Source organism: Reyranella massiliensis 521, from assembly GCF_000312425.1.
Lineage (GTDB): Bacteria > Pseudomonadota > Alphaproteobacteria > Reyranellales > Reyranellaceae > Reyranella > Reyranella massiliensis.
In genome coordinates this window covers 2070826-2117123 of record NZ_HE997181.1, presented here as the reverse complement: position 1 = coordinate 2117123, position 46298 = coordinate 2070826, and the positions used below count along the sequence as shown (strand labels likewise).

Here is a 46298-nt window from a genome sequence, read left to right as displayed (position 1 = left end):
TACGGCTGCCGGTGCGGCAGCAGGTGCACTGCGTTGGCCCGAAGCGAGCGCGGCCAGCGCCTGATGCTGCTCGTCCGGACCACCGCCGCCGAGGGCCACGTCCTTGACCGCCATGCTCTCCTGCGGGAGCTGCTCTACCCGCACCCGTGCGGTACCCGCACGGATGATGTCGAGTTCCTGCGCCGCCGTGCGGGAAAGGTCGATGATGCGGTTGCGGGCGAACGGCCCGCGATCGTTGATCCGGACCACCGTCGACATGCCGTTTTCGAGGTTGGTCACGCGTACGATGGCCGGCATCTGCAGGGTGCGGTGCGCGGCGGTACGATCGGACTGGTCGTAGCGCTCCCCGTTGGCCGTCGCCTTGGTGTGGAACCCCGGCCCGTACCAGGAGGCGACGCCGGTCTCCGTGTAATTGAATTCCTCGCGCGGCGTGTAGGTCGTGCCGTCGATCTTGTAGGGCTTGCCCACCTTGTAGGTTCCGCGCTGGGTGACGCTTGCGCCGCCACCCCCGCCTTTGCTGCCGGACGAGCCGCAGGCTGCGAGACTCGCCAGCAAAGCCGCCAGCCCCGCGAACCGGGCAAGCTTGGCGGCCGAAGATGCTGATATTTCTAAGGTTAGCGCCATTTCTCTCGCATCATACATCATCTTGCAGCACTAGAGGAGCGCCGTTGAAGCATCTCCCGGGCGCTCGATCAGGCGGCGATGCGATCCGACAGCAGACCCACGGCCAGGGCGAAGAAATCGGACTGGTTCCAGCGCAGGATCACCTTGAAATTCTCGGTCGTCCGGAAGGTCGGGCCGCCCGCTCCGGCCGGCGTCACGATGCGGCCGCCCCCGCCGGCGCCGCTGCCGGCCGACACTTCGTCGCCCCAGCGCAGCCCCGGCCGCCAGCCGACCCGCGCGAGGTAGTTCACGATCGAGGCGAAGACGTCGAGCTTGTTGGTCCAGATGTCCTTGCGGCCGTCGCCATCGCCGTCGGCGGCATAGGCCAGGAAGCTGGTCGGAATGAACTGGCACTGTCCCATGGCGCCGGCCCACGAGCCCTTCATGGCATGCAGGCCGATATGGCCCTGCGACAGGATCTTGAGCGCGGCAATCAGCTGCTGGCGGAAGAACTTGGCGCGGAAGTTGTTGAAAGTGAGCGTCGCCAGCGCCGGCACGACCTCGAAGTCGCCCAGCCGCTGGCCGTAATTGCTCTCGATGCCCCACAGCGCCACGACGACCTGGGGCGGCAGGCCGGCCGGCCCCGCGAAGCGCTCGATCGCCGCGCGGTTTTCCTTCAGCAGCGCCTTGCCGCGCGTGATCCGTTCATTCGAGACCACGAGCTCCTGGTAACGATCCCAGGTCATCTTGAATTCGGGCTGGTTGCGCGCGAGTTCCATGACCCGTGGGATCTCCTGGATACCTGTTAGCGCCTGGTCGATTGTCGAACTGTCGACTCCGGCGCGCGCCGCTTCCTGCCGCACGCCCTGCAGCCACTGCGCGAACCGGGCCTCGCTCGACTGCGCCTGCGCCGACAGCGGCGAAAGGACGGATACGGGCGCCAGGGCAGCGCCGGCGCACATCATTCTGCGGGTGATCATGATCGAGGGGCCCGTCTGTTGGTTTTGCTTTATCGACGGATACCTGACTGCCGGTAAATCTTGCAAACTCTAAGGCAACGAGGCACACCTCGCCGGCACGGATGGGTGGCCGAGTGGTTTAAGGCACCGGTCTTGAAAACCGGCGTGGGTTCACGCCCACCGTGGGTTCGAATCCCACCCCATCCGCCATGCTGAGACCCATGCCGCGATGGCAACGGCAATCGCTCCGGCCTTCCCCTGTATCGCCTTCAACACCGGCCGCCGCACGATTCGTTTGTCAACGCGTGTGCCAGATGATCGACTGCACCCGGTTGCGTCGAACGAGTGCGGGCAAATCATGGACGGCGAGTACGATTACATCATCATCGGTGGCGGGTCGGCAGGTGCGGTGCTGGCGGCGCGCCTCACCGAAGATCCGGCGATCCGCGTGCTGCTGCTGGAAGCCGGGTTCGATTTCCGCACCGCCGAGACGCCGGCGCACCTGCGCATCCCCAACCCGCTGCGCGCCATCGGCGACGACAACTATCGCTGGCCCAAGCTGCTGGCGCGGCGCACCGAACGGCAGGAGCCGAAGCTCCTGTGGCGCGGCCGGGCAATCGGCGGCAGTTCGACCATCAACGGGCAGATCGCGATCCGCGGCATCCCCGAGGATTTCGCCGACTGGGAAGCCGAGGGCGCGCGCGGCTGGGGCTGGAACGAGGTCCTTCCCTACTTCTGCAAGCTCGAAGGCGACGTGAACTTCGGCGACAAACCCTATCACGGCAAGGATGGGCCCATCCCCGTCTACCGCGCGCCGATCGACGATTGGGGGCCCGCCGACCGGGCTCTGATGAAGGCGGCAGTCGGCCTGGGCTATGGCTGGTGCGAGGATCACAACGCCCCCGAGGGCACCGGCGCCTCGCCCTACGCCATCAACAGCCGCGCAGGTCTGCGCATCTCCACCAACGACGGCTATCTCGAGCCGGCACGGCATCGGAGCAACCTGACGATCGTGGGCCAGGCGCTGGTCGATACGCTGCAATTCGAGGGCAATCGCCCGCATGTCTCCGGTGTCGCGGTCCGGGTCGGCGGCGAGACGCGGACCGTGCGGGCGCGGCGCGAGGTGATCCTCTCGGCCGGCGCGATTCATTCGCCGGCGATCCTGCAGCGTTCCGGCATCGGCCCGAGGACCGTGCTTGACCGGCTTGGCATCGAGACCGTGGCCGACCGTCCGGTCGGCGAGCATCTGCTCGACCATCCGATCCTCAGCCTGATGCTCCACCTGCGCGAGGATGCGCGGGTCAGCACCTTGATGCACCGTCATACCAATTGCTGCGTGCGCTACTCCTCCGGCCTCGCGGGCGCCGGCGTCAACGACATGATCATGATCGCAGGCAACCTGCGGGCCGAGGCAGACGGCGGGACGGCGCTGGCGCGGCTGGCCGTGTCGGCGTTCCAGGCGTTCAGCGAAGGCACGGTGCGGATCGCGAGCCGCGACCCCGCCATCGATCCGCAGGTCGACGAGCGCATGCTGTCGAGCGAGAGCGATTATCTGCGCATGCGCGACGGCGTGATGCGGTTGCAGGAGATCGCCCGCCACCCCGATGTCCAGGCGATCGCGACCCGCGCCGACTACGGCATGTCGGGCCGGTCGATCGACGAGCCGTTCGCACCGAAGGAACTCGAGGACTGGATGTTCGCCGAATGCTCGGACGCCCAGCATGCCAGCGGTACCTGCCGGATGGGCGCAGCCGACGATCCGCGTTCGGTCGTCGATCCGGAGTGTCGCGTGATCGGCTGCACCGGCCTCAGGGTGATCGACGCGTCGGTCATGCCGACCGTCGTGCGCGCCAACACGCATTTCACGACGGTCATGATCGCAGAGAGGATGGCCGACCGGCTGCGGCTGCGCGCAGCCGGCTAGCGTCTCCTTGCCTTCCTTAGGCGGCCTTGGCCGTCTTGCTCCCCAGCGCTGCCAGAACCTTGGGCGGCGACATGGGCAGGCTGTAGAAGCGCTGGCCGAGCGCGTTGTGGATCGCGTTCGACACGGCGGCGAGCGGCGGCACCAGCGGCACCTCGCCGACGCCGCGCACCCCTTGCGGATGCTTGGGGTTCGGCACTTCGATGATCACCGTGTCGAGCATCGGCAGGTCGGAGGTCACCGGCATGCGGTAGTCGAGGAAGCTCGGGTTATCGAGCTTGCCGTTCTTGTCGTAGATGTATTCCTCGCTGAGTGCCCAGCCGATTCCCTGGGCGGCGCCGCCCTGCATCTGGCCTTCGACGTAGCCCGGATGGATGGCGCGGCCGACATCCTGGAACGAGGTGTAGCGCAGCACGCGTACGATGCCGAGTTCGGGATCGACCTCGACGTCGCAGATGTGCGTGGCGAAGCCGCCTTCGGCGCCCGTTGTATTGAGCTGCGTGCCGGCGCCGATCGGGCCGCCGGTGGCATTGGCCTGGGCGGCGAGCTGGCCGAGGGTCATCGGCTCGAACTTGCCGGCATTGTCGCCGGCCGGCCGCGCCTCGCCGTTCTCCCAGATCACCGCGTCAGGATCGATCTTCCAGATCTTGGCGGCGCGCGCCTTGAGCTGGCCGATCACGTTCTCGGTCGACTGCGTGACCACCATCGCCGAGGCATAGGTGACGCGGCTGCCGCCGGTCAGGTTGCTGAAGCCGATCACGCTGGTGTCGCCGATCAGCACCGAGACCTTGCGATAGTCGATGCCCAGCACCTCGGCCACGATGTTGGCCGTCGACGCGCGGCTACCGCCGATGTCGGGATGGCCGGTGATCACCACCACCGTGCCGTCCTCGTTGACATTCACCTGCGCGCTCGACTCGCCCCCGGCATTGAACCAGAAGCCGCTGGCAACGCCACGGCCGTGCAGCATGCCGTTCTTCGACTTGGGCAGCGGCGTCTTGTAGTGCGCGTGGTCGATCGCCTGTTCGATGGTCTCGACGAAGCCAATCCTTGGGTAGGTCGGACCGTGCGCTGCCTTGGTCCCCTGCTTGGCGGCGTTCTTGAGCCGGAACTTCAGCGGATCCATTTTCAGCGCTTCGGCCAGCTCGTCCATGACGCACTCCACGGCATAGGCGCCGATCGGGGCGCCCGGAGCGCGATAGGCCGCGACCTTGGAGCGGTTGGAGACGACGTCGTAGCCAACGGAGTGGACATTGGGAATGTCGTAGGGCGCGAAGGCACAGCCCGCGGCGCCGCGGATCGGCGAGCCGGGTAGCGCACCGGCCTGCAGGTGGAAGGTCCCCTCGGCGGCGACGATCTTGCCGTCCTTGGTCGCGCCGATCTTGACCTTGCTGGAGGAGCCCGAGGTCGGCCCCGAGGCATGGAAGACCTCGGTGCGCGTCATCGCCATCTTGACCGGACGGCCGGACTTCTTGGCCAGCAGCGTCGCCACGGGTTCGAGATAGACGATGGTCTTGCCGCCGAAGCCGCCGCCGATCTCGGCGGGGATGGCGCGGATGTCGTTCTGCGGGATGCCCGTCAGATAGGCGCACATGGCGCGGACCATGAACTGGCCCTGGCTCGAACTCCAGATCGTAGCCTTGCCGTCGGAGACGCTGACCAGGCAGGCATGCGGCTCAATGTATCCTTGGTGTACGGGCTGGGTGCGGAAAGAACGCTCGATAATCACGTCGGCCTTGGCGAAGCCCTCGCCCACGTCGCCGAGCTTGTGCTCCAGCTTGCCCGCGATGTTCGACGGCTTGCCCTCGAAGGTGATGTGGTCGTGCAGGATCGGCGCGCCGGGCTTCATTGCCTCCTCGACGTCGATCACGAAGGGCAGCACCTCGTACTCGACCTCGATCAGCTTGCAGGCCTCGGCCGCGATCTTTTCCGACGTCGCGGCGACCGCGGCGACGGGATGTCCGACGAACAGCGCCTTCTCTCGCGCCATGACGTTGCGGCACATCCAGCGCATGTCCTGGATGCCCAGCATCACCGACTTGGCGATCGGGAAGTCGACGATGTCCTTGGCCGTCACCACGGCCTTCACGCCGGGATGGGCCTCCGCCTTGGCGGTGTTGATAGACTTGATGCGCGCATGCGGGTGCGGGCTGCGCAGTACCTTGCCCCAGATCATGCCGGGCATGGTCGTGTCGGCGGCATAGGCGGCGCGGCCCGTCACCTTGTCGGCGCCGTCGGGGCGGATCGTGCTCTTGCCGATCCACTTGTTGTCGCCGCCTGCGGTGGTGCCCGCGGTAGTCGTCGTGGCGGTGCTCATCGTGCGCCTCCCCTCATGTCGGCAGCCGTTTCCATCACGGCGCGGACGATCTTGTCGTAACCCGTGCAGCGGCAGAGATTGCCCGCCAGCCAGAAGCGGACCTCGTGCTCGGTCGGATCGGGATTGCGTTCGAGCAGCGACTTCGCCGCCATCAACACGCCCGGCGTGCAGATGCCGCACTGGAGCGCCGCCATCTCGAGGAACTTGGTCTGCAGCGGATGAAGCTCCTCGCCCGCCATGCCTTCGATTGTGCCGATCTGCCGGCCCTCGGCTTCAGCCGCCAGCATCAGGCAGGAGCAGACGAGCCGTCCGTCCAGTGTGATCGAGCAGGCGCCGCAATCACCCGAGCCGCACCCCTCCTTGCTGCCGGTGAGGCCGAGCGGCCCACGCAGCACATCGAGCATGCTCTGGTCGGCGTCGCACAGGAATTCCTGCGGTTCGCCGTTGATGGTGGTGGAGACGTGCAGCTTGGCCATGTTCTTCGTTCCTCGATCTCAGTTGCTATTGGCGCGCTCGGCGGCAATGGCCGCGGTGCGCTTCAGCAGCACGCCCGCGATCTGGGTGCGGTAGGCGATGGTGCCGCGCTTGTCGTCGATGGGACGGCAGGCGGCGCGGCAGGCATTGGCAGCCTTGTCGAGAGCCGCCTCGTCGAGCTTGGAGCCGATGAGAGCCTTGGCGGCATCCTCGACCAGCAGCACGGTCGGCGCGACCGCGCCCAGCCCGACCCGGGCGGCGACGCAGGTGCCCTTCTCCAGGGTCAGGCTGACGCCGCAGCCCACCACGGCGATGTCCATCTCGGTGCGCGGGATCATGCGCAGATAGGCATCACTCGATCCCTTGGGACGCGTCGGCAGCGTGAAGCTGACGACGATCTCGCCGGGTTCGACGTTCAGACGGCCCGGCCCCTTCGGAACCGCTTCGACGGGCAACTCTCGCCGGCCCTTCGGTCCCTGGATCGTGACGACGGCACCAGCCGCGACCATGGCGGGCACGCTGTCGCCGGCCGGCGAACCGTTGCAGAGATTGCCGCCCGGCGTGGCGCGGCCCTGGATCTGCGTCGAACCGATCAGGTTCGCGGCCTCCACGACACCCGGCCAGACCTTCTTGAGCCGGGGATGTTCCCGCAATACCGCACCGGCCACGGCGGCGCCGATGCGAAAGCCGCCGCCGGCAGTCTCCTCGATGGCGGTCATCTCGGCGATCTTCTTGATGTCGATGATGGTGTGCGGCGTCACGGTACCGGCCCGCATCTGCACCAGGAGATCGGTGCCGCCGGCCAGGATCCGGCCCTTCCCCGAACTGGCAGCGAAGGCACGCACGGCCTCGTCGAGCGTTTGCGGCGCCAAATACTGAATGTCGGTCATGCTGCTGAAGCCCTTTCCATCCCGCGCGCGCTTGTGCACGTCGTTGCGTTCTTGATGGCAGGCTAAGGCGGGACATCACCCGACGGCAAGCAGCGTGTGCCCTCGGGGATCGTTTTGAACAGCGATTGGAGGGGCCGAGGTGTGAAACCGGGCGATTCCCGAACCGCCCGGTTCCAAACGAAGCATGGCTCAGACGTCGAGGATCGGGGCAAAGCCACCGTAGATCATGCGCTTGCCGTCGAAGGGCATCGCCCGACCCTGCAGGCGGGAATCGGCCATCATCTTTTCCCAGCCGGCATTGCGTACTTCCTTGGATGGCCACTCGATCCACGAATAGACGACCTGCTCGTCGCCGGTCGCCTTCACCGCGCCCTTGAAATCGGTGACCTTGCCGTCGGGCACGGCGTCGCCCCAGGCCTCGACGACGCGGACGGCGCCGAATTCCTTGAACATGGCTGCCGTCTTCGTTGCCATGTCGCGATAGGCCTCCTTGTTGCCGGCCGGTACCGGGATCAGGCAGCCGTCGACATAGCCCGTCTTGCCTGCCGCGCGCTCGTCGACCAGGGAGGCGAAGCCGCCATAAATCATGCGCTGGCCGTCGAAGGGCATGTTGCTGCCCATATCCTTCATGCGCGGGTCGCTCATCATCTTGGCGTTCGCCGCGTCGTGCGCCTCCTTGCTGGGAAATTCGAGCCACGAAAAAACGACGACCTCGTCCGGCTTGGCCTTCACGGCGCCTTTGAAGTCGGTGACTTTGCCATCCGGCACGTCGTCGCCCCAGGCCTCGACCATGCGAGTCGCGCCGAATTCCTTGAAGAGGGGCGCCGCCTCAGCAGCGTGCTTGCGATAGGTCTCCTTGTTGGCCGCGGGGACAGCGACAACGAATCCGCTCACGTAGGACATGCTCTACTCCTGCTGCTTTGGGACGGGCTTGACGTAATACGTTGATATCAACATAAATACACCATGTCAAAGCTGCCTACCGTCACATTCGAGACGACGGAATATGTACGCGACCATTGCCTGTGCCTGGCCGCTCAACGCGCGGCCCGCACTTTGGCGCGCCGTTTCGACGAGGCTCTGCGGCCGGTCGGGCTGACCAGCGGGCAATTCTCGCTCCTGATGTCGCTCAATCAGCCCACCGCGCCCTCGATCGGGTCCATCGCCGCATTGCTGGCAATGGATCGCACGACGCTTACCGCAAATCTGAAGCCGCTGGAGCGGCGCGGCCTGGTCGAGACAAAGGTCGATCCCGTTGACCGGCGCGGACGATTGCTGGTCTTGACGGCGCTCGGCCGCAATTTGCTGCGGAGCGCCCTGCCCATCTGGCAGCGCACTCAGGGCGAAGTCGACGGACTTCTGCGCCAGACAGACGCCGGCATCGTGCGCGTGGGCTTGCGTGCGCTGGCCTAGCGCACGCCGTATTTGCCGAACTCGCCGCCAATGCTGGGTTGAATTCCGGTCGCCGTCGTCATGTCGTTGATGCCCGCTGGAGTCTCTCCCTTTCTCGACTTGGCGAATCCACGACCATAGAGCGCCCGGGCCCGGTTGGGGTCGAGCGTCAGCGATGCATTGTACTCGGCGATCGCCTTGTCGTAGTGCTTTTGCTTCAGGTAGATCAGCCCCATGTTGTCGTGCGTGTAGGGATCGTTGGGCTGAAGTGCCAGCGCTTCCTTGCAGTCTGCCAGCGCACCATCGAGGTCCCGGCCCATCACGGCGCGCGTCAGGCAGCGATTGTTCAGAGCCGGGCCCATTTTCGGGTCGAGCTTCAACGCTTCATCGTAGTCGCTGACGGCTTTGGCGTATTCGCCCGTGCTGAAATAGGCGATACCGCGATTGAGGAACAGGTTGGGGTCCTTCGGCCTCAGTCGAATGGCGTGATTGAGGTCGTCGATCGCGTAGTTGTAGTCGCCGAGGTTGCTGTAGAGCGTGGCTCGGCTGGCATAGATACGGGGATTGTTGGGGTCGGTCCGTAGAGCGTCGCTGTAGTCGCTGATCGCCCTCGCCGTATCGCCGCGAAGCGCCAGCACTTGCGCGCGATAGAGCAGCGCCGTCGCGTTGCCCGGGGAAAGCTTCAGTGCGGCATCGATATCGGCCAGGGCTTTAGGGAAATCCTTCTTCAGACCGTAGGCGAAGCCACGCTGCGTCAGGGCATTGATGTCTTCGGGGCTGAGCTTGAGGGCGCGATCGAAGTCCTCGATGGCTTCGTCGTACTTGCTCTTGAAGAGCAGCGCCATGCCGCGATTGATGTAGGTCAGCGGTTCCTTGGGGTCGAGCTTGATTGCCTCGGAGTAGTCGGCAATCGCGTTGTCGTAATCCTCGACACGATGATAGGCGGTGCCGCGCTCGAAATAGACCGAGGCGACGCCAGGCGCGAGTTTGATCGCCCGATCGAGATCGGCCGACGCTTCCTTGGCCCGGTCCATCCTCAGATAGGCAGCCCCGCGACCAAGATAGGGGCGCGGATCCTTCTCGTTGATCTGCAAGGCCGACTCGAAGTCTTTGACGGCGGCGTCGTAGTCCTGCTTGTCGATCATCGCCATCCCGCGCTGATAGTAGGCGTTGGCAACCTGATCGGCGGTCTGGGCGACTTCGGGGTCCGGAGCGGCGCCGGTCTTGCGCGCCATCCGCAGGATGTCGGCGGTCTGAAGGCCGAGGCGGATGGCTTCGGTGAAGTCGGCGATGGCGCGGTCGGCATCGTTCTTCTGGCGCCACGTGACGCCACGGTTGACCAGCGCGTTGATCTCCTTGGGATTGAGCTTCAATGCCAGATCGAAGTCGGCAATCGCCTCGTCGAACTTGCCCTTCTTCGTGTAGTAGACGATGCCCCGGTTGACGAGCGGCGCCGGGTCCTTGGGCGTCAGCTCGTGGGCGATCGTGTAGTCTTCCAGCGCGTGATCGGCATCGCCGATGCGATGATACGCGATGCCGCGCTGGGCATGGGCGAAAGCTTGCCCCGGCGTCAGCTTGATGCCTGCGCTGAAATCGGCGATCGCGGCATGGACATCGTTCTTGTACATGTAGGACGCGCCGCGGCCGACATACGGGGAAGCGTCTTGCGGATTGAGACGGATCGACTCCGTGAAATCGGCGATGGCCTTGTCGTAATCCGTCTTGTCGTACCAGGCGAGACCACGCTGGAAATAGGCAAAGGCGGCCTGCAAGGCGAGGCGCTTGTTGTCGTCGTTCGTCGGGGCGAGCTGGCTGGACACCGAGTCGGGGACCAGCTTGACCTCCACCGGGTCGATCTTCTCCGGCAGCTGTTTGATCGCCGTGGTGAAATCCTGAATCGCCTTGTCGAGATCGCCTTTGCGGCGATGGACAATGCCACGGTTGATGTAGGCGCTGATCTCCCGCTGATTGATCTTGAGGGCCGCATTGAAATCGGCGATCGCGCCTTCGTTGTTGTCCTTCCTGGTATAGAGGACGACGCCGCGGTTAATCAGCGGCAGGGTTTCGCGCGGCGCCAGTCGGATCGCGTCGCTGTAGTCGAGGATCGCCCGGTCGGCTTCACCGATTGTCTGGTAGACGACACCGCGTTGAATGTAGAGCTGAGCGTTGAGCGGCGACGCGTGAATGGCGTCGGTGAAGATCTTGATCGCCTGGCGGTAGTCGGCCTTCGAGCGCTTGTCGCTGTCGGGGCCGCTCTCGGCCAGTCCGCGATTGAGGTAGGCGAGAGCCAGGGCACCCCCGCTCAGCGCGCCTTTGGTAATGGCCTCGGTACAGGCGGCGACCTTCGTGGCAGCATCGGCGCCGGTCAGGCCGTAGCAGATATCTGCCGGCGACGGCGTCTTGTTTGCAGCGGCAGGCTGCTGCGGTTGCGGTTTCTGCTGCGCCACCACCGCCGCATTGCCGATTACAAGACCGACGGCGCAGGTGGCGAACACCCACGCCGGCCGATGCGCAATACCCCACATGATCCATCCTCGTGCCACTACGGCGCTCCCACAGCTCCGCAGTCGATAGGCGAAAATCACCAATAAAACGCCTTTTCGGGCATTTGTGTGGAAGTGGCAAGCTGTGTCCGTGGCAACCAGACTGCAGTCGACGGCCGCCGGGCGCCTTGGCAGGCCCCTACTACCAAAATGCAAAGGGAAGAAACGACCATGACCGACCAAAGGAACACTATCAGACGCCGCACTCTCGTCGCAGGGATCGCCGGTGGCGTGACCACCGCCGTGTTGAGCGCGCCGGCCATTGTTTCCGCCCAAAGCAGTTATCCCAACAAGTCCGTCCGCTACATCAACCCCTTCCCCGCGGGCGGTGCCACCGACACGCTCTCGCGCCTCTTCTGCGCCAAGCTGTCGGAGCTGAGCGGCCAGCATTGGATTGTCGAGAACAAAGGAGGCTCGGGCGGCAATGTCGGCATGGAAGCGCTGATGCAATCGCCACCCGATGGCTACACGCTGGGGCTGGGCGGCATCGCCAGCCATGCGATCTCGCCGACCCTCTACACCAAGCTGCCGTTCAATGCGAAGACGGACTTCACCTTCGTCTCGCGGATCTGGCAGCTTCCCAACATGCTCGTGGTCAATCTCGACATCCCGGCGAAGACGGTCGCGGAGCTGATCGCCTTCCTGAAGAAGAACCCCGGCAAATATTCCTATGGCTCGGCCGGCAATGGCACGACCCTCCATCTTTCCGGCGAGTTGTTCAAGATGATGGCGGGTGTCGACATACTGCATGTGCCCTATCGCGGTGCCGCGCCGGCGATGCAGGACCTGCTGGCTGGCCAGATCCATATGATCTTCGACAACATTCCGGGAGCGCTTGCCCAGTCACGTCCGGGCAAGGTGCGAGCGCTCGGCGTCACGTCCAAGGAGCGGACGCCGGTGGTGCCCGACGTTCCGGCGATCGCCGAGACGCTGCCGGGGTTCGACATCAACTCCTGGACCACCCTTACCGGCCCGGCCAAGCTGCCGCCCGATGTCGTTGCACGCCTCTCGGAACTCTCCAAGAAGGCGCTGGAAAGCGAAGACCTGAAGGCCAAGTTCCTCGACCTTGCCGCGACTGCCGTCTGGTCTTCGCCGGCCGACACTTTGGCCTATCGCGACTCGGAAGAGGCGCGGCTGGCGCCGATCATCAAGGCTTCGGGCGCGCGCATCGACTGACTGGAGGGAGGCGTCGATCCTGCCGGCGGCGGCGGGGTCGACGAGCCCACAGAAAATGTCCCGGTCCACGGGATCATTTCTCATATGCAGGTGCGGGACGTAGCCTTCGCGGCCATTGACCGGCATGGTTGCTAGCACTTCCACCAAGGGCGGGACTTTCCATGAAGACACTTTCCACGGCGCAAGCTGCCGTCTCCATGCTCGAAGTGAACGGCATCGACACGCTCTTTTGCCTGCCCGGCGTGCAGAATGACGCGTTCTTCGATGCGCTCTACGACCGTACCAATGCCATCCGGCCGATCCACGCCCGCCACGAGCAGGCCTGCGCCTACATGGCACTGGGCTATGCCATGGCGACGGGAAAGCCCTCCGCCTATGTCGTGGTTCCCGGCCCCGGCTTCCTCAACACCACGGCCGCGCTCTCCACCGCCTATGCCGTCAATGCCCCTGTGCTGGCACTGACCGGCCAGATCCAGCAGGCGATGATCGGGCGCAATGTCGGCTTGCTGCACGAACTGCCGGACCAGCTCGCCATCATGCGCGGCCTCACCAAATGGGCCGACCGTATCCCCTCGCCCGCCGCGGCGCCGGCATTGATCAACGAAGCCTTTCGCCGCTTGCTGTCCGGCCGCCAGCGGCCGGTGGCGCTCGAATGCGCCCTCGATACCTGGGCGCGCCGCGCGCCGGTCGAGCTGCTGAACGCTCCAGCCGCCGCCGATCCTTGTCCGGTCGACGAGGAGGCCGTCGAACGCGCGGCCAAGCTGCTGGGAAGTGCCGAGCGACCGATGATCGTCGTCGGTGGCGGTGCGCAAGGTGCCGGTGAGCATGTTGTCCGCATCGCCGAAATGCTCGATGCGCCGGTGATGACCGGCCGCATGGGCCAGGGCGTAATCGACGGACGGCACAAGCTCTCCGTCACGGCGCCGGCCGGCTATCGTTTCTGGGGCGAGGCCGATGTCGTGCTGGCCGTCGGCACGCGTCTGCAACCGCAGCAGCAGAACTGGGGCGTCGATCCTTCCCTGAAGATCATTCGCATCGACGTCGACAGCGAGGAACTGGATCGCCAGTACAAGCCCGAGATCGGCATCGTCGGCGATGCCACGGCCACCCTGGCGGCCTTGGCCGATCGCCTGGCTGGGCACAACCGCAAGCGCAACGGCCGCGCAGACGAAGTCGCGGAGACGAAGGCCGCCGCCAGCAAGCTGATCCGCGAGACCCTGGCGCCGCAGATCGCCTATCTCGAGGCGCTGCGCAAGGCGCTGCCGGAGGACGGCATCCTGGTCGATGAGCTGACGCAGATGGGCTACGCGGCGCGCTTCGCCTATCCGACCTACAGGTCGCGCACCTTCCTCTCGCCCGGTTATCAGGGAACCCTGGGATGGGGTTATGCGACGTCACTTGGCGCCAAGGTGGCCAAGCCGGATACGCCGGTAGTGTCGATCAGCGGCGATGGCGGCTTCATGTTCACCGCCATGGAAATGGCGACGGCGGCGCAGCACGGGATCGGCGTGGTGGCGGTCGTCTTCAGCGACGGCGCCTACGGCAACGTGCGGCGCATCCAGCAGCAGTCCTTCAACAACCGCACCATCGCCTCGGACCTGCGCAACCCGGACTTCGTGAAGCTGGGCGAAAGCTTCGGCATCGATGCGATGCGGGTCAATTCACCGGAGGAACTCGGCACCGCCGTTGCACGCGGCATCGCCAAAGGAGGGCCGATGCTGATCGACTGCCCGGTTGGCCAGCTTCCCGATCCGTGGAAGCTCATCACCCTGCCGCGTAACCGCCCGCGCCGCGCCTGAGCTACTCGACGCGGCCCTTCTGCAGGATGTCGGCCAGCAGGCGCTCGGCGTGCGCCTGGTCGGCGATGCGCTTGGACGTAAAGCGCTGGTCGCCGGCCGGGGCGATGCCCAGCAGATGGCCCGCCAGGCAGGCCGGCAGCGGCGGCGGCTCGATATCCTCTTCCGGCATCTCGACTTCGGCCATGGCAAAGTAGGTCGAGCCGTCCTCGCGCCGGAAGAAGTCGATATCCCAGTGGAAGCGCCCTTCCCCCCAGGAATACCGCACCTTCTGCAGGCTCTCGATGCGCTGGGTCCACAGCCGCGCGAAATCGATGGCGCTGAGGCCTGTCTCGATCTCGACCACCTGGCCGTCGATCATGCGCTTATAGGTGAAGAGATGGTCGATCTTGCCGTCCGCCTCGATCGAGCGGATACGCAGACCCGGCGCATCGAGATAGGCCTGGCGCAGGAAATTGCGCGAGACGCCGGGGCGGGCAGCCAGCAGACCTTCGAGCTTGCCATCGTCTCTGAGGACAAATTTGCGCTCGTTTTCAATCGGCATGTTAGAGTCGTCTCCATGACTTCACATCAGACGATCGACGACCTGCCGACCCCGGCTCTCATTCTCGACCGCGCCATCCTGCGCCGCAACACCAAGCGCATGAGCGAGCGCCTGCGTAACGCAGGCGTCATGCTGCGGCCGCATCTCAAGACCGCGAAGTCGATCCAGGTCGGCCGCCTGGCCGTCGAAGGCCATGACGGCCGCATTACCGTCTCGACCCTGGCCGAGGCGCGTTATTTCGCCGACGGCGGCTTCAAGGACATCCTCTACGGCGTCGGCATCGTGCCGTCGAAGCTCGCGGCCGTGAGCGAGCTGCGCCGTCAGGGCATCAACCTGCGTGTCGTCACCGACAATCTCGCCGTCGCCAAGGCCATCGCTGCCGCGACCAAGGACGGCGACACGTTCTCCGTCTTCATCGAGATCGACAGCGGCGCCGGCCGGGCCGGGCTGCCCTTCCCCGCCTTGCCAGGCCTGCTCGAGATCGGCCGCGTCCTCCACGAAGCACCGGGTGTCGACCTGGCGGGCGTGATGACTCACGCTGGCCATTCCTATCACCAGAGCACGCCGGACGGCATCGCAGCCATTGCCGAGCAGGAGCGAGTGGCGATCGTCACAGCGGCCGAGAAGCTGCGCGCTGCCGGCATTCCCTGCCCCATCGTTTCGGGCGGTTCGACACCGACGGCGATGCTGTCGCGCGATTTCACCGGCATCACCGAGATGCGGCCGGGCGTCTATGTCTTCAACGATCTCGATCAGGAGTATATCGGCTCCTGCGGTGCGGGTGACATCGCGCTCTCCGTGCTGGCCTCGGTGATCGGCCACTATCCGCACCGCAACCAGCTCTTGATCGACGCCGGCGCGCTCGCCCTCTCCAAGGACATCAGCGCCCAGGAGTTCCAGCCCAAGGTCGGCTATGGCACGATCGTCGATGCGCCGGTGCGCGCCATGGCCGTGGTCGACTGCTCGCAGGAACACGGCTTCGTCGGCGCCGACGATCCACTGCCCTATGGCAATCTGCCGGTCGGCGCGCGCGTCCGCGTCCTTCCCAACCATGCCTGCATCACCGCGGCCGCGTACGACCGCTACTACGTGGTCGACAGCGACCTCGACGGCGGCAAGTCGGTCGTCGACGTCTACGACCGCATCAACGGCTGGTGACGTAATGGCGAGATGGGTTGCCCTCTTCCGCGACGATCCGTCAGCCGACTGGGTTCGCAAGAAGCATAGTCAGGAACATTTCGACTACCTCGCCGCTCATAGCGACAAGATCAAGATCGGCGGCGGTTTGCGGCCCTCACCCGATGAATGGTTCTGCGGCGGCCTGTGGGTCCTCGAAGTTTCGGACCGGGCGGAAGCCGTCCGCCTGGTCGAAGAAGATCCGTACTTCAAGCTCGGACTGAGAACAGGCTACGAGCTTTTCGTCTGGGGTAAGGCCCCCTTCTACGGAGCCGTCACGCTTTAAAGAGAGTTCACCGTGTGGCCGCCGTCGACGGTGAGCACGCTGCCGGTCATGAAGGCGCCCGCTTCCGACGCCAGGAGGAGCAACGCGCCGTCGAGATGCTCGGGCTGGCCGATGCGGCGCTGCGGGATGCGCTCGATCAGGCGTTGACCGGCCGGCGTTTTCCAGAAGTCGCTGTTCATTTCGGTTTCGATATAGCCCGGGCAGATGGCGTTGACGCGGATCTGGTAGCGCGCCCACTCCATGGCGAGTGCGCGCGTCAGATGGATCAGTCCGGCCTTCGAGGCGTTGTAGGGCGCTACCTGGCCGATCGTGCGCAGGCCCAGGATCGAGGCGATGTTGACGATGGCGCCGGGCCGCTTGGCTGCGACCCAGCGCTTCGCTGCCGTCTGGGCCACCAGCCACGCGCCACGCAGATTTGTATCGACCACGGAGTCCCAATCCTGCTCCGGCATTTCCAGCGCGGGCTTCACAATGGAAATGCCGGCATTGTTCACCACGATATCGACCGCCCCCAACGCGGTCTCGGCCTGATCGAAGGCGGCGGCGACAGCTTCGCCCGACTGCACGTCGAGCGTCACCGCTGCGGCTTTCGCGCCGCTCTTCTGCAGTTCCGCCTGTAGAGACGCGAGCCGTTCCGCACGTCGCGCGGCGAGGACGACCGCAGCGCCTGCTTCGGCAAGAGTACGCGCAAAATGCACGCCGAGGCCCGAGGACGCGCCGGTGACGAGGGCCACCTTGCCGCTAAGGTCGAATCGCTTGGACATGGCCATGGCTCCGCTGTTTCATGCCGGCCTTATAGGCGAGCGACCCGTTCGGAGGAAACATGGACCTCGGTCTCAAAGGCAAGCGTGTACTGGTCACCGGCGGCACCAAGAGCATCGGTCGCGCCATTGTCGATACTTTCCTGGCCGAAGGCGCCGTGGTCGGCTTTTGCGCACGCGACGAGAAACTCGTGAAGGAGCGCGAGAAGGACTGGCAGGCCAAGCAGGGCCGAGTCCAAGGGACTGCCCTGGACGTAACCGATGACAAGGCGCTCAAGAAATGGGTTGACGGTTTCGCGGCAGAAGGCGGCATCGACCATTTCGTGGCGAACGTGAGTGCGCTCGGGACCGACGACAATGCCGAAGGCTGGCGCAAGGCCATCGAGATCGATCTCGTCTCGACCGTGAACTCCGTACATCACGTCCGGCCTCACCTGGAAAAGCAGGGAGCCGGCTCGACGCTCACGATCATCGGCACCGTGTCGCTGGTCGAAGTGTCCGGGCCCACCCAACCCTATCGCTCGGTGAAAGCCGCACTCGTCCCCTTCGTGAAGTCCCTGGCGATCGACCTCGCACCAAAGGGCATCCGCGCCAACATGGTGTCGCCCGGCACCATTCTCGAAGATGGCAACACGTGGGGCCGGCAGCGCGACGCCGGCAGTGAGCGCTACAAGCGGTCGCTGGCGCGCAATCCGCTCGGTCGCATGGGCACCCCGCAGGAAGTGGCCAACGCGGTCGTCTTCCTGGCCGGCACGCCGGCCTCGTTCGTGACCGGCACGAACTTCATCGTCGACGGCGCCATCACGGCGCGCGTGCAGTACTGAACACGCCGCGGACACCCTGGGCGCTGGTCGGACTGCTCGTCGCAGCAGGCATCGTCGCGGCCTTCCAGGTCGGCAAGGCACCACCCTCCCTGCCCTCGATCCGCGAGGGCTTGGACGCCAGCTTGCGGCAGGCCGGATGGCTGCTGTCGACCGTCAGCCTGATGACGGCGCTGACGGGTATGGCGATCGCCCTCAGCGCCGATCGCCTGGGCCATCGCCGGATGGTGATCTTCGGTACCGCGCTTTGCTGCGTCGCAAGCCTGGCGGGCGCCTTTGCGGTGAGCGTCGACCAGCTTCTGGTCGGCCGTGTCTTCGAGGGGCTGGGGTTCATCGCGGTTACCGCGGCCGCCCCTGCTCTCCTGCTGCGCATCGCACAGCCCCGCGACCAGCGCCTCGTCATGGCGCTCTGGACGACCTACATGCCGGCCGGTGCCGGCACGATGATGCTGATCGCGGCGCTCGTCCTGCCCGGCACCTCCTGGCGTGTCGTCTGGCTGGTTGCGGCCGGTGCAGCGGCACTGATGTTGGCGGCTTTGCTGCTGCGTGCCGTGCCGGCGAAAGAATTCGATCCCATTCCGGCGCGGCGGCACCCGGTGTTGGCGGAAATGGCGGAAGTCGCCACCAGCGGCGGACCGCTCGCCATCGCGCTCTGCTTTGCCGCTTATTCCTGCTGCTGGTTTGCCGTGGTGGGCTTCCTGCCGACCCTGCAGGTCGAGCGTCTGGGCTTCGCGACCTCGACGGCGGCAATCGTGACGGCCCTGGTCACGGTGGTGAACGCCCTGGGCAATCTCTCTGCCGGATGGTTGCTGCATCACCGGGTGCCCCGGGTGGCGATGATTGCAGGCGCGGCCGTCTCCATGGCGTTCTGTGCCGCGGGCATCTTCGTCGACGGTGTGCCAGACCTTCTGCGTCTGGTTCTGGCAGGCGTCTATTCGATGGTCATCGGCGTTGTGCCCGGCGCCCTCTTCACCGCCATTCCGCTCCATGCGCCGCGGCCGGATCTGGCAGGTGCATCGACAGGCCTCCTGATGCAAGGCTCCAACATAGGTGCTCTGCTGGGGCCGCCGATCACCGGCGCGCTGGTGGCCTCGGGTGGCTGGCAAAATGCCGCCTGGCTGACCTCGACGGCCCTGGCCGTTGTCGTTGCCGCCGCGCTCTTCCTGCACTGGCGCGAAAGGCGTAGGCTTGCCGCATGATCTACGTCGACATCGTCTCGGACACGATCTGTCCCTGGTGTTACATCGGCAAGCGCCGCTTCGAGCGCGCGCTGATGCAGAGTGGGCGCACCGACATTGCCGTCGCCTGGCGTCCCTTCCAGCTCAACCCCGACATGCCCGCCGAAGGCATGACGCGGGACGACTATGTGCGCGCCAAGTTCGGCGGCGGCGACCGCCCGCGCCAGATCTATCAGGCGATCGCCGAAAGCGGGCGCGAGGCCGGCATCGACTTCCAGTTCTCGCGCATCAAGCGCACGCCCAACACGGTGCTGTCGCATCGCCTGGTTCACTGGAGCGCCAAAATCGAACGGCAGGACGAAGTCGTGGCCGAGTTGTTCAAGGCCTACTTCGAAGAAGGCCTGGATATCGGTGACCTGGACACCCTGATCGAATGTGCCGTGCGCGCGGGTGTCGAGGAAGAACGCGCCCGCGCCTATCTCGCGAGCGACGAGGGCCGGCAAGAGGTCGTCGCCTCCGACGTCTATGCCCGGCGCCTCGGGATCAACGGCGTGCCCTGCTTCATCGTCAACCGCAAGTATGCCGTCTCGGGCGCGCAGCCGCCTTCCGCCTTCGTCGAGGTCTTCAATCTCGCCGAACGCGACGCCGCGACGAGCGCGGCCCAATCGACCGCCTGAACGTCCTTCTGGCCAATGATATGTCGGTGATCATATGATATGATCATCGACATACGATGCCGCAAAGCCCCGCCCGAAAGGCCCGGACCCGGGCCGAGATCGTCGAACATGCCGCCCGGCTGTTCCGGCTGCGCGGCCATGCCGGAACCAATATCGACGACATCATGCTGGCAGCCGGCCTGACGCGCGGCGCCTTCTATGCGCACTTCACCTCGAAGGACGACCTATTCTCGGAGATCGTCCGCATGGGGCACGGGTTGCTGCTGAAGCTGCGACGCGAACCCGCGGAAGCGGTGCTCGACGCCTATCTCGACCGCGAAGACCTCGCCGCGAATGCCCTCGCCTGCACCTTGGCCGCCCTGCCCGGCGACATCACGCGCGCTACCCTTCCGGCACGCCTTGCCTATGCCAATGTGCTGCACGCCGTCATCGACGAGCTGGCCAAGGCACGCGGCCGCAGGGGGCTGGATGCCGACGCGACCGCGGCGACCATCCTGGCCGTCGGGGCCGTGGTACTGGCCCGCGCCTCGGGCGATACGCGGCTCAGCGACTGGCTGCTGCGTTGCGCACGCCGCGCGGTCAGGTCGTTGATGAAGAAGCCGGCGAAGAAAAAGCCGAAGAAACCAACGGTCAGGCGGCGAGCTTCGCCAAAGAAGAAACGATCGACGTCACGCCCGAAAGCCGCTGCCGTTCGTCGGCCCACACGCGCTGCACGATCACGCGGTGGTCGGGCCGGAGCTTGACCAGCGGCGCGTTCTTCTGGATCCAGCCGATCAGCCTTTCCGGCTTGGCGAACTTGTTGTCGTGGAAGGAGAAGACGAGCGCCTTCTCGCCGGCGTCAATCTTCTCGACGCCCGCGGCACGGCACAGCAGCTTCAACGCCACCGTGTTCAACAGGAATTCCGCCTCGACAGGCGTCTTGCCGAAACGGTCCACCAGCTCCGCGGCGAAGGAATCGATTTCCGCCTGGGTGGTGAGACCACCGAGGCGGCGATAGAGCCCCATGCGTACCGAGAGATCCGGTACATACTCCTCGGGAATGAGTACCGGGATACCGAGGTTGAGCTGCGGCGACCATTCCGCCCGCTCCGCTTCCTGGGAACGGCCGCGCGCGGCGGCCACGGCTTCTTCCAGGAGCTGCTGGTAAAGCTCGATGCCGACTTCGCGGATATGGCCGGACTGCTCCTCGCCCAGGAGATTGCCGGCGCCGCGGATGTCGAGGTCGTGGCTGGCGAGTTGGAAGCCAGCCCCCAATGTGTCGAGCGTCTGCATGACCTCGAGGCGCTTGGCGGCGGCTTCGTTCAGCGCTCGTCCCGGCGGTACGGTGAGATAGGCATAGGCGCGGGTCTTGCCACGGCCGATGCGGCCTCGAAGCTGGTAGAGCTGCGCCAGACCGAACATGTCGGCGCGATGGATGATCATCGTGTTGGCGTTGCGGATGTCGAGGCCGCTTTCCACGATGTTGGTCGCCAGCAGCACGTCGAACTTGCCCTCGACGAACTCCTGCATGGTGTTCTCGATCTGCGTCGGCGGCAGACGGCCGTGCGCCATGGCCATGCGGATTTCCGGCACCAGCTCGCGCAGCTCGGCCGACACGGTCGCCAGGTCTTCGATGCGCGGGCAGACGTAGAAGCTCTGGCCGCCGCGGAACTGCTCGCGCAGCAGCGCTTCGCGGATCGTCACGCCATCGAACGGCGTCACGAAGGTGCGGACGGCCAGACGATCTACCGGCGGCGTGGCAATCAGGCTCATGTCGCGCACGCCGGTCAGTGCGAGCTGCAGGGTACGCGGGATCGGTGTCGCCGTCAGCGTCAGCACATGGACGTCGGCGCGCAACTCCTTCAGCCGTTCCTTGTGCCCGACGCCGAAATGCTGCTCCTCGTCGACGATCAGCAAGCCGAGGTCCTTGAACTCGATGCTCTTGGCCAGCAGCGCATGCGTGCCGACCACGATGTCGAGAGTCCCGTCCTTCAGCGCCTCCTTGGTGGCTTTGGCCTCCTTCGCCCCGACAAGCCGCGACAGACGGCCGATGCGTACGGGCATGCCCTGGAAGCGCTCGACGAAGTTGCGGTGGTGCTGGCGGGCCAGCAGGGTCGTCGGACCGATGACCGCGACCTGCTTGCCTGACAAGGCCGCGACGAAGGCCGCGCGCAGGGCCACCTCGGTCTTGCCGAAGCCGACATCGCCGCAGATCAGCCGGTCCATCGGCTTGCCCGACGACAGATCCTCGATCACGTCGGAGATCGCCTGGAGCTGGTCGTCGGTCTCGGTATAGGGGAAGCGGGCGCAGAATTCGTCGTAGAGACCTTCGGGCGGGCTCAACGTCTCGCCGCGCCGCACGGCGCGTTCGGCCGCGATCTGGATCAGCCGGTCCGCCATGTCGGCGATGCGCTGCTTCAGCTTCGCCTTGCGCGACTGCCAGGCGACGCCGCCCAGCCGGTCGAGGATGGCCCCCTCTTCCGAAGAGCCGTACCGGCTCAGCACATCGATGTTCTCGACGGGCACGAAAAGCTTGTCGCCGCCTTCGTAGGTGAGCCGCAGGCAGTCGTGGCGCGCATTCTGGATCTCCAGCGTCACCAGGCCCTCGTAGCGGCCGACACCATGCTCGCGATGGACCACGAGATCGCCATCGCTGAGAGCCGCCGCTTCCGCGATGAACCGCTCGGAGGGCCGGCGCTTCTTGGCCGGACGCGACAGGCGGTCGCCGAGAATGTCCTCCTCGCCGATGACCTCCAGCCCCTCGAGCACGAAGCCATGCTCCAGGGACCAGACCGCAAGTCCCAGCGCGCCGGGAGGCAGGCCCTGGACCATCGCATAGTCGGCGACGGGCACCGGCGTCGTGGCGCCGTGTTCCTGCAGGAGATGCTGGAGCCGATTGCTCGAGCCCTCGGTATAGCCTGCGATCACGACGCGGCGGCCGGCCGCGTTCGCCGCCTTCACATGCTCGGCCACCTGGTCGAAGAGATTGACGCCCTGTGCGGTGCGCGCCTGGGCGAAGCCTTCGTGGCGGCGGCCGCCAAGGTCGATAGCGTTGGACGTGCCCGGCATCGCATCGAAGGTGGTGAACTGCACGGCCGCATGGCCGTCCAGCAGCCGCTCCCATTCCGACGGCTTGAGATAGAGCCGCTCCGGCGGCACGGGCTTGTAGTCGGCGCCGCCGCTCATGCCGCCCTTGGCGCCGGTCTTCTGGCGTGCGTCGTAGTAGTCGGCGATCAGCTCGTGGCGTGCCTGGAATGCTTCCTTGGTCTCGTGATCGGCCGTGACCACGGCTTCCGGACAATAGTCCAGCAGCGTCTCCAGCCGCTCGTGGAACAGCGGCAGCCAATGCTCGACGCCGACATGGCGCTGGCCGGCGGAAACTGCCTCGTAGAGCACGTCGTCGCCCGCCACGCTGCCGAACAGCTCGCGATAGCCGCCGCGGAAGCGCGCGATGCTGTCGGGCGTCAGCAGAACTTCGCTCACCGGCAACAGGACGACCTCGTCGCGGTTGCCGGTCGACAGCTGGCTCATCGGATCGAAGGAGCGGATCGTCTCCAGCGTGTCGCCGAACAGGTCTAGGCGCAGCGGCTCGGACGTACCCGGCGGGAAGAGATCGAACAGGCCGCCGCGCACCGCGAACTCGCCAGGCTCCATGACCGTTTCGGCGCGCCCGTAGCCGTTCTCGCCCAGAAACTTGATCAGCCAGGCGACGTCTACAGTCTGCCCCTTACGCAGGATCGTCGCGGCTTCGGCATAGAGGCTGCGCGCCGGCACGCGCTGGAGTGCCGCGCCGACCGAGGCGAGGATAATGCGGCCCGGTGAGCCCGGCTTGCGAAGCGCGGCGAGGCGCGACAGCGTCTCCAGCCGCTCGGCCACGATGTCGGGATGCGGCGACAGCCGGTCGTAGGGCAGGCAGTCCCAGGCCGGAAAAACCAGCACCTCGCGCTCAGGCGAGAAGAAGCGCAGGCCGTCCTGCAGTCGCTCCAGCCGCTGCCCGTCGCGCGCTATGTGCAGAATGTCCCGCCCGCCGGTGGTGCGTGCCAGCTCTGCCAGCACCAGGGCATCGGCGCCTTCCGGCAGGCCGGCGACAGTCCATCGCGCAGCCTTGCGGGGAATCGCGGCCAGGAGCTCGGCAAGCGGCGGCGACACTAGAACCTCACGCGAAACGCAAGCAGCTTGCGCACGACGGGCGTATCGCTCTCCGCTGGGACCGCGACCTTGCCGCTGACCCAGTCGTAGATGTCGTTGTCGCTCGCCGCGAGCAGCCGCTCGTATTGATCCAGCTCCGAAGCATCGAATGTAGCGATATGGGCGCGCGCGAACTGTCCAAGGAGGATGTCGTTCTCCTTGTTGCCGCGATAGACACTGCGGTAGAGCAGACGCTTGCGCCGCGTCTCGATATCCTCGCCTGACATGTTTTCCCCAGGTCCGGCCCGAAAAGGGGCGTAGCATATAGGCGGCAGCGATGGCGAAGTCACGCGGCCGCAGAACTTATCAACCATGCGCCCGCAGAGCCTCACCCCCCTCTTCGCCCAAGTCACCGCGCTGCCCGGCATCGGCCCGCGGCTGGGCAAGCTCGTAGAGAAACTTGCAGGGCCTCTGGTGGTTGACCTGCTGTGGCACCTGCCGTTCGCCGTGATCGACCGGCGCAATGCTCCGGACGTCGCCGCTGCCAAGGCGGGAGAGGTCGCCACGCTCACCGTCGTCGTCGACGAACACCTGGTCCCGCACAGCCCGCGTCAGCCTTACCGCGTCTGGTGCAGCGACGAGACCGGGCGTCTCTGCCTCACCTACTTCAATGGCCGCGAGGACTACCTCCGGAGGCTGCTGCCGCCCGGCGAAACCCGCGTGGTGAGCGGCAGGGTCGAGATCTACCAGGGCGAGGTGCAGATGACGCACCCCGACCATGTGGTGCCGCTGGACCAGCGCGAGTCCGTCCTGCGAGTCGAGCCGGTCTATGGGCTGACGGCCGGCCTCACTCAGAGACCCGTGCAGAAGGCCGTCGCCGCGGCCGTCGAACGGGCGCCCGAGCTGCCCGAATGGCAGGACGCCGCCTATCTCGCCAAGCAGCGCTGGCAGAGCTGGCACGGCGCCCTCACCCGTGCTCACGCACCCACGGAAGAAAACGACCTGTCGCCGATGCATCCGGCGCGGGCGCGGCTTGCTTTCGACGAATTGCTGGCGAGCCAGCTCGCGATTGCGCTGGTGCGTCACCACAATCGCACGCTCGCGGGGCACGCCACGCAGGGCGATGGCCGCCTGCGCGAGGCCGTGCTCGCTTCCCTGCCCTTCGATCTCACGGCGAGCCAGAAGGCAGCCATCGAGGAGATCGCGACCGACATGGGCAAGGCCGAACGCATGATCCGGCTGCTGCAAGGCGACGTCGGCAGCGGCAAGACTCTGGTGGCACTGCTGGCCATGCTGATCTGCGCCGAGGCTGGTGCACAAGCCGCCCTCATGGCACCGACCGAGCTTCTGGCCCGGCAGCATCATGCCACGATTGCGCCGCTCGCAGCCGCGGCCGGTGTGCGATTGGCCCTCCTGACCGGACGCGACGGCCAGAAGGTGAAGAAAGAAACTCTGCAGGGCCTCAGCGACGGTACGATCCAGCTCGTCGTCGGCACGCACGCGCTGGTGCAAGAGGACGTCGAATTTGCCGACCTCGCTTTGGCCGTGGTCGACGAACAGCATCGCTTCGGCGTGCATCAACGCATGGCGCTTTCGTCGAAAGGCCATGCCGTCGATCTTCTGGTCATGACGGCCACCCCGATCCCGCGCACCCTGATGCTGGCGGCCTACGGAGATCTCGACGTTTCCAAGCTCACCGAAAAGCCGGCCGGTCGGCAGCCCATAGACACGCGCACCATTCCTCTGGAGCGGATCGGAGAAGTGGCGCAAGGCGTCGGCCGCCAGATCGCCACTGGTGCACGAGTCTATTGGGTCTGCCCGTTGATCGAGGAATCGGAGGAAGTCGATCTCGCCAATGTCGAGGAGCGCTTCCGCCTGCTGAGCGAGCGGTTCCCCGGCAAGGTCGGGTTGTTGCATGGCCGCTTGAAGAGCGCCGAGCGCGAAGCGACGATGGCCGCCTTTGCCGACGGGCGGCTTTCGATCCTGGTCGCGACCACGGTGATCGAAGTCGGCGTCGACGTGCCGGCGGCGACGGTGATGGTGATCGAGCACGCCGAACGTTTCGGCCTGGCACAGCTCCATCAGCTCCGCGGACGCGTGGGCCGCGGCAGTGCCAAGTCGACCTGCCTTCTGCTCTACGCCCAGCCTCTCGGCGAGACGGCCAAGTCGCGGCTTGCGATCATGCGCGAGACCGAGGATGGCTTTCGCATCGCTGAAGAAGATCTCCGGCTGCGCGGCGCTGGCGAGTTGCTGGGGACACGGCAAAGCGGCCTGCCCGACATGCGTCTGGCCGATCTCTCGGTACACGGCGAGCTGCTGCAGGCCGCTCGCGACGATGCCCGGCTCGTGATCGACCGCGACCCCGATCTGCAATCGGAGCGCGGCAAGGCGCTGCGCGCCCTGCTCTACCTGTTCCGCCGCGACGATGCCGTGAGGACGCTGCGGGCGGGCTGATCACCCCAGCGATGCGACGTAGGTCCTGAGCGCCTCGCGCGCCGTTTCGACGCCCTTCTCCGCCTCGCCACGGCGCTTGGCGATCGCTTCTAGCTCGGTCTCCTGTTTGTCGAGGGTCGCAAGATAGCGGCGCTGCAGGTCGCTGTTGGCCGGCACGCGGGCGAGATTGTCGCGCAGCCGTGCCTGCTCCTGCACGATCTGCTGCCGCTCGCCGTCGACCTGCGTGACCTTGCGTTGCGCCTCGGCGACGGCCTGCTGAAGCTGCAGCACGCGACTGAGGGCATCCCGCGTCTTGGCGTCGAACTCGCGGGCCTGCGCGTAGACGCGAATCTGGTCGGCAGCGCTTTCGACCAACCGAACTTCCTGCTGCTGCGTCTGCTCCTGCACGACCTCGAAGGTCTGGGTCTGATCGCCGCCCGGAAGCTGGAACGGGATGCGATAGTTCCCCTCGCTCAATTCGACGCCCTTGGCGTCGGGCTTCGAAAGCGTCCAGCCCGGCAGGCGGCGCTGGACGACGATGAGCTGGCGCGGCTCCTTGGCAGGGCCACGCACGCGATAGGTCGTGGTCTGGCGCACGACGCGCGAGAGACGCAGTGCCCCATTGGCAATCGTGCCGGTCGCAAGCTGCTCGGTTTGTGCCACGTCGCGCTCGATGACGATTTTCTCGTCGAGGGCATAGGCGAGAAGCCGGGTCTCGCCGGTTGGGAATCCCGACAGGCGGGCGTCGCCCACATAGGCAACATAACCGGCCTTGTCGCGCTCATAGATCGTGATGATGCCCGGAGGCAGCCCCGATTCGCCATCGTTGGTCAGGCGAATTGCGGCCAGCGGATTGCGCGACGCCGTATCGGCCTGATAGAGCGCCAGCCGCAGCGCCGGCACCTGACGGTCGATGATCGGGATCGAAAGCGTGCGGCCGTTCTCCACGCTCACGGCGCGCGGAAACTTGAAGACGACCTGCGTCGCCGCATCGCTTGCCGCAATCGGCTCTGCTCCTGCAGCTATCGGAGCCGGCGGCGGCGGAGGTGCTGCCGCAGGTGCGGCGACCGAACGCTCCTGCTGGGCGCGATACTGGGGAGATGTCGGCAGAGGCATGGTTTTCGCGCGCAGATCGGCGTCCACGCCGCCGCGATCGACGCCTGGCATCAGACGGCCCGCGACTTCGACCGGCACTTCGGGGCGTGTCACGTAATAGGCATTGTAAAGCGCCTGCCGGAAAGCGACCGGTCGGCCGGACACAAGGGTGAGCTCGACATCCTTCCAGTCCTGGCCGCTCAGATTTTCGACGACGGCCCAGCCCTGCAGCGCCGAGCGCGGTGCGGCGGCATCGGCCGGCAAGGTCAGGCGGTAGGAAGCCTTCCACACGGGCGCTTCGACGATGTAGGCGACACGTACGGTGCGCTTGCCGTCGCCACGAGTCGCCAGATCGAGGGTACGCGCATCCTTGGCGCGGTTGCCCTGGATCGCGAGCAGCGCCTGGCCAATTTTCGCGCGCAAGGCCGCGTCGGCGAACTGCAGGTTTTCCGCGTCCTCCAGGATGAACTGCTGCAGGCCGCGGTCGGTGAAAAGCGTCACGCGTGTGCGCTTGGTCGTGCCCTTGTCGCCTGGCAGAGCCACCGTCTCTTCCTCGACAGAGACGACACGGCCCGCGAGAGCACGGCCGCCGCCAACCGTAATCTCGGCTCCTTTCAGGGTGGACAGAAGCTCGGCCGGAGAGCCCAGCGAATGCTGGTCGAACGGCAGGTCCTTGAAGGCCTGGGCAAGCGGTTCGCGTCCCGGCAGGCTGAGGCCGCCGACGCCGCCTTTGTCGTCATAGACGACCAGACTCTTCAGCACGTCGTCGACCTGATCGAGCGACACCGTGAGCTTCAGGGTGGCGTTTCCTTCCACCGTGGCTTCGTACTCGAAATAGCCGAGGCCGCCCGAGGACAGCATGACTCGCTTGAGAGCGAGTTCCTGAGCGAAGGCAAAAGTCGGGAACGCAATCAGGCCCAAAAGAGCCACGACGTTCAAAAATAGGCGCATAGTCTCTCCCGGGCGATGCACGCGCACCGTGAAGTGCGACTGTGACACAACCGCGGCGACGACGCGACGAAACTACGAGAGCGCGTCTTTCAGGGCTTCGAAGGGAAGCAGTACGCATTCCTGTCGCGACTTGTGGGTGGCGACAGGCGTGAACGCCGTAAACGGTTCGCGCGGATCGCCCGCCTCGCGGCCGAGAGCGCGCTCGGCGTCACGCCGGATGTCGGAGATACCAGCAGAATCCCGGCCGACCGCGACCGCCGACAATGCCGAGGCCGAGGCCTGGCACAGCAGGCAGCCGCGGACCTGATGCGCGATCTCCGTGATACGTCCCTGCCCGTCGAGCTTGACGTCCATGGTGACGCGATCGCCGCACAGCGGGTTGTCGCGCCGCGCCGACCTGGTCGGTGCGTCGAGCTTGCCCGCACCTGTCTTGGCTTTGGCAAGCGCAACGATACGGTCCTGATAGAGCTGGTCGTTCATCGCAAGGTACGTGCGGCATGCGCCACGCCGGCCAGCAGCGCGTCGATGTCCGTGTTGTCGTTATAGGGCGCCATCGAGACGCGGGTCGTGCCGTCGAGGTCGAAGCGGTCCATCAAGGGCTGGGCGCAGTGATGGCCCGCACGTACGGCAACGCCGAAGGAATCGAGCGTCTGAGCGACATCGTGCGGATGCACGCCTTCGAGCATGAAGGACACGACCGGATAGCGGTTCTGCAGGCTCGCCGGGCCGAACAGCCTGGTGCCGTCGACCTTTTGCAGGCCGTCCATCAGACGCTGGACCAGGCTCATCTCGTGATCGTGCGCCGCTGTCCAATCGAGCGATTGCATCCAGGTACAGGCTGCGCCGAGGCCTATGGCAGGACCGATCGCGGGTGTGCCCGCCTCGAAGCGACGTGGCGATGGCGCCCATGTCGTCTCGGCAAAAGTGACCCGTCCGATCATCGAGCCTCCGCCCATGAAGGGGGGCATGGCGTCCAGCAATTCGGGCTTGCCCCACAGGATACCAATTCCATTCGGGCCGTAAGCCTTGTGACCGGCGAAGACATAGAAGTCGATGCCCAGTGACGGCAGATCGAGCGGCCCATGCGGCGCGCGCTGCGCACCGTCGAGCATCACCCGGGCGCCAACCGATTTGGCTGCTGCGACGACGGCACGGACATCGAGCAGCGCACCTGTCACGTTCGAGACATGGGCGAGCGAGACCAGCCTGGTCTTGGGGGTCAGCAGGCGCGGCAACTGGGTCAAATCTATACGGCCGTCTTCCGTCACCGGGATCACATCGATCTCGATGCCCGAGCGGGCACGCAGGAGCTGCCAGGGCACGATATTGGAATGATGCTCCAACTCGGAAAGCAAGATGCGATCGCCGGGCTTCAGAAGAGAACCGTAGGAATAGGCCACGAGGTTGATCGCCGCCGTACAGCCGCCGGTGAAGATCACTTCCATCGGCTGGACGCCCAGGAACTTGGCAACCTCGGCGCGTGCATTCTCGTAGGCCTCGGTCGCGCGCTCGGCCAGTCGATGCACGCCGCGCAGCACGTTGGCCCGGCTTGTCGTCTCGTAGTGCCGCACCGCGTCGATCACGGCGAGCGGCGTCTGTGCCGAGGCGCCGTTGTCGAGATAGTGCACCGGCAGGCCGTCGATGATCTCGGAGAGAATGGGAAACTGCCGGCGAACAGCGGCGACATCGAAACTCATGCTGTGCTCCGCTCCCGCCATGCCGCCAGCGCCTCCGGCGTGTCGATGTCGGTGATGGCGGCCTCCCCTGTCATCTCGACCTCGCAAACCAGATCGGCGTGCTCGCCGATCAGATGCTTGGCGCCGCTGTCGCCCGAGAGCTTGGCCATCTCCGGGAAGAAGCGCCGCGCCCACAGGACGGGGTTGCCGCGCTTGCCGCCGACCGTCGGTACGCAGATCGTGCGGCCCTCGACTGGACTGAAGGCGGCGATCAGGCGGTCGAGCAGCGGCGCGCCAACGCCGGGCATGTCGCCGAGCTGGACGATGGCCGCGTCTATGTTCGAGCCGAGCGCGCCGATCCCGGTCCTCACCGACGTGCTGAGCCCCTCGGCAAAGTCCGGATTGGTGACGAAGCGCAGTCGCGACTTCGGCGGCACCGCCTTCTCGATCGCCGGCCGCACCTGATCTTCCATATGACCCAGCACGACCACGACCTCGACAGCCTGCGATGCCAAAGCCGCTTTCACCGCATGCACGACCAGCGGCTCGCCCTCGGCATCGGCCAGCAGCTTGTTGGGACCGCCCATGCGCGTCGACCGGCCGGCGGCGAGGACGAGGGCTGCGACGCGAGGCGCCTGCTGAGGCCCCTCGCCCTCAACCTCGCTGTCGTCGCGCGGTTGAGGACGGCTCGGGATTTCGGCCAGCAGGCCACCCGATCCCATGCGCACGATTTCTGCACGGCCAACCGGCAGGCGTGCGGCAAGCCGCTCTAGCACCATGTCGAAGCCATTGTACTTCGGCGACTTGGCGCAGCCCGGCAGGCCCAGCACCGGCTTGCCGTCCAATTCGCCGGTCAGCAACAGGTTTCCAGGATCGACCGGCATGCCGAAATGGATGACCTTTCCGCCCGCGACTTCGATCCCCGACGGCACGACATCGTGCCGGTCGACAATGGCCGACGCACCGGCGATCAGGAACAGGTCGCATCCTTCGGACTTCAGTTCGGCCAAAGCACCGGCGATCTCCTTCGCGTCGTGCGCCACCCGACGCTCGCCGTTCAGAGTGCTGCCGAGCGACTTCAGTCGCTTGGTGGTCGTGACGACAGCCTTGTCCAAGACCTTGTCGCGCGTGCCCGGAAGCCTCGTCTGGACCAGGCCGGCACGCATCGACTGGAACGGCGCCACCGATACCAAGGGGCGATTGGCCGACTTGGCGACGCCGATGGCACGGGCGACGGCTATACGCGGCGCGGCATAGGGGATGATCTTGACCGTTGCCACCATCTGGCGCGGCTCGACCCTCGCGAACGGCGGCAGGGTCGCCACCGTCACCGATTCGTCGAGTTCGTTCAGTTCGTCGATGCGCTCGCGATCGACCACGGCGAGACCGGCTTCGCGGGCGAAATGATTGCACCGGCCGGTAAAGGGTGCCGTGACCTCGATGCCCTCGCCCGCCAGGACCCTGGCGACGCTGGCAGCCGCCTCGTCTTCGTGGATATCCTCGTCGTCGAGTTTGGCCGCGACGACAGTCGCGACGCCGACCGCCTTCAGCTTGGCCACATCGTCGGCGGAGAGGACGCGGCCCTTGGCGAAGTTCACGCCGTTGGCGCGCCAGCTATGCGCCAGGATGGCACCTGCCGCCGCGTTGATAGGAATCTCGCCGAACCTCACGCTGCGGCGACCTTCGGCGCGGACAGGGCTTCGAGGCGGCGCGCCCGTACTTCGACGATCTGCCCCAGGATGGAAATGGCGATCTCCGCCGGCGACTTGGCGCCGATGTTGAGACCGACCGGCCCGTGCACGCGTGCGAACTGCTCTTCGGTGATCCCCGCTTCGGCCAGCCGCTCCTTGCGCTTGGCGTGGGTCTTCCGGCTGCCGAGCGCGCCGATATAGAAGACCTCCGACTTCAGCGCATATTCGAGCGCGGGGTCATCGAGCTTGGGATCGTGCGTCAAAGTGACGACGGCCGTCGATCGGTCGAGGCCCATCTTCTCAAAGGCCTCGTCGGCCCATTCCTGCATCACCTTCACGCCGGGGAAACGGCTGTCGGTGGCGAAGGCACGGCGCGGATCGACGACGGTGACATCGAAATCGAGCAGCGACGCCATGGGCGCCAACGACTGTGCAATGTGGACGGCGCCGACGATAATCAAACGCGGCGGCGGCACGTAGACATTCAGAAAAATGCGCTGGCCGCCGATATCGACGGTTTCGCTGCGGCCGATCTCGAGTGCCTGCCGCGCCGCCGAGAGCAACGTCTCGTCGCCAGCCTGCTCACCCGACGCCGTGTCTCGGTAGATCAGAGTTTCGGCGGCGTCGCTGAGCCGTGTGGCCAGGGCCAGAGCGTGCCGTTTGTGGCGCGCTTCCTGAAGCGCCGCCAGGGTCTCGGCCTTCATGATTCAGTTCACCTTCTCGACGAAGACCTGCACCTTGCCACCGCATGCCAGCCCGACATCCCAGGCCTGTTCGTCAGTGACACCGAAATCCAGCAGCCGCGGCTTGCCGTCAGCGATCGCCGCCAGCGCTTCCTTCACAACGGCGCCTTCGATGCAGCCGCCGGACACGGAGCCTACCATCGCGCCCGTGTCGTCGACGCCGAGTTGGCTGCCCACCGGCCGAGGCGAAGAGCCCCAAGTGGTGATTACGGTGGCGATGGCTACTCCCTTGCCGCCAGCCTTCCACTTGCCGACCTGATCCAGGACATCGAGTGCGTCGCTCATGATCTACTCCTTGCGAAGTTCGGTCTGCCATCCCGCGAGGCGTCTGTCGGCGCCGGTGACTTGCTTGCCCAGGGCGGCGATCAGCCCCGCCAGGCTCTCCAGATTGTGCACCGGCCGGAACTCGTCGACATGCGGCAACATGGCCTTGTTGCCCTGAGATTTGGGCTCGTAGGCGCCGTACCGCAAGAGCGGGTTCAGCCAGATGAGACGTGAGCAGGATTTATGGAGACGTTCCATTTCCTCACCCAGACCTGCGGCGCCCTCGCGATCCAGGCCATCGGTGATCAACAGGACCACGGCGCCCTGCCCCAGGACGCGCCGCGACCATTTGTTGTTGAACTCATGCAGGGCCAGACCGATGCGGGTGCCACCCGACCAGTCCTCGACCTGTGTGGACGCCTTCTGCAGGGCGATGTCGACATCGCGATTGCGCAGCGCCCTCGTCACGTTCGAAAGCCGCGTACCGAAGGTGAAGCAATAGACTCGGTCGCGGTCGTTGGTGATGGCGTGCATGAAATGCAGGAACATGCGCGTGTAGCGGGCCATCGACCCGGAAATGTCGCACAGGATCACAAGCGGCGGCGGCCGTCGGCGAGGTTCGCGCTTGCGCAGCTCGGTCAGTCCTTCCGGCCGCAGCGCGCGCCGCAGCGAGGCCCGGAAGTCGACCCGTGGCCCTCGTCGCGCCGGCTGATAGCGCCGCGTCTTGCGCTCGGGCACTGGCAGGCGCATCCGGGCAACGGCGCGCAAGGCTTCGTCGATCTCGGCCTGTGACATCTGCTCGAAATCGCGATGCTGCAGCACTTCGCGATCCGAGACCGTGAAGGTCGCCTCGACTTCGACCTCCGGCGGTTCGTCTGCCTGCTCCGGCGCCTCGCCCTTGCCGGGCTGCAGGGCGTCCTGCAGGCGGCGGCTGAGCTGCTTGCGCTGATCCTGCTCGGCCGGCACGCCGACCTGCGGCAGGAGCATCTCCATCATCTTTTCCAGGAGACGCGGATTGCGCCAGTAGACGTGGAACGCCTGGTCGAAGATCTCGCGCTGGTCGCGGCGGTTCACGAAGACCGAATGGAGCGTCCAGTAGAAGTCGTCGCGCTTCTGCAGGCCCGCCGCTTCGACCGCCTCGATGGCGCGCAGTATCTGCCCCGGCCCGACGCGCAGCCCGGCCGTCCGCAAGGTCCGTGCGAAGTGCACGATGTTGGTCGCGAGCTTGCCGCCGCGGGGTTGCGGCGACGCCGTCGGTTCGGGCAGCGCGTCCATCGCGCGCCGCTCAGCCCAGCGGCTGGGCGGCGATGTCCGACTTCACCTGACGCAGGATTTCGGCCGCTTCCGAGCCCTGCAGGCGTTGGATGTCGTCCTGGTATTTCAGCAGTACGCCCAGCGTGTCGTTGATCGTCTTGGGATCGAGATCGAGGGCGTTCAGCTCAGACAGCGCCGTGGCCCAGTCGATCGATTCGGCGACGCCGGGCGCCTTGAACAGATCGAGCTTGCGCAGTTCCTGGACGAAGCCCACGACTTGCCGCGACAGCCGCTCCGAGCTCCCCGGCGCCTTGACCTTCAAGATCTCGAGTTCGCGCTTGAGGTCGGGATAGTCGACCCAGTGATAGAAGCATCGGCGCTTCAGAGCGTCGTGGATTTCCCGCGTCCGGTTGGACGTGATGATCACGATCGGCGTTTCCGCCGCCTTTACCGTGCCCAGCTCGGGAATCGTCACCTGGAAGTCGGACAGGACTTCGAGCAGATACGCCTCGAACGGCTCGTCGGTGCGGTCGAGTTCGTCGATCAGCAGGATCGGGGCGCCATCGACATGCGGCTGCAGCGCTTCGAGCAGCGGACGGCGGATCAGGAACTTCTCGTTGAAGATGTCGGCGGCGATCTCGCTGCGATCATGGACGCCCTGTGCTTCGGCCAACCTGATCTCGATCATCTGGCGCGCATAGTTCCATTCATACACGGCCGAGGCGACATCGAGGCCTTCGTAGCACTGGAGGCGGATCAGTGGCCGGTTCAGGGTCTTGGCCAGGACCTTGGCAATCTCCGTCTTGCCGACACCCGCCTCGCCTTCGCAGAACAGCGGTCGGCCGAGCTTGAGCGCAAGGTAGAGGACGGTGGCGAGGCTGCGATCGGCGATGTAGTCGCCGCCTTTCAGAAGCTCGACGGTGGCGTCGATGGACGCCGGAATGGGCGAAGGCATGTAACTCCCGAAAACTCGGAGGGGCGCTGATGCGTCAGTGTAGCGGATGGAGCGCTGCGCCGATATGGTAGGAATAGCAAGATAATTCAAGCATTTGGAGGAAGCGCATGGGACCTGAATTATTCAAGGGACGTGCCGCGATCGTAACGGGTGGTGCGCGTGGAATCGGGCTGGCTTGCGCTGCGAAAATCACAGCCGGCGGTGGCCGGGTGGCCCTGTGGGATCAAGACCTCGAACGAGCCAGGCAATCGGCGGCCGCGCTCAAGGGAGCGATCGCGGTTTCCGTCGACGTCACGAGCGAGGAGTCGATCGCCAAGGCACTTGCCGCGACCGAGAAGGACCTCGCCGCCCCCGACATTCTGGTCGCCAGCGCGGGCATCACCGGCCCCAACACGACGGTCGTGAACTATCCCGTCGATGCCTGGAGACAGGTGATCGACATCAACCTCACCGGCGTCTTCCTGTGTAATCGTGCCGTGGCGGCCGGCATGTCCAAGCGCGGCTGGGGCCGCATCGTCAACATTGCTTCCGTGGCAGGCAAGGAAGGCAATCCAAACGCTTCCGCCTATTCCGCGTCGAAGGCCGGCGTCATCGGGCTCACCAAATCCCTGGGCAAGGAACTCGCGACGACGGGCGTGCTGGTGAACTGCGTGGCGCCGGCGGTCGTGAAAACGGAGTTGTTCAGCCAGATGACCGAGCAGCACATCCAGTACATGCTTTCCAAGATCCCGATGAACCGCTTTGGCGAAGTCGAGGAAGTGGCCGAGATGGTCGCCTGGCTTGCCTCCCCGCTCTGCACCTTCGCAACGGGTTCGACCTTCGATCTCTCCGGCGGCCGGGCGACCTACTGATGAGCAACCTGCACGACCTCACGCTCACGGAACTCTCCGCGGGCCTTGCAGCAAAGCGTTTTTCCTCCCGCGAAGTTGTCGACGCTCTCCTGGCACGCATCGCCAAGGCCGACGGCAAGCTGCATGCCTTCACCGAAGTCTACGCCAATGAGGCGCGTACGCTGGCGGACGCGGCCGACAAGGCGCGCATGTCGGGCTTTCCGCTCCCGCCCCTGCACGGGCTGCCCATTGCCTACAAGGACCTCTGCGACATCGCCGGCCGCGTCGGCACCGGCGGCTCCAAGATGTTCGAGGGCCGCATCGCCAGCGTGACCTCCAATACCGTCGAACGATTGACCGCGGCCGGCATGGTGCCTCTCGGCAAGCTGCACATGGTCGAGTTCGCCTTCGGCGGCTGGGGCACCAATCCGCTGATGGGCGCACCCTGGAATCCCTGGGATCTCGGGACCCATCGCGTCCCCGGCGGCTCGTCGAGCGGCACTGGCGTCGCGGTCGCCGCCCGCCTGACGCCGGCCGGCATCGGCAGCGACACCGGCGGCTCGGTGCGCATCCCCTCCGCGTTCAACGGCCTTGTCGGCCTCAAGGTCACTTTCGGCCGCATCGGCCTCTCGGGCACGATGCTGCTCAGCTGGTCGTTCGACTCGATCGGCCCCATGGCGCGCTCGGTAGAAGACTGCGCCCTCCTCCTGAACGCGCTGGCCGCACCCGACTCGCGTGACCCGACGACCCTCGATCAGCCGCTCGAAGATTTCACCGAAGCGGTACGCCCAGGTTCGATCGAAGGCATGCGCATCGCGATGCCCGACACCAGGCAGCTGCCGAACTTCATGCATGCCGACGTGACCAAGGCCTGGCAGGCCGCCGCCCGCACTTTCGAGAGCCTTGGCGCTGCAGTCGAGGCCGTGCGTCTGCCCGACTGGTTTTTCGACCTGTCGCGGCCGGCCGGCACCCTGATCGCGTCGGAGGCCTATTCCCTGCATCGCGACTATATCGAGGATATGTCGAAGGCAATCGGCCCCGGCGTGCGGGCGCGAGCGCAGGCGGCGAAGGCCCTATTGCCAGGTGCCTATGCCGAAGAGTTGCGCGCCGTGGCGGCCCGTCGGCACGCGTTCAAGGAGTGGTTCGCGGTGCACGATGCGATCCTGCTGCCGACAATGGCGATCCCCGCGATCCCCGTTTCGGAGGTCGACGAGACATCGCCGATCCCAGGTTATCTGAACCGGCCGGCCAACTATCTCGGTCTCTGCAGCCTCGCCATGCCGTCTGGCCTTTCCGGCGGGTTGCCGGTCGGCGTCCAGATCGTCGGCAAGCCCTTCGCGGAACGCGACGTGCTGCGCCTGGGCAAGGCGTTCCAGGACGCGACGGACTTCCACCGCCGCGCGCCCGACCTTTCCGCTCTGGGGCTCTAGCCGCCAGAGCCTGGACGTCTACTGCCCCTTGCTCACCTCGGCTACAATGCGTTCCCAGCGTTGCCGGTCGCGCACGAGGAGGGCTTCAAAGTCCCGCGTATGGAGGAAGGCTGTCTCGCCTCCTGCCTTCAGGGCGGTGGCCTGAACCTTGGCGTCGGCGGTCGCTATCCGGGCGGCCTCGGCAATGGCCTGCACGATTTCAGGCGGTGTCCCCGCAGGAGCATGCAGCCCATACCAGCTCGGCGCCACGACATCGGGATAGCCGGCCTCCGCCGTCGTCGGAACGTCGGGAAGAAGCCTGGCGCGTTCCTCACCGGCGACAGCCAGGGCCTTCAACTTTCCGCTTTCCAGCATCCCCAGTACCGCCGCCAATGGCGCGACAGCCATAGCAAGCGTGCCGTTGGCCAAGTCCACCAGGAGCGGCGGTGTGCCGCGATAGGGAATTTCGGTAAACTGCAGGCCGGCACGGACGCGTAGCATCCGATGCGCCATCGACTGGGGCGATCCCGAGCCGCCGGGAGCGATATTCAGGCCCGGTTGAGCGCGGGCGGCGGCGACGAAGTCGCCAAGGCCTTTCCAGGGCGACGTGCCGTTCGCCATGAACAGGTTGTAGGTACGCGACAGGCCCGCTACGGGCGTGAAGTCCGATGCCTTCCAGGCAAGGCCCGTCTCGAGAAGCGGATTGACCGTGAGGAACGTGGCGCTGGCCAGGAGCGTATAACCGTCCGGTTTCGCGGTGCCGACGATTGCCGTGCCGATATTGGCATTCGCGCCGGCACGATTGTCGATGACTACCGGCTGCCCCAGCTGTTCGCTCATGAGCGGCGCCAGCATGCGCATCATGACATCGACGCCGCCGCCGGCCGGATAGGGCACGACAATGCGGATCGATTGCTCAGGCCATTTCGCAAGGGCCGGATTTCCCAGGGCGCCGAGCGCGACGCACAGAGCCGAGAGAAGAAAAGAAGGAAGCCTCATAGCGTCCTTCAGCAGGGCTCGAGTGGAGCGGAGAGCGGTACGCCCGGCACCTCGATTCCGCCCGGGCGGCCGCTGCGCGTCGCGCCGCGCACGGTGCTGGTGAAGCTGTCGGGCAGAGCCGGTCCGTCTTCGCAGGCCAGCCACAGTCGCAGCAGGTGGCGCCGCCTCTCGGGCTCCGGCCAATCCACATAGGAGGTTCGCGAGTGCAGGATCCAATGGTTACACAGCATCTGGATGTCGCCGGGACGGAACTCCATCGAGAGATGGATCGCCGGGTCGTTGGTCAGGCTGTCGAAGAAGTCGAGCGCCTCCTCCTGCACCGGGCTGAGCCGCGGCACTTCCGGCATGAGCTGCGCCTTGCGGATGGAGCTGCGCACATAGCGGGTGACCATGTGACCGGCGCAGGCTGAGAAGACCGGGACGCCGTAGTAGGGCTTCAGGCCGGCGCCGATCTCGCCCCAGCGCGTGTAGTAGACGGGCTCGAGAAGTGCCTGCGCGAGATCGGGGCGCCGCCGCACCATCTCATTCCACACGGTCGTGGAACTGGCGATGCTCGATAGCCCTCCGGACTGCGGCGTCTGCAGGCAGAGCAATCCCACCAGGTCCGAAGAATCCGTGTGAAAATTCAGCCTGGCGCTGGTCTGGTAGCCACGCACCTCGGGGTCGGCATAGTCCAGGCCGAGATTGGCGACGTGTCCCAGGACATGACCCTTGCCGTTCTGCGAGACCGCTTCGCCGAGATACAGCCCAATGCCCCAGAAGGCGGCAGCGCTTTCCCAGGGCGTGTATTCGGCAACCGGCACGCCGCGCAGCAGGAAGAACCCCCGGCCCTCGAGCGTTTCGCGGCGCAAGCGGGTGAGCCGGCCCGCCAATCCGGTGAGCGGAAACTGCTCCCGGCCCAGTTCCTGGAGCGGCAGCCCGCTCTTGCGCGCTACGTCGAGCGCCGCCCGCAGCTCCTGACGGTCGGAGTCGGTCAGCTCATGGAGCCAATCGGTAAGTTGCGCCTGTTGCGGGCCATACCAAAATTGCGGCGTATGAATCTCCGAGACAGCATCGTGCATGACGGCAGCAGTCTGGGGCATTTAGGTCTCCATCCCTTGCAGCTGAGTTCTTTTCTATCCAGGCGAACCCGCCATGGTTGACCAGAACAGCTAAAAGACCGCCGCTTCATCGGAACAGCAACGAGATGCAGAAGTCCGTATTACGGACAGCCCTCGCCTCTCCCAGCGGTACGCCGTCTAATCCCGCTGCGGCATGCCTTGCGGAACGACCGTCTTCACGATCGAGGCATCCAGCGCTTCGTACTGGTGGTAGCCGATCGTGTCGTAGAGTTCCTGTCGGGTCTGCATCTGGTCCACGACCTTCTGCGTGCCGCCATCTTTCTGGAGCGCGGCGAACACCCGTTCTTGCGCTTTGTTGGCGGCCCGCAACGCTGAGACCGGCCAGATCACCATGCGATATCCCATCGCCTCGAATTCGCCTGCAGTGAAGAATGGCGTGCGGCCGAACTCGGTCATGTTGGCCAGCAGCTTCACGCCGGGCATGGCCTTGGCGAAGGCCCGAAACATGTCGGCATTGGTCAGCGCCTCGGGAAAGATCGCGTCGGCGCCGGCCTGCAGGTAGAGCCTCGCCCGGGCGACGGCGCCGTCGATTCCCTCGCTGGCCGCAGCATCGGTGCGGGCGATGATCGCGAGGTTACGCCTCGCCTTGGCCGCAGCGGCAACCTTGGCGGCCATGTCGTGGGCGTCCGCGAGCTTCTTGTTGTTCAGGTGGCCGCACTTCTTGGGAAGGATCTGATCCTCGATATGGACGGCGCCTGCCCCCGCCTCCTCGAAGGACCGCACCATGTGCATGACGTTCAGCGCTTCGCCGTAGCCGGTATCGCCATCGACCAGCACCGGCAGCCCCGAGGCGCGCGCGACCTGGCGAATGAAGAAGCATACCTCGTCGATCGTGATAACGCCGAGATCGGGCAAGCCCATCGACGACGACATGGCCGCGCCGGAGAGATAAAGCGCCTCGAAGCCCGCCCGCCTCGCCTGAAGGGCCGCGATGCCGTTGTGCGTACCGGGCATGCGCAGGATCCGCGGTCGGTCGAGGAGTGAGCGGAAACGGATGCCGGCTGGCTCGGCCGGAAGATCGGCGGCGACGAGATACGGCATGTTTCCTCCTCGTGTTTCTCAGGACTGCCTAGGGCTTCTGGGGCCTGCGGCTCTGCCAACCGACCATGAGTCCGGCGCCGATGATTACGGCCGTTCCCAGCCAGGTGTAGGAATCAGGCACTTCGGAAAACATCAGGTAGCCGACGATCACCGAACCGATCATCTGCGTATAGTTGAACGGCGCCACGAAATTCGCCGAAGCATAGGTCATCGCCTTGGCCACGCAGTAGTGTCCCAGCGCACCGAAGACACCCAACGAGCACAGCAATGCCCAGTCGCTCCACGAAAGCGGCATCTTCCAGACGAACGGCAGCCAGACCGACATGATGATGGCACCCAGCAGCACACTATAGAAAACCGATGTCGCCGGATGGTCCGTGCCGGCCAGCCGCCGGATCAGGATCTGGTAGACCGCATAGCAGATGGCGCTGCACAACAGCAGCAGCGACGCCCATTGGAAGACGGCGCTTCCGGGCCGGATGACGATCAGCACGCCGCCGAATCCCACCACGACGGCAGCCAGCCGGAACAGCGTGATGCGCTCGCCCAGCATCGGCCAGGCCAGCAAGACCACCGCGAGCGGCGCCACGAAGGTGACGGAGATCGCCTCGGCCACCGGGATCGACTTCACCGCCGAGAAGAAGAACAGGGTCGAGAGCAGCATCATGATCGAGCTCACGAACTGCGTGCCGATGCGCCGCGTGCGCAGAAGGCCCAGCCCCATGCGCGGCATGAAGACTGCCGCGACCAGGACGAGGTGCGAGACGATGCGGAACCACACGATCTGCTGCGGCTCGTAGGTCGCCGCGAGCAACTTCACCAGCCCGTTCATGATCGGAAACAGGGCGCAGGCGGTGCACATGAAGAGCACGCCCAGCAGCGGCCGCGACGATCGGCTGGGCGCCCCGCTCGTGGCCACCTTGGGCGGCCTCAGCGCAGGAAGCGTTCGAGGGAGCCCAAAAGAAGCGTGCCGGCCGTCGCGATCACGATCAGTGAAGCCGCAATCGCCGTGAAACGACCGATCTCCTGGGAACGGCCGTCGGCGATGATCAAGCGATGGGCAACCATCGAGGCCATGCCGATGCCGGCCAGAGTGATCGCCATGCCAAGAGCGATGGCAATCACGCCGACGACGCCGGCCCACAGCACGTCGAGGGCGATCGACAGCAGGATCACCACCAGCGCACCCGCGCAGGGCGCGATGCCAGCCGCCGTCAGCAGCAGCCAGCCGGCAACTGTCCGCTGCGGGGCTTCGTGGCCGTGGTGATGATGATGGTCGTGACCGCCATGATCATGGTGATGGCCATGCCCATGCCCGTGACCATGGTCAGGCTCTCCATGTGCATGCTCATGGAGCCGGCCGGTGATCCCGGCCCATAGGCGCCAGATGCCGATCAGCAGGATCAGGGCGTAGGACACTGTCTCGACGTTGCGCACCTCGCGCAGGGCGCCGAGCAGGCCGACGGTCGAGGAGAGCTTGAGCGCGCCCGCGAGGAGTAGCGCCGCCAGCGTATGGGTGAAGGCGATCCAACCGCCGGCAAAAATCCCTTCGATCCAGGCGCGCGGCTTGCTGCTGTCCAGGAAGTAGGCCACCACGACGGCCTTGCCATGGCCCGGCCCCAGCGTGTGCACGACGCCGTAACCAAAGCAGACCGTGGCCAGCGTCCACAAGGCGAAGGAGCCCGTCCCCGACTTGATGTCGCGCAACGAGCCCGAGAGCACCTGCTGGATACGACGCTGATATTCCGCCGAGTAGCGCGCAAGGTCTGCGACGCTGTCGCTGAACACCAGGGCGCCAATCAGGGCGGCGAGCAACAGCAGGCCGATCCACAGGAAAGGCGAACGCAAAGCAGCAGTCTTCATGGGAGCTGGCATGTCACGAGATCGGCAAACACGGGATAGCCTCGTATGAACTCGGCTTTGTAGGTCGGATGCTTGGCCAGCATGCAGCCGGCCGGGAGCGAAGCCTTGTCGACTTCGATGCGAATGAAGTCGTCAGGATCGAAGGTCGCGATCGAAACGGTCTTGCTGGGTTCCGGCAAGGCAAACCGCATGACGTAGACCAGATTCCGCGCGCCCTGCTTGCGCGGCGGCTCGGGGTTGTTGGTGCGCTTGTTGGGCGGCATCGCCATGCCGCCGTTGTCGCCGGCCGAGCGATCCCAGTCCGGCAAGGTGAAACTCGCGGGATCGTCCACCCGGGCTGAAAACTGCGCCACCTTGGAGGGGCGAAAGTCTTTTTTGCCGGTGTTGATCCAGCTCATGAAGCCGACTTTCGACAGTTCCGGCATCATGTCGTCCGACAGGAGCTTGATCTCGCGGGCGGAGAACTTGCCGTCCTTGTCCTCGTCGATCAGCGGGATTTCGACCTCGCTCGAAAAGGGATCGAACCGCCATTCGATCTCGACGTGTGTATATTTGCCGTCCTTGGCGACCACCCGCACGAGCTGCTGCACCCAGAGGTGCGGATGCGCCATTGCGGCGGCCGGCAACAGCAGGACAGCGACCGAAAGGATCAGGGCGAGCAGCCGCCTCACGCCGCCACATCCTGCGGCACCGGGCGCGGCTTGCCTTCGTCGTCGATCGCCACGAACACGAAGGTACCGTGGGTGACGCGCAGGTCGGTTTCGTCATGGCGACGGTGCACGACGGTCTCCAGCGCAATGGTGATCGAGGTCCGCCCGACCTTCACGACATCCCCATAGATCGACACCATATCTCCCACTTTGATCGGCTGGACGAAGGTCATAGCGGTGATCGCCACCGTCGCCACCCTGCCCTTGGCCCTGCGAGCTGCCAGCGCGCCGCCTGCAATATCCATCTGCGACAGCACCCAGCCGCCGAAAATATCGCCATTTCCGTTCATATCGGCGGGCTGTGGCACGGTCCTTACGATCGGATCGCGGCGACTTTCTGACATTGAATTCCCACCGGATATGGTTGATTTCAGGCGATTTTGCTACCATACCCATGCGCTATCGGCCACCAAGCGATCCCCTCGCGCGGCCGCGAAACTAAAGAAGCAGGCATGGCAAAGAACGGCGATCTGTTCGATCGGTCGGGGGGCGGCAAGCGTGCCGCCGCGGCCAAGGAAAACTCCTACACCGCGCGCGATATCGAGGTGCTGGAGGGCCTTGAGCCCGTCCGCAAGCGCCCCGGCATGTACATCGGCGGCACCGACGAACGGGCCATGCATCACCTCGTGGCCGAAGTGCTCGACAACTCGATGGACGAAGCTGTCGCAGGCCATGCCGATACGATCTGGCTGGAAGTGCTCGCCGGCAACCGCATCCTGGTCCGCGACAACGGCCGCGGCATCCCGACTGACCCCCACCCCAAGTTCAAGAACAAGTCAGCGCTCGAGGTGATCCTCACCACGCTGCATTCCGGCGGCAAGTTCAACAACAAAGTCTATGCCACTTCGGGCGGCCTGCACGGTGTCGGTGTCTCGGTTGTCAACGCGCTGTCGGACGAACTGATTGTCGAGGTGGCACGCGACCGTCAGGCGTGGGTGCAGACCTTCTCGCGTGGCAAGCCGACGACCAAGCTGAAGTCCGCGGGCCCTGCCCCCAACCGGCGTGGCACGACGGTCACCTTCCATCCCGACCCCGAAATCTTCGGCAAGCAGGCGTTCGTGCCGGAGCGGCTCTACCGCATGGTTCGCTCCAAGGCGTACCTGTTCCGCGGCGTCGAGATCCGCTGGAAATGCGACCAGTCGTTGCTGCCCAAAAGCGGTGAGATTCCTGCGGAAGAGACTTTCCACTTCCCCGGCGGCCTGAAGGACTATGTGACGTCCGAAATCGGCGAGCGGGCCACCGTGGTGCCGCAGCCCTTCGCCGGCGAGGCCAAGAGCGAGAATAACGGCACGGCCGGCGGCAAGGTCGAATGGGCTGTGTGGTGGCCGAGCGACGAAGAGGGCTTCGTCCGCTCCTACTGCAACACGGTGCCGACGGCCGAAGGCGGCACGCATGAATCCGGTTTCCGCAGCGCGCTGGTGCGTGGCCTCAAACGGTATGCCGAGCTTACCGGCAACCGCAAGGGCTCGGTCATCACGGCCGACGATGTGCTGGATGGCGCGGCCGGCCTCGTCTCTGTTTTTATCGAGCAGCCGCAGTTCCAAGGCCAGACCAAGGAAAAGCTGGTCAGCGTCGAGGCAACCAAGCTGGTCGAGACGATTATCGGTGACAATTTCGAGCACTGGCTGACCGGCGACAAGGAAGCCGGCAACGTGCTGCTCGAACACGTGATCTCCAAGGCCGAGGAACGGCTTCGCCGGAGACAGGATCGCGAACAGCAGCGCAAGACCGCGACACGCAAGCTCCGCCTGCCCGGCAAGCTCGCGGACTGCAGCAGCTCGGCCTCGGTCGGTACCGAAATCTTCCTGGTCGAAGGCGATTCGGCCGGCGGGTCGGCCAAGGCCGCGCGCAACCGCGAGACGCAGGCGATCCTGCCGCTCCGTGGGAAGATCCTGAACGTCGCCAGTGCCAGCGCCGACAAGCTGCGCGAAAACCAGGAAGTGCAGGACCTGATCCAGGCCCTGGGCTGCGGTACCGGCGCCCACTACAACGACGACCGCCTGCGCTACGAGCGGGTCATCATCATGACCGACGCCGACGTCGACGGCGCCCACATTGCATCGCTGCTGATGACGTTCTTCTATCGCGAGATGCCGAAGCTGATCGAGAATGGCCATCTTTTCCTGGCCCAGCCGCCGCTCTATCGCATCAGCAAGGGCGGCAAGACCGAGTATGCCCAGGACGACGCACAGAAGGACGAGCTGGTCCGCACGCAGTTCGGCGGCAAGGCCGACATCACGCGCTTCAAGGGGCTGGGCGAGATGCAGTCGGTCCATCTGCGCGAGACGACCATGGACCCGTCCAAGCGTGTCCTCCTGAAGGTCGACGTGCCGACGGCCGCCAATTCCGACGACCGCCGCGAGGAGATGCGCACGCGTACCCTGGTCGAGGACCTGATGGGCCGCAAGCCCGAGAAGCGCTACGCCTTCATTCAGGAAAATGCCAAGTTTGCCAGGGACTTGGACGTTTAGCGTCTGCGCGCAATAATGTGACTGAGCAGGATCGCGCGGCAGGCGTAGTATCAGCCGGTGCTGCGTGAAGGAGACCGTCATGCGCCTTAGGAAAAAGCTCGCTGCCGCCTTGTTCGCAATCGCGGCCATTCCAAGCGCGGTCTACGCCGCAGCGATCAACGACACCTGGTACGCGGTGCAGTACGACTACAGCGAATTCTTCGCCGCGACCGATCACAAGAACTTCCAGGTTATCCTGGCTGGCGACCTGTTTCCCGGCGTCGACCCGGCGACAGTTGCGCGGGATCTTTTGCCCTTGATGCAGGCGGCGAAGCCCCGCCCTGCCCTGACCTTCACCTACGACAAGCCGGCCGAGCCGCCCCGGCCCGACTACAGGCTTTATCTGGTCGCAAACCCGGCGAACGATCTCGGCGGTGACAGCATTTGCCGAGGCACGACGCGCTTCAAGCCCGCCCAGACCGGCATCTTCAGTGTCTTTGCCGTCTACTGCCGCAACGACATGACTATGTCGCAAGCCTCTGTCCGGACACCCGCGACCGGCCCGACCGACCCGCGGATCGCCGAAGCGTTTCGCGAACTGTTCATGGTCGTGTTCTCCGACTCGCCGGCCTTGCGGCCCAACGGTGGCGGCATGGATCGGCGCTAGGATCGCCGCGCTCTTTCAAGCGCTCCACAGGGCATCTCTGATACCCAGACGGAAATGGCTGTCTGGTATTCCCTGATCGATCTCGTCCTTTCCCGCATCGATGCGGAAGCCGCGCATGGGCTTGCGTTGCGGGCGCTGAAGAGCGGACTGACGCCCGGCGATGGTCGCGATGACCCGCCGTCGCTCCGTGTAGGTATCTGGGGGCGACATCTGCCCAACCCCATCGGTCTCGCCGCGGGCTTCGACAAGAACGCTGAGGTCGCCGACGCGATGCTGAAGCTGGGGTTTGGGCTGGTGGAGATCGGCAGCGTGACGCCGCGGCCGCAGGCGGGAAACCCGCGGCCGCGCCTCTTCCGGCTGGCCGAGGATCGCGGCGTGATTAATCGTATGGGTTTCCCCGGCCAGGGCCTCGAAGCCGCGCGTTCGCGGCTGGCAACCCGCCCGCGTCGCGGTTTCGTCGGCGTCAATGTCGGTGCCAACAAGGACAGCACCGACCGTGCGGCCGACTATGTCACGGGCTGCGTG

The 46298-nt window shown here is 65.6% G+C and carries 42 protein-coding genes and 1 tRNA gene (1 of these 43 running past the window's edge); 17 read left to right on the top strand and 26 right to left on the bottom strand.

Features of this window, described 5'->3' with window-relative positions; translation table 11 throughout:
• Positions 1 to 624: septal ring lytic transglycosylase RlpA family protein (locus BN60_RS31625; protein WP_148283551.1), on the bottom strand; the 624-nt coding region annotated here is incomplete at its 3' end.
• Between the two features lie 68 nt (positions 625 to 692).
• On the bottom strand, positions 693 to 1583 hold the full coding sequence (locus BN60_RS10440; RefSeq protein WP_020695986.1) for a lytic murein transglycosylase: 891 nt from the start codon (positions 1581 to 1583) through the stop codon (positions 693 to 695).
• Positions 1584 to 1682: 99 nt separating this feature from the next.
• Here BN60_RS10440 and BN60_RS10435 point away from each other — a divergent pair.
• Positions 1683 to 1772, top strand: a tRNA-Ser gene (locus BN60_RS10435).
• 148 nt (positions 1773 to 1920) lie between these two features.
• Positions 1921 to 3486 (top strand): GMC family oxidoreductase, encoded by a 1566-nt coding sequence (locus tag BN60_RS10430; protein ID WP_020695985.1) that lies wholly within the window; start codon positions 1921 to 1923, stop codon positions 3484 to 3486.
• Positions 3487 to 3502: 16 nt separating this feature from the next.
• On the opposite strand, the gene BN60_RS10425 is transcribed toward BN60_RS10430, so the two are convergent.
• From BN60_RS10425 to BN60_RS31300, 4 genes are all read right to left on the bottom strand, one after another.
• A complete protein-coding gene (locus BN60_RS10425) occupies positions 3503 to 5800 on the bottom strand; it encodes a xanthine dehydrogenase family protein molybdopterin-binding subunit (RefSeq protein WP_020695984.1) in 2298 nt (765 codons plus the stop codon).
• Positions 5797 to 6276, bottom strand: a complete 480-nt coding sequence (locus BN60_RS10420) for a (2Fe-2S)-binding protein (protein WP_020695983.1) — start codon at positions 6274 to 6276, stop codon at positions 5797 to 5799. The genes BN60_RS10425 and BN60_RS10420 overlap by 4 nt, the downstream gene beginning before the upstream one ends.
• A gap of 18 nt (positions 6277 to 6294) precedes the next feature.
• Entirely contained in the window at positions 6295 to 7155 is an 861-nt protein-coding gene (locus BN60_RS10415) for an FAD binding domain-containing protein (RefSeq protein ID WP_043285327.1), read from the bottom strand.
• Between the two features lie 198 nt (positions 7156 to 7353).
• Entirely contained in the window at positions 7354 to 8067 is a 714-nt protein-coding gene (locus BN60_RS31300; protein WP_020695981.1) for a DUF1428 domain-containing protein, read from the bottom strand.
• 63 nt (positions 8068 to 8130) lie between these two features.
• On the opposite strand from BN60_RS31300, the gene BN60_RS10405 reads away from it, so the two are divergent.
• Positions 8131 to 8577 (top strand): MarR family winged helix-turn-helix transcriptional regulator, encoded by a 447-nt coding sequence (locus BN60_RS10405; RefSeq protein WP_020695980.1) that lies wholly within the window; start codon positions 8131 to 8133, stop codon positions 8575 to 8577.
• Here BN60_RS10405 and BN60_RS10400 read toward each other — a convergent pair.
• Positions 8574 to 11081 carry a tetratricopeptide repeat protein gene (locus BN60_RS10400; RefSeq protein ID WP_020695979.1) on the bottom strand — a complete coding sequence of 836 codons (2508 nt, stop codon included), beginning with the start codon at positions 11079 to 11081 and terminating at the stop codon, positions 8574 to 8576. The two genes, BN60_RS10405 and BN60_RS10400, sit on opposite strands and share 4 nt — an antisense overlap.
• Before the next feature lie 189 nt (positions 11082 to 11270).
• On the opposite strand from BN60_RS10400, the gene BN60_RS10395 reads away from it, so the two are divergent.
• Positions 11271 to 12275, top strand: coding sequence for a Bug family tripartite tricarboxylate transporter substrate binding protein (locus tag BN60_RS10395; RefSeq protein ID WP_020695978.1), 1005 nt, complete (start codon positions 11271 to 11273; stop codon positions 12273 to 12275).
• A gap of 161 nt (positions 12276 to 12436) precedes the next feature.
• Entirely contained in the window at positions 12437 to 14074 is a 1638-nt protein-coding gene (locus tag BN60_RS10390; RefSeq protein WP_020695977.1) for a thiamine pyrophosphate-dependent enzyme, read from the top strand.
• A gap of 1 nt (position 14075) precedes the next feature.
• Here BN60_RS10390 and BN60_RS10385 read toward each other — a convergent pair whose 3' ends face one another.
• Positions 14076 to 14615: a hypothetical protein gene (locus BN60_RS10385; protein WP_020695976.1), complete on the bottom strand. Its 540-nt coding sequence runs from the start codon at positions 14613 to 14615 to the stop codon at positions 14076 to 14078.
• A 15-nt stretch (positions 14616 to 14630) separates the two neighbouring features.
• On the opposite strand from BN60_RS10385, the gene BN60_RS10380 reads away from it, so the two are divergent.
• Both BN60_RS10380 and BN60_RS10375 read left to right on the top strand, forming a co-directional pair.
• Positions 14631 to 15773: an alanine racemase gene (locus BN60_RS10380; protein ID WP_020695975.1), complete on the top strand. Its 1143-nt coding sequence runs from the start codon at positions 14631 to 14633 to the stop codon at positions 15771 to 15773.
• Between the two features lie 4 nt (positions 15774 to 15777).
• Entirely contained in the window at positions 15778 to 16077 is a 300-nt protein-coding gene (locus tag BN60_RS10375) for a YciI family protein (protein WP_020695974.1), read from the top strand.
• On the opposite strand, the gene BN60_RS10370 is transcribed toward BN60_RS10375, so the two are convergent.
• Positions 16074 to 16841 (bottom strand): glucose 1-dehydrogenase, encoded by a 768-nt coding sequence (locus tag BN60_RS10370; protein WP_043285323.1) that lies wholly within the window; start codon positions 16839 to 16841, stop codon positions 16074 to 16076. The two genes, BN60_RS10375 and BN60_RS10370, sit on opposite strands and share 4 nt — an antisense overlap.
• Before the next feature lie 59 nt (positions 16842 to 16900).
• Here BN60_RS10370 and BN60_RS10365 point away from each other — a divergent pair, with 59 nt between their 5' ends.
• From BN60_RS10365 to BN60_RS10350, 4 genes are read left to right on the top strand one after another with little or no spacing between them, the layout of a single operon-like run.
• Positions 16901 to 17662 (top strand): SDR family NAD(P)-dependent oxidoreductase, encoded by a 762-nt coding sequence (locus BN60_RS10365; protein WP_020695972.1) that lies wholly within the window; start codon positions 16901 to 16903, stop codon positions 17660 to 17662.
• The gene (locus BN60_RS10360) at positions 17659 to 18858 is read left to right on the top strand and encodes an MFS transporter (protein WP_083856053.1); all 1200 of its coding nucleotides are present in this window, start codon (positions 17659 to 17661) and stop codon (positions 18856 to 18858) included. Before BN60_RS10365 ends, BN60_RS10360 begins: the two co-directional genes overlap by 4 nt.
• Positions 18855 to 19514, top strand: coding sequence for a DsbA family oxidoreductase (locus BN60_RS10355; protein WP_020695970.1), 660 nt, complete (start codon positions 18855 to 18857; stop codon positions 19512 to 19514). Before BN60_RS10360 ends, BN60_RS10355 begins: the two co-directional genes overlap by 4 nt.
• 56 nt (positions 19515 to 19570) lie before the next feature.
• The gene (locus tag BN60_RS10350; RefSeq protein WP_020695969.1) at positions 19571 to 20257 is read left to right on the top strand and encodes a TetR/AcrR family transcriptional regulator; all 687 of its coding nucleotides are present in this window, start codon (positions 19571 to 19573) and stop codon (positions 20255 to 20257) included.
• Here BN60_RS10350 and mfd read toward each other — a convergent pair.
• Together mfd and BN60_RS10340 are read right to left on the bottom strand one after the other, a co-directional pair.
• Positions 20145 to 23642, bottom strand: coding sequence for a transcription-repair coupling factor (gene mfd / locus BN60_RS10345; protein ID WP_020695968.1), 3498 nt, complete (start codon positions 23640 to 23642; stop codon positions 20145 to 20147). The two genes, BN60_RS10350 and mfd, sit on opposite strands and share 113 nt — an antisense overlap.
• The gene (locus tag BN60_RS10340) at positions 23642 to 23908 is read right to left on the bottom strand and encodes an FAD assembly factor SdhE (protein ID WP_020695967.1); all 267 of its coding nucleotides are present in this window, start codon (positions 23906 to 23908) and stop codon (positions 23642 to 23644) included. The genes mfd and BN60_RS10340 overlap by 1 nt, the downstream gene beginning before the upstream one ends.
• An 85-nt stretch (positions 23909 to 23993) precedes the next feature.
• Between BN60_RS10340 and recG the strand changes: the two genes are divergently transcribed.
• The gene (recG, locus tag BN60_RS10335; protein ID WP_020695966.1) at positions 23994 to 26075 is read left to right on the top strand and encodes an ATP-dependent DNA helicase RecG; all 2082 of its coding nucleotides are present in this window, start codon (positions 23994 to 23996) and stop codon (positions 26073 to 26075) included.
• On the opposite strand, the gene BN60_RS10330 is transcribed toward recG, so the two are convergent.
• The 8 genes from BN60_RS10330 to BN60_RS10295 all read right to left on the bottom strand — a co-directional run bounded on the left by BN60_RS10330 (position 26076) and on the right by BN60_RS10295 (position 34683).
• On the bottom strand, positions 26076 to 28100 hold the full coding sequence (locus BN60_RS10330; protein ID WP_020695965.1) for a DUF4139 domain-containing protein: 2025 nt from the start codon (positions 28098 to 28100) through the stop codon (positions 26076 to 26078). It lies immediately after the preceding gene.
• A 72-nt stretch (positions 28101 to 28172) separates the two neighbouring features.
• Positions 28173 to 28580, bottom strand: coding sequence for an iron-sulfur cluster assembly scaffold protein (locus BN60_RS10325; protein ID WP_020695964.1), 408 nt, complete (start codon positions 28578 to 28580; stop codon positions 28173 to 28175).
• Positions 28577 to 29797 (bottom strand): aminotransferase class V-fold PLP-dependent enzyme, encoded by a 1221-nt coding sequence (locus BN60_RS10320; RefSeq protein WP_020695963.1) that lies wholly within the window; start codon positions 29795 to 29797, stop codon positions 28577 to 28579. The genes BN60_RS10325 and BN60_RS10320 overlap by 4 nt, the downstream gene beginning before the upstream one ends.
• Positions 29794 to 31446: an NTP transferase domain-containing protein gene (locus BN60_RS10315; protein WP_020695962.1), complete on the bottom strand. Its 1653-nt coding sequence runs from the start codon at positions 31444 to 31446 to the stop codon at positions 29794 to 29796. Before BN60_RS10315 ends, BN60_RS10320 begins: the two co-directional genes overlap by 4 nt.
• Positions 31443 to 32171 (bottom strand): XdhC family protein, encoded by a 729-nt coding sequence (locus BN60_RS10310; protein ID WP_020695961.1) that lies wholly within the window; start codon positions 32169 to 32171, stop codon positions 31443 to 31445. Before BN60_RS10310 ends, BN60_RS10315 begins: the two co-directional genes overlap by 4 nt.
• A gap of 3 nt (positions 32172 to 32174) precedes the next feature.
• Positions 32175 to 32495 carry an XdhC family protein gene (locus tag BN60_RS10305; protein WP_020695960.1) on the bottom strand — a complete coding sequence of 107 codons (321 nt, stop codon included), beginning with the start codon at positions 32493 to 32495 and terminating at the stop codon, positions 32175 to 32177.
• 3 nt (positions 32496 to 32498) lie between these two features.
• Positions 32499 to 33749, bottom strand: coding sequence for a vWA domain-containing protein (locus BN60_RS10300; protein WP_020695959.1), 1251 nt, complete (start codon positions 33747 to 33749; stop codon positions 32499 to 32501).
• A gap of 10 nt (positions 33750 to 33759) precedes the next feature.
• The gene (locus tag BN60_RS10295) at positions 33760 to 34683 is read right to left on the bottom strand and encodes an AAA family ATPase (protein WP_020695958.1); all 924 of its coding nucleotides are present in this window, start codon (positions 34681 to 34683) and stop codon (positions 33760 to 33762) included.
• Positions 34684 to 34790: 107 nt separating this feature from the next.
• Between BN60_RS10295 and BN60_RS10290 the strand changes: the two genes are divergently transcribed.
• Complete coding sequence (locus BN60_RS10290) at positions 34791 to 35534, top strand: SDR family NAD(P)-dependent oxidoreductase (protein ID WP_043283817.1); 744 nt, start codon at positions 34791 to 34793, stop codon at positions 35532 to 35534.
• The gene (locus BN60_RS10285) at positions 35534 to 36943 is read left to right on the top strand and encodes an amidase (RefSeq protein ID WP_020695956.1); all 1410 of its coding nucleotides are present in this window, start codon (positions 35534 to 35536) and stop codon (positions 36941 to 36943) included. The genes BN60_RS10290 and BN60_RS10285 overlap by 1 nt, the downstream gene beginning before the upstream one ends.
• Positions 36944 to 36961: 18 nt before the next feature.
• Here BN60_RS10285 and BN60_RS10280 read toward each other — a convergent pair whose 3' ends face one another.
• The 7 genes from BN60_RS10280 to BN60_RS10250 form a co-directional block, all read right to left on the bottom strand.
• The gene (locus tag BN60_RS10280; protein WP_020695955.1) at positions 36962 to 37921 is read right to left on the bottom strand and encodes a tripartite tricarboxylate transporter substrate binding protein; all 960 of its coding nucleotides are present in this window, start codon (positions 37919 to 37921) and stop codon (positions 36962 to 36964) included.
• A gap of 8 nt (positions 37922 to 37929) precedes the next feature.
• Positions 37930 to 39003 carry a TauD/TfdA family dioxygenase gene (locus BN60_RS10275; RefSeq protein WP_020695954.1) on the bottom strand — a complete coding sequence of 358 codons (1074 nt, stop codon included), beginning with the start codon at positions 39001 to 39003 and terminating at the stop codon, positions 37930 to 37932.
• Positions 39004 to 39159: 156 nt separating this feature from the next.
• Positions 39160 to 40083 carry a methylisocitrate lyase gene (prpB, locus tag BN60_RS10270; RefSeq protein ID WP_020695953.1) on the bottom strand — a complete coding sequence of 308 codons (924 nt, stop codon included), beginning with the start codon at positions 40081 to 40083 and terminating at the stop codon, positions 39160 to 39162.
• A 28-nt stretch (positions 40084 to 40111) separates the two neighbouring features.
• On the bottom strand, positions 40112 to 41002 hold the full coding sequence (locus BN60_RS10265; RefSeq protein ID WP_020695952.1) for a DMT family transporter: 891 nt from the start codon (positions 41000 to 41002) through the stop codon (positions 40112 to 40114).
• Positions 41003 to 41013: 11 nt separating this feature from the next.
• Positions 41014 to 41946: a nickel/cobalt transporter gene (locus BN60_RS10260; RefSeq protein WP_020695951.1), complete on the bottom strand. Its 933-nt coding sequence runs from the start codon at positions 41944 to 41946 to the stop codon at positions 41014 to 41016.
• Positions 41943 to 42617: a DUF1007 family protein gene (locus BN60_RS28780; protein WP_020695950.1), complete on the bottom strand. Its 675-nt coding sequence runs from the start codon at positions 42615 to 42617 to the stop codon at positions 41943 to 41945. The genes BN60_RS10260 and BN60_RS28780 overlap by 4 nt, the downstream gene beginning before the upstream one ends.
• Positions 42614 to 43000, bottom strand: coding sequence for an acyl-CoA thioesterase (locus BN60_RS10250; RefSeq protein ID WP_020695949.1), 387 nt, complete (start codon positions 42998 to 43000; stop codon positions 42614 to 42616). Before BN60_RS10250 ends, BN60_RS28780 begins: the two co-directional genes overlap by 4 nt.
• Before the next feature lie 108 nt (positions 43001 to 43108).
• Here BN60_RS10250 and parE point away from each other — a divergent pair, with 108 nt between their 5' ends.
• From parE to BN60_RS10235, 3 genes are all read left to right on the top strand, one after another.
• Complete coding sequence (gene parE, locus BN60_RS10245) at positions 43109 to 45127, top strand: DNA topoisomerase IV subunit B (protein ID WP_020695948.1); 2019 nt, start codon at positions 43109 to 43111, stop codon at positions 45125 to 45127.
• A gap of 79 nt (positions 45128 to 45206) precedes the next feature.
• The gene (locus BN60_RS10240; protein WP_020695947.1) at positions 45207 to 45773 is read left to right on the top strand and encodes a hypothetical protein; all 567 of its coding nucleotides are present in this window, start codon (positions 45207 to 45209) and stop codon (positions 45771 to 45773) included.
• A 54-nt stretch (positions 45774 to 45827) separates the two neighbouring features.
• Positions 45828 to 46298 carry the start of a quinone-dependent dihydroorotate dehydrogenase gene (locus BN60_RS10235; protein ID WP_020695946.1) on the top strand. Its footprint extends 576 nt past the window's final position, so the window shows 471 of its 1047 coding nt (coding positions 1-471); the start codon lies at positions 45828 to 45830; its stop codon lies off the right edge, out of view.

Excerpts from the sequence above, each read along its gene's own strand:
- BN60_RS10440 (WP_020695986.1), bottom strand. The coding sequence starts at position 1,583 with ATGATCACCCGCAGAATGATGTGCGCCGGCGCTGCCCTGGCGCCCGTA.
- BN60_RS10430 (WP_020695985.1), top strand. The coding sequence starts at position 1,921 with ATGGACGGCGAGTACGATTACATCATCATCGGTGGCGGGTCGGCAGGT.
- BN60_RS10425 (WP_020695984.1), bottom strand. The coding sequence starts at position 5,800 with ATGAGCACCGCCACGACGACTACCGCGGGCACCACCGCAGGCGGCGAC.
- BN60_RS10420 (WP_020695983.1), bottom strand. The coding sequence starts at position 6,276 with ATGGCCAAGCTGCACGTCTCCACCACCATCAACGGCGAACCGCAGGAA.
- BN60_RS31300 (WP_020695981.1), bottom strand. The coding sequence starts at position 8,067 with ATGTCCTACGTGAGCGGATTCGTTGTCGCTGTCCCCGCGGCCAACAAG.
- BN60_RS10405 (WP_020695980.1), top strand. The coding sequence starts at position 8,131 with ATGTCAAAGCTGCCTACCGTCACATTCGAGACGACGGAATATGTACGC.
- BN60_RS10400 (WP_020695979.1), bottom strand. The coding sequence starts at position 11,081 with ATGTGGGGTATTGCGCATCGGCCGGCGTGGGTGTTCGCCACCTGCGCC.
- BN60_RS10395 (WP_020695978.1), top strand. The coding sequence starts at position 11,271 with ATGACCGACCAAAGGAACACTATCAGACGCCGCACTCTCGTCGCAGGG.
- BN60_RS10390 (WP_020695977.1), top strand. The coding sequence starts at position 12,437 with ATGAAGACACTTTCCACGGCGCAAGCTGCCGTCTCCATGCTCGAAGTG.
- BN60_RS10385 (WP_020695976.1), bottom strand. The coding sequence starts at position 14,615 with ATGCCGATTGAAAACGAGCGCAAATTTGTCCTCAGAGACGATGGCAAG.
- BN60_RS10380 (WP_020695975.1), top strand. The coding sequence starts at position 14,631 with ATGACTTCACATCAGACGATCGACGACCTGCCGACCCCGGCTCTCATT.
- BN60_RS10375 (WP_020695974.1), top strand. The coding sequence starts at position 15,778 with ATGGCGAGATGGGTTGCCCTCTTCCGCGACGATCCGTCAGCCGACTGG.
- BN60_RS10370 (WP_043285323.1), bottom strand. The coding sequence starts at position 16,841 with ATGTCCAAGCGATTCGACCTTAGCGGCAAGGTGGCCCTCGTCACCGGC.
- BN60_RS10365 (WP_020695972.1), top strand. The coding sequence starts at position 16,901 with ATGGACCTCGGTCTCAAAGGCAAGCGTGTACTGGTCACCGGCGGCACC.
- BN60_RS10355 (WP_020695970.1), top strand. The coding sequence starts at position 18,855 with ATGATCTACGTCGACATCGTCTCGGACACGATCTGTCCCTGGTGTTAC.
- BN60_RS10350 (WP_020695969.1), top strand. The coding sequence starts at position 19,571 with ATGCCGCAAAGCCCCGCCCGAAAGGCCCGGACCCGGGCCGAGATCGTC.
- BN60_RS10340 (WP_020695967.1), bottom strand. The coding sequence starts at position 23,908 with ATGTCAGGCGAGGATATCGAGACGCGGCGCAAGCGTCTGCTCTACCGC.
- recG (WP_020695966.1), top strand. The coding sequence starts at position 23,994 with ATGCGCCCGCAGAGCCTCACCCCCCTCTTCGCCCAAGTCACCGCGCTG.
- BN60_RS10330 (WP_020695965.1), bottom strand. The coding sequence starts at position 28,100 with ATGCGCCTATTTTTGAACGTCGTGGCTCTTTTGGGCCTGATTGCGTTC.
- BN60_RS10325 (WP_020695964.1), bottom strand. The coding sequence starts at position 28,580 with ATGAACGACCAGCTCTATCAGGACCGTATCGTTGCGCTTGCCAAAGCC.
- BN60_RS10320 (WP_020695963.1), bottom strand. The coding sequence starts at position 29,797 with ATGAGTTTCGATGTCGCCGCTGTTCGCCGGCAGTTTCCCATTCTCTCC.
- BN60_RS10310 (WP_020695961.1), bottom strand. The coding sequence starts at position 32,171 with ATGAAGGCCGAGACCCTGGCGGCGCTTCAGGAAGCGCGCCACAAACGG.
- BN60_RS10305 (WP_020695960.1), bottom strand. The coding sequence starts at position 32,495 with ATGAGCGACGCACTCGATGTCCTGGATCAGGTCGGCAAGTGGAAGGCT.
- BN60_RS10300 (WP_020695959.1), bottom strand. The coding sequence starts at position 33,749 with ATGGACGCGCTGCCCGAACCGACGGCGTCGCCGCAACCCCGCGGCGGC.
- BN60_RS10295 (WP_020695958.1), bottom strand. The coding sequence starts at position 34,683 with ATGCCTTCGCCCATTCCGGCGTCCATCGACGCCACCGTCGAGCTTCTG.
- BN60_RS10290 (WP_043283817.1), top strand. The coding sequence starts at position 34,791 with ATGGGACCTGAATTATTCAAGGGACGTGCCGCGATCGTAACGGGTGGT.
- BN60_RS10285 (WP_020695956.1), top strand. The coding sequence starts at position 35,534 with ATGAGCAACCTGCACGACCTCACGCTCACGGAACTCTCCGCGGGCCTT.
- BN60_RS10280 (WP_020695955.1), bottom strand. The coding sequence starts at position 37,921 with ATGAGGCTTCCTTCTTTTCTTCTCTCGGCTCTGTGCGTCGCGCTCGGC.
- BN60_RS10275 (WP_020695954.1), bottom strand. The coding sequence starts at position 39,003 with ATGCCCCAGACTGCTGCCGTCATGCACGATGCTGTCTCGGAGATTCAT.
- prpB (WP_020695953.1), bottom strand. The coding sequence starts at position 40,083 with ATGCCGTATCTCGTCGCCGCCGATCTTCCGGCCGAGCCAGCCGGCATC.
- BN60_RS10260 (WP_020695951.1), bottom strand. The coding sequence starts at position 41,946 with ATGAAGACTGCTGCTTTGCGTTCGCCTTTCCTGTGGATCGGCCTGCTG.
- BN60_RS10250 (WP_020695949.1), bottom strand. The coding sequence starts at position 43,000 with ATGTCAGAAAGTCGCCGCGATCCGATCGTAAGGACCGTGCCACAGCCC.
- parE (WP_020695948.1), top strand. The coding sequence starts at position 43,109 with ATGGCAAAGAACGGCGATCTGTTCGATCGGTCGGGGGGCGGCAAGCGT.
- BN60_RS10240 (WP_020695947.1), top strand. The coding sequence starts at position 45,207 with ATGCGCCTTAGGAAAAAGCTCGCTGCCGCCTTGTTCGCAATCGCGGCC.